The organism is Breoghania corrubedonensis (genome assembly GCF_003053845.1).
Lineage (GTDB): Bacteria > Pseudomonadota > Alphaproteobacteria > Rhizobiales > Stappiaceae > Breoghania > Breoghania corrubedonensis.
Window position 1 is genome coordinate 1 of sequence record NZ_QAYG01000009.1, and the last position, 57,671, is coordinate 57,671.

Annotated in this window: 48 protein-coding genes, 1 tRNA gene and 1 riboswitch (1 of these 50 running past the window's edge); of the genes, 18 read left to right on the top strand and 31 right to left on the bottom strand. The window is 63.6% G+C overall.

Annotated elements, in window-relative coordinates:
- Nucleotides 1-112: 112 nt before the first annotated feature.
- Complete coding sequence (locus C8N35_RS18615) at nt 113-538, bottom strand: universal stress protein (RefSeq protein WP_107991241.1); 426 nt, start codon at nt 536-538, stop codon at nt 113-115.
- Nucleotides 539-798: 260 nt separating this feature from the next.
- Here C8N35_RS18615 and C8N35_RS18620 point away from each other — a divergent pair, with 260 nt between their 5' ends.
- A complete protein-coding gene (locus C8N35_RS18620; RefSeq protein WP_107991242.1) occupies nt 799-2,178 on the top strand; it encodes a glutamine synthetase family protein in 1,380 nt (459 codons plus the stop codon).
- Between the two features lie 83 nt (nt 2,179-2,261).
- Here C8N35_RS18620 and C8N35_RS18625 read toward each other — a convergent pair whose 3' ends face one another.
- The 3 genes from C8N35_RS18625 to C8N35_RS18635 all read right to left on the bottom strand — a co-directional run bounded on the left by C8N35_RS18625 (nt 2,262) and on the right by C8N35_RS18635 (nt 4,754).
- Complete coding sequence (locus tag C8N35_RS18625) at nt 2,262-3,272, bottom strand: glycosyltransferase family 2 protein (RefSeq protein WP_170122164.1); 1,011 nt, start codon at nt 3,270-3,272, stop codon at nt 2,262-2,264.
- A 598-nt stretch (nt 3,273-3,870) separates the two neighbouring features.
- Entirely contained in the window at nt 3,871-4,194 is a 324-nt protein-coding gene (locus tag C8N35_RS18630; RefSeq protein WP_107991244.1) for a 2Fe-2S iron-sulfur cluster-binding protein, read from the bottom strand.
- Nucleotides 4,195-4,385: 191 nt separating this feature from the next.
- Nucleotides 4,386-4,754: an Hpt domain-containing protein gene (locus C8N35_RS18635; protein WP_107991245.1), complete on the bottom strand. Its 369-nt coding sequence runs from the start codon at nt 4,752-4,754 to the stop codon at nt 4,386-4,388.
- Nucleotides 4,755-5,513: 759 nt separating this feature from the next.
- Between C8N35_RS18635 and C8N35_RS23920 the strand changes: the two genes are divergently transcribed.
- Together C8N35_RS23920 and C8N35_RS18640 are read left to right on the top strand one after the other, a co-directional pair.
- Entirely contained in the window at nt 5,514-5,678 is a 165-nt protein-coding gene (locus tag C8N35_RS23920) for a hypothetical protein (protein WP_170122165.1), read from the top strand.
- A gap of 1 nt (nt 5,679) precedes the next feature.
- Nucleotides 5,680-11,160 (top strand): apolipoprotein A-IV repeat region-like domain-containing protein, encoded by a 5,481-nt coding sequence (locus C8N35_RS18640; RefSeq protein ID WP_107991246.1) that lies wholly within the window; start codon nt 5,680-5,682, stop codon nt 11,158-11,160.
- A gap of 258 nt (nt 11,161-11,418) precedes the next feature.
- Here the strand turns inward: C8N35_RS18640 and C8N35_RS18645 are convergent, their stop codons facing one another.
- The 9 genes from C8N35_RS18645 to C8N35_RS18685 form a co-directional block, all read right to left on the bottom strand.
- Nucleotides 11,419-12,519: a thiolase family protein gene (locus C8N35_RS18645; RefSeq protein ID WP_107991247.1), complete on the bottom strand. Its 1,101-nt coding sequence runs from the start codon at nt 12,517-12,519 to the stop codon at nt 11,419-11,421.
- Nucleotides 12,516-13,664, bottom strand: coding sequence for an AMP-binding protein (locus C8N35_RS18650; protein ID WP_107991248.1), 1,149 nt, complete (start codon nt 13,662-13,664; stop codon nt 12,516-12,518). The genes C8N35_RS18645 and C8N35_RS18650 overlap by 4 nt, the downstream gene beginning before the upstream one ends.
- A 2-nt stretch (nt 13,665-13,666) precedes the next feature.
- Nucleotides 13,667-14,362, bottom strand: coding sequence for a nitroreductase (locus tag C8N35_RS18655; protein WP_210203599.1), 696 nt, complete (start codon nt 14,360-14,362; stop codon nt 13,667-13,669).
- A 194-nt stretch (nt 14,363-14,556) separates the two neighbouring features.
- A complete protein-coding gene (locus C8N35_RS18660; RefSeq protein ID WP_107991249.1) occupies nt 14,557-15,414 on the bottom strand; it encodes an NmrA family NAD(P)-binding protein in 858 nt (285 codons plus the stop codon).
- A gap of 75 nt (nt 15,415-15,489) precedes the next feature.
- Complete coding sequence (locus C8N35_RS18665; protein ID WP_107991250.1) at nt 15,490-16,176, bottom strand: helix-turn-helix transcriptional regulator; 687 nt, start codon at nt 16,174-16,176, stop codon at nt 15,490-15,492.
- Nucleotides 16,177-16,240: 64 nt separating this feature from the next.
- A complete protein-coding gene (locus C8N35_RS18670) occupies nt 16,241-16,861 on the bottom strand; it encodes an ABC-type transport auxiliary lipoprotein family protein (RefSeq protein ID WP_107991389.1) in 621 nt (206 codons plus the stop codon).
- Between the two features lie 187 nt (nt 16,862-17,048).
- Entirely contained in the window at nt 17,049-18,716 is a 1,668-nt protein-coding gene (locus C8N35_RS18675) for an MlaD family protein (protein ID WP_170122166.1), read from the bottom strand.
- A 224-nt stretch (nt 18,717-18,940) separates the two neighbouring features.
- Nucleotides 18,941-19,840, bottom strand: a complete 900-nt coding sequence (locus tag C8N35_RS18680; protein ID WP_107991252.1) for an ABC transporter ATP-binding protein — start codon at nt 19,838-19,840, stop codon at nt 18,941-18,943.
- 7 nt (nt 19,841-19,847) lie between these two features.
- Entirely contained in the window at nt 19,848-20,993 is a 1,146-nt protein-coding gene (locus tag C8N35_RS18685) for an ABC transporter permease (RefSeq protein WP_107991253.1), read from the bottom strand.
- 113 nt (nt 20,994-21,106) lie between these two features.
- Here C8N35_RS18685 and dgcA point away from each other — a divergent pair, with 113 nt between their 5' ends.
- Nucleotides 21,107-22,099, top strand: coding sequence for an N-acetyl-D-Glu racemase DgcA (dgcA, locus tag C8N35_RS18690; RefSeq protein WP_107991390.1), 993 nt, complete (start codon nt 21,107-21,109; stop codon nt 22,097-22,099).
- Between the two features lie 3 nt (nt 22,100-22,102).
- Here dgcA and C8N35_RS18695 read toward each other — a convergent pair whose 3' ends face one another.
- Entirely contained in the window at nt 22,103-23,275 is a 1,173-nt protein-coding gene (locus C8N35_RS18695; protein ID WP_107991254.1) for an MFS transporter, read from the bottom strand.
- Nucleotides 23,276-23,394: 119 nt separating this feature from the next.
- On the opposite strand from C8N35_RS18695, the gene C8N35_RS18700 reads away from it, so the two are divergent.
- Nucleotides 23,395-24,897, top strand: coding sequence for a protein phosphatase CheZ (locus C8N35_RS18700; protein ID WP_210203600.1), 1,503 nt, complete (start codon nt 23,395-23,397; stop codon nt 24,895-24,897).
- A 175-nt stretch (nt 24,898-25,072) separates the two neighbouring features.
- Here the strand turns inward: C8N35_RS18700 and C8N35_RS18705 are convergent, their stop codons facing one another.
- From C8N35_RS18705 to C8N35_RS18715, 3 genes are all read right to left on the bottom strand, one after another.
- Nucleotides 25,073-26,053 carry a threonine ammonia-lyase gene (locus C8N35_RS18705; protein ID WP_170122168.1) on the bottom strand — a complete coding sequence of 327 codons (981 nt, stop codon included), beginning with the start codon at nt 26,051-26,053 and terminating at the stop codon, nt 25,073-25,075.
- Nucleotides 26,054-26,163: 110 nt separating this feature from the next.
- Entirely contained in the window at nt 26,164-27,201 is a 1,038-nt protein-coding gene (locus C8N35_RS18710; RefSeq protein ID WP_107991257.1) for a glycosyltransferase family 4 protein, read from the bottom strand.
- Nucleotides 27,198-27,998 (bottom strand): UDP-2,3-diacylglucosamine diphosphatase, encoded by an 801-nt coding sequence (locus C8N35_RS18715; RefSeq protein WP_107991258.1) that lies wholly within the window; start codon nt 27,996-27,998, stop codon nt 27,198-27,200. The genes C8N35_RS18710 and C8N35_RS18715 overlap by 4 nt, the downstream gene beginning before the upstream one ends.
- Nucleotides 27,999-28,219: 221 nt before the next feature.
- Here C8N35_RS18715 and C8N35_RS18720 point away from each other — a divergent pair, with 221 nt between their 5' ends.
- Nucleotides 28,220-28,999 (top strand): SDR family oxidoreductase, encoded by a 780-nt coding sequence (locus tag C8N35_RS18720; protein WP_107991259.1) that lies wholly within the window; start codon nt 28,220-28,222, stop codon nt 28,997-28,999.
- Nucleotides 29,000-29,189: 190 nt separating this feature from the next.
- Here the strand turns inward: C8N35_RS18720 and C8N35_RS18725 are convergent, their stop codons facing one another.
- Nucleotides 29,190-29,426, bottom strand: coding sequence for an Lrp/AsnC ligand binding domain-containing protein (locus C8N35_RS18725; RefSeq protein WP_107991260.1), 237 nt, complete (start codon nt 29,424-29,426; stop codon nt 29,190-29,192).
- A 136-nt stretch (nt 29,427-29,562) separates the two neighbouring features.
- A riboswitch (TPP riboswitch) is annotated at nt 29,563-29,663 on the top strand.
- A 135-nt stretch (nt 29,664-29,798) separates the two neighbouring features.
- Here C8N35_RS18725 and C8N35_RS18730 point away from each other — a divergent pair.
- From C8N35_RS18730 to C8N35_RS18740, 3 genes are read left to right on the top strand one after another with little or no spacing between them, the layout of a single operon-like run.
- The gene (locus tag C8N35_RS18730; RefSeq protein WP_107991261.1) at nt 29,799-30,623 is read left to right on the top strand and encodes a hydroxyethylthiazole kinase; all 825 of its coding nucleotides are present in this window, start codon (nt 29,799-29,801) and stop codon (nt 30,621-30,623) included.
- A 22-nt stretch (nt 30,624-30,645) separates the two neighbouring features.
- Entirely contained in the window at nt 30,646-31,455 is an 810-nt protein-coding gene (gene thiD / locus C8N35_RS18735) for a bifunctional hydroxymethylpyrimidine kinase/phosphomethylpyrimidine kinase (protein ID WP_107991262.1), read from the top strand.
- Nucleotides 31,452-32,540 carry a TRAP transporter substrate-binding protein gene (locus tag C8N35_RS18740; protein ID WP_107991263.1) on the top strand — a complete coding sequence of 363 codons (1,089 nt, stop codon included), beginning with the start codon at nt 31,452-31,454 and terminating at the stop codon, nt 32,538-32,540. Before thiD ends, C8N35_RS18740 begins: the two co-directional genes overlap by 4 nt.
- Nucleotides 32,541-32,763: 223 nt before the next feature.
- On the opposite strand, the gene C8N35_RS18745 is transcribed toward C8N35_RS18740, so the two are convergent.
- Nucleotides 32,764-33,606 (bottom strand): fumarylacetoacetate hydrolase family protein, encoded by an 843-nt coding sequence (locus C8N35_RS18745; RefSeq protein ID WP_107991264.1) that lies wholly within the window; start codon nt 33,604-33,606, stop codon nt 32,764-32,766.
- Between the two features lie 536 nt (nt 33,607-34,142).
- Between C8N35_RS18745 and C8N35_RS18750 the strand changes: the two genes are divergently transcribed.
- On the top strand, nt 34,143-35,399 hold the full coding sequence (locus C8N35_RS18750; protein ID WP_210203601.1) for an OmpP1/FadL family transporter: 1,257 nt from the start codon (nt 34,143-34,145) through the stop codon (nt 35,397-35,399).
- Between the two features lie 147 nt (nt 35,400-35,546).
- Here C8N35_RS18750 and C8N35_RS18755 read toward each other — a convergent pair whose 3' ends face one another.
- Both C8N35_RS18755 and C8N35_RS18760 read right to left on the bottom strand, forming a co-directional pair.
- Nucleotides 35,547-36,527: a DMT family transporter gene (locus C8N35_RS18755; protein ID WP_245926859.1), complete on the bottom strand. Its 981-nt coding sequence runs from the start codon at nt 36,525-36,527 to the stop codon at nt 35,547-35,549.
- A 225-nt stretch (nt 36,528-36,752) separates the two neighbouring features.
- Nucleotides 36,753-39,062 carry a xanthine dehydrogenase family protein molybdopterin-binding subunit gene (locus C8N35_RS18760; RefSeq protein ID WP_107991266.1) on the bottom strand — a complete coding sequence of 770 codons (2,310 nt, stop codon included), beginning with the start codon at nt 39,060-39,062 and terminating at the stop codon, nt 36,753-36,755.
- Between the two features lie 266 nt (nt 39,063-39,328).
- Between C8N35_RS18760 and C8N35_RS18765 the strand changes: the two genes are divergently transcribed.
- Together C8N35_RS18765 and C8N35_RS18770 are read left to right on the top strand one after the other, a co-directional pair.
- Nucleotides 39,329-40,354 (top strand): DMT family transporter, encoded by a 1,026-nt coding sequence (locus C8N35_RS18765; RefSeq protein WP_210203602.1) that lies wholly within the window; start codon nt 39,329-39,331, stop codon nt 40,352-40,354.
- A gap of 124 nt (nt 40,355-40,478) precedes the next feature.
- Nucleotides 40,479-41,780, top strand: a complete 1,302-nt coding sequence (locus C8N35_RS18770; RefSeq protein ID WP_107991268.1) for a TIR domain-containing protein — start codon at nt 40,479-40,481, stop codon at nt 41,778-41,780.
- 7 nt (nt 41,781-41,787) lie between these two features.
- Here C8N35_RS18770 and C8N35_RS18775 read toward each other — a convergent pair whose 3' ends face one another.
- Complete coding sequence (locus C8N35_RS18775; protein ID WP_107991269.1) at nt 41,788-42,696, bottom strand: substrate-binding domain-containing protein; 909 nt, start codon at nt 42,694-42,696, stop codon at nt 41,788-41,790.
- A gap of 171 nt (nt 42,697-42,867) precedes the next feature.
- On the bottom strand, nt 42,868-44,532 hold the full coding sequence (locus C8N35_RS18780; protein ID WP_107991270.1) for a long-chain-fatty-acid--CoA ligase: 1,665 nt from the start codon (nt 44,530-44,532) through the stop codon (nt 42,868-42,870).
- Nucleotides 44,533-44,766: 234 nt separating this feature from the next.
- Here C8N35_RS18780 and pgi point away from each other — a divergent pair, with 234 nt between their 5' ends.
- The gene (gene pgi, locus C8N35_RS18785) at nt 44,767-46,428 is read left to right on the top strand and encodes a glucose-6-phosphate isomerase (RefSeq protein ID WP_107991271.1); all 1,662 of its coding nucleotides are present in this window, start codon (nt 44,767-44,769) and stop codon (nt 46,426-46,428) included.
- Nucleotides 46,429-46,545: 117 nt separating this feature from the next.
- Here the strand turns inward: pgi and C8N35_RS24055 are convergent, their stop codons facing one another.
- Both C8N35_RS24055 and C8N35_RS18795 read right to left on the bottom strand, forming a co-directional pair.
- Entirely contained in the window at nt 46,546-47,031 is a 486-nt protein-coding gene (locus C8N35_RS24055; protein WP_245926861.1) for a BA14K family protein, read from the bottom strand.
- A gap of 325 nt (nt 47,032-47,356) precedes the next feature.
- Nucleotides 47,357-47,432, bottom strand: a tRNA-Lys gene (locus C8N35_RS18795).
- A gap of 234 nt (nt 47,433-47,666) precedes the next feature.
- Between C8N35_RS18795 and C8N35_RS18800 the strand changes: the two genes are divergently transcribed.
- The 5 genes from C8N35_RS18800 to C8N35_RS18820 all read left to right on the top strand — a co-directional run bounded on the left by C8N35_RS18800 (nt 47,667) and on the right by C8N35_RS18820 (nt 52,884).
- Nucleotides 47,667-48,371: an HAD family hydrolase gene (locus tag C8N35_RS18800; RefSeq protein WP_107991393.1), complete on the top strand. Its 705-nt coding sequence runs from the start codon at nt 47,667-47,669 to the stop codon at nt 48,369-48,371.
- Between the two features lie 246 nt (nt 48,372-48,617).
- The gene (locus C8N35_RS18805) at nt 48,618-49,358 is read left to right on the top strand and encodes a YrhK family protein (protein ID WP_107991272.1); all 741 of its coding nucleotides are present in this window, start codon (nt 48,618-48,620) and stop codon (nt 49,356-49,358) included.
- Nucleotides 49,359-49,738: 380 nt separating this feature from the next.
- Nucleotides 49,739-50,758, top strand: coding sequence for a TRAP transporter substrate-binding protein (locus C8N35_RS18810; protein ID WP_107991273.1), 1,020 nt, complete (start codon nt 49,739-49,741; stop codon nt 50,756-50,758).
- A 242-nt stretch (nt 50,759-51,000) separates the two neighbouring features.
- Nucleotides 51,001-51,555, top strand: a complete 555-nt coding sequence (locus C8N35_RS18815; RefSeq protein ID WP_107991274.1) for a TRAP transporter small permease subunit — start codon at nt 51,001-51,003, stop codon at nt 51,553-51,555.
- A gap of 18 nt (nt 51,556-51,573) precedes the next feature.
- Complete coding sequence (locus C8N35_RS18820; protein WP_107991275.1) at nt 51,574-52,884, top strand: TRAP transporter large permease; 1,311 nt, start codon at nt 51,574-51,576, stop codon at nt 52,882-52,884.
- Between the two features lie 95 nt (nt 52,885-52,979).
- Here C8N35_RS18820 and serA read toward each other — a convergent pair whose 3' ends face one another.
- The 6 genes from serA to C8N35_RS18850 all read right to left on the bottom strand — a co-directional run.
- The gene (serA, locus tag C8N35_RS18825) at nt 52,980-54,224 is read right to left on the bottom strand and encodes a phosphoglycerate dehydrogenase (RefSeq protein ID WP_107991276.1); all 1,245 of its coding nucleotides are present in this window, start codon (nt 54,222-54,224) and stop codon (nt 52,980-52,982) included.
- Between the two features lie 378 nt (nt 54,225-54,602).
- Nucleotides 54,603-54,869: a YMGG-like glycine zipper-containing protein gene (locus tag C8N35_RS18830; RefSeq protein WP_107991277.1), complete on the bottom strand. Its 267-nt coding sequence runs from the start codon at nt 54,867-54,869 to the stop codon at nt 54,603-54,605.
- Nucleotides 54,870-55,107: 238 nt separating this feature from the next.
- Nucleotides 55,108-55,554 carry a copper chaperone PCu(A)C domain-containing protein gene (locus tag C8N35_RS18835; protein ID WP_107991278.1) on the bottom strand — a complete coding sequence of 149 codons (447 nt, stop codon included), beginning with the start codon at nt 55,552-55,554 and terminating at the stop codon, nt 55,108-55,110.
- A gap of 41 nt (nt 55,555-55,595) precedes the next feature.
- A complete protein-coding gene (locus tag C8N35_RS18840; RefSeq protein WP_107991279.1) occupies nt 55,596-56,321 on the bottom strand; it encodes a cytochrome c oxidase assembly protein in 726 nt (241 codons plus the stop codon).
- A 242-nt stretch (nt 56,322-56,563) separates the two neighbouring features.
- A complete protein-coding gene (gene ilvN / locus C8N35_RS18845) occupies nt 56,564-57,136 on the bottom strand; it encodes an acetolactate synthase small subunit (RefSeq protein ID WP_107991280.1) in 573 nt (190 codons plus the stop codon).
- Between the two features lie 15 nt (nt 57,137-57,151).
- On the bottom strand, nt 57,152-57,671 hold the end of the coding sequence (locus C8N35_RS18850; RefSeq protein WP_107991281.1) for an acetolactate synthase 3 large subunit. It continues 1,247 nt past the right edge of the window; the window shows 520 of its 1,767 coding nt (coding positions 1,248-1,767); its start codon lies beyond the right edge, outside the window — the gene reads right to left on this strand; its stop codon occupies nt 57,152-57,154.

The window sequence follows — 57,671 nt, forward strand, 5'->3', positions numbered from 1 at the left end:
CCAAACGATCCAAAACACCCATGACTGCCTCCAAAAGACAGTCTTGAATCACGCATCGATCCAAATGTGAATCCCATTAGAGTCCACACAACCTAGGCTATGTCCGCGGCCTTCAGTCCCGGATCACCAACACCGAACACTCCGCATGGCGCACGACCTTGGCCGCGTTTGACCCCAGAAGATAGGTGGCGAAACCGGGGCTGTGCGAGGCGATGACGATGAGGTCGGCGTTGAAGGCCTGCGCCTCCTCCAGAACCTCGTGGTAGACTGCCCCGGAACGCACCGAGACGCTGACGCGCTCTTCCGGCAGATCCAGCTTGGCGGCAATGAGAGCGAGCTGTTCGCGCGCATCCGCCGCGATTCGCGAATCGTAATCCGAATCCAGCGCCTCGGTCACGAATCCCTGAATCGGCGATATGACAGAGACCAGCCGCAACTCGGCATCGTACTGCTTGACGAACTCCACGGCCTTGGCGAGCGCGGCGTCCGCGAAGTCGCTCTCCGCCGGATCGATCGGGACCAAGATTGAATTATACATCGGCTATCGGCACCCCCTTATTTCCCCCACTTGATATATCACGCTCAGACGACCGTGGTGCCATCACATTGACAATCGTCACATTTGGCGAGTGAGTAGGAATACGAACTAATGTGTCGGGCGGTTCTCTCCATCCGGCATCCCTTCCCAATACGATACGGGGCATACGATAGTGAAACCGTTGGCGAGCGCGAGCCCACTTGACGCGAGCGCCGCGGCAGCGCCTCCTCCCCTTTGATCAACCCGATGGAGCATATCCGATGCCTTCCGAAGACCTCGCCACTCACGTTCCCTCGGGTCCCGCCGACGCCGTGCGCTGGCTGCGAGAGGCCCGCATCGACGAGGTGGAGTGCATCGTTCCCGACATGAGCGGAATCATGCGCGGCAAGATCATCCCGCGCGAGGATTTCATCCGTCTTTTCGAGGACGGCGTCCGGCTTCCCGAATTCCTGTTCTTCCAGGCCGTGACCGGTGATACCGCAGATGAAAGCGCCGTGGTCAATCCGCTCGACCGCGACATTCGCGCGGTACCCGATCTCAGTACGATGCGGCTGGTGCCGTGGTACGAGGAACCGACCGCGCAGGTGATCTGTGACTGCGTGTTCATGGACGGCAAGCCGGTGGATTTCGCGCCGCGCCAGGTTTTGCGCCATGTCCTGTCGCTCTACGCCGAAAGAGGGCTGAAGCCGGTCGTCGCGCCCGAGCTTGAATTCTACCTGACGGGCCGCAACGACAATCCGGACCTGCCGCTGACCGTCCCCGAAGGACTTTCCGGCCGCAAGGAGTCCGGCCATCAGGCCTACGGCATCGAGCATGCCAACGACTACGACCACGTCGTCAACCTGATCTACGACTATTGCGAACAGAGCCGCATCGAGATCGCCACCATGGCACACGAGGCGGGCCCGGCGCAGCTTGAGATGAATTTCCGCCACGGCGATCCGATCGAGCTTGCCGACCAGACCTTCCTGTTCAAACGCACCGCCCGGCTCGCCGCGCGCCGGCACAACATGGTCGCGACCTTCATGGCCATGCCGCATCAGGACATGCCGGGTTCGGCCACCCATATCCACCAGTCGATCGTGCGGCAGGAAGACGGCTCCAACATCTTCGTCGACGCGGAAGGAGCCGACTCGCCCGCGCTGCTGCACTATATCGGCGGACTGCAGACCTATGTGCCGGCGGCAATGTCGGTGTTTTGTCCGAACGTGAATTCCTACCGCCGCATCCGCCTTGAATCGGATGCGCCGATCAACGTTCACTGGGGGCGCGACAACCGCACCTGCGGACTGCGCGTGCCCGATTCCTCGCCCGCTTCCCGTCGGGTGGAAAACCGTGTCATCGGCGCCGACAGCAATCCCTATCTCGCCATGGCGGCAACGCTTGCCTGTGGCCTGCTGGGGCTTGAGGAGGAACGCGAACCGGAGCCAATGGTGGATGTCGATGCGCACACGCTTGGCGTCTCGTTGCCATGGCACATCCACCAGGCGCTGTCGGTGCTGCAGGAATCGGAGCCCTTGCGCCGCATCCTGGGCGGCCGCTTCGTCGATGCCTATGTCGACGTCAAGCAGCTCGAATGGCGCCTCTACAACAAGGTCATCTCGTCGTGGGAGCGTGAGTATCTGCTCTTGAACGTGTAACAACACGACGTCGCAACCAGGGATAGGGCTCGCGTTCGGACCACGTGCAAGGTCCCACGGGCTAATCCCGCAAGGCTGAACGATCACGTATTCAGAACGATACAATTGTCATCTGTTATGCGCATGCACCGCCTGATCGTGGTGACATAGCCCCATTTCTTCTTCTTCCGCAAACGGTTGACAAAATCTGCCTCCGCCGGCGTGCCGGGCACAACCTCGCCGCGCGGGCACGCATCCAGTTGTGCTTCCCAAACGTCCATGTTCTGTTTCAGACCTCGAAAAAGCCGGACTTCTTCCATCGAGAAATTCGGGGATCTGACGTCTATAACGTTGCATCCATTGCGATAATTGGCAACGAGCCAGGTGAAGTCCGCCGTGTCAATTTCTTTGTCGAGCCAGTTCTGTCCGTATTTTTCGACCAGAGGCCGCGCCGTCATGTTTATCTTTTGCGCGAAATCCTTTGGCGGACAGATCCGTATTTTGTCCCTGAGATTTCGAAAGCTCAGGAAGGGAACGTGGAAGATCGAATACGATGTATCCTGGGGAAAACGTTTTCTGAGTTTTCCGAGGACACCCCAATTGAGGTTCAAGGGACGGTGATTACCTTCCGTTATCAGGAAATTTCGGAACAGACGCGTGTTATACGCCATCTTGCTCGTTCCCGATGGTTCGCGCTGGAAGGACAGCGCAGCGGCATCGGTCAGATTTGCAACGGTTCCGACAGGAACACCATTGCGCCAATGCAGACTGACGACACTCTTGTCAGCATGCCTCTCCATGAATTCCCTCGTCTCGGACAAGCTCGAGAATGGGAGGAATTCATCGATGTCGAGCACGAAGACCCAATCGAACCCCCGGATCTCGGCGAAATTTGACAAGACGGAGTTGATGTTCACATCCGATGCGAAGATCGCCATGCGGGACCTGAACACCGAAACCCGATCGGTTGCCAAGCCACGATAGTCCTTGTCGGAGTTGTGATCGATCAGGAATATCTTGTCGACGCATCGCAGGTGATAGGCAAGAAACGCCGGGATGTATTGCCTGCTGTTTTTCGTCTGAACGACTATGCACGATTTCTTATTAGAGAACATATTTCTTATTTTTTGTATCACACGTGGCGCGTGACTTCGCGATAGCCCGTCAACGGGGCGTATCATCTGTCGGACACGCCATCAGGCGCATGTGGTTTGCGGGACCGGCTGGCAGGCTGCGGGACCAGCCGGAGGGAGGGCTTGCTTGGAGGGAGGACTTGCTTGGAAGGAGACTGTCTTGAGGGTTCTCTTGGTGGGCGACAGGCCGGTCTGGCGAGGATAGCGGGAGCGTCGACAGGCGCGGAAGATCTCGCCCTCCCGCGTTCAGGGCGCCGGTTCATTTGCGAAAAATGTCCGCAACAGCACGCTGTCCGCCTGTCTACGGAGGAATTCGGGAACGTTCGCGCCAAGCTATCAGAGCGGCATTAGGGGGAATAATCAGTCATCATGCCGCATGTGGGAACGAAGTCTGGAAGGGGGGTGTCCCTGACAAGGCCACGACCATAGCCGTGCCGACTGCCGGGCAGAGCGGCCCGGAACGTTCCCGAACCGGAATCCGGTCGCAGGAAATGCAGGCCAGCAGCCCGTCAGGATTTCGCAGGACGGCTTTCTGGCATGACAGGACGATTGAAAGACACGGGCGGAAAGGCGTGAAGCCTCAGGCCTGGCGTTCGGGGATCTGGACGACGAGGCCGTCGAGCTCTTCTGTCATCTTGATCTGGCAGGACAGCCGTGATGTCGGGCGCACGTCGTAGGCGAAGTCGAGCATGTCCTCTTCCATCGGCTGCGGCGAACCGGTGGCCTCGCTCCACTCCGGATCGACGTAGACATGGCACGTCGCGCAGGCGCAGGCGCCGCCGCATTCGGCCTCGATGCCGGCGACCATGTTCTTGATCGCGTTTTCCATGACGGTGGTGCCGACAGCGGCCTCCACGGTTTTCCGCTCGTTGCCGTCGGCGCTGACATAGGTGATCTTTGGCATGAGGCTTCGCTGACTGGAGTTCTCGGGAGGATGGGAGTTCCTCCCGACATAACCGCTCCGCAGCCACAGTCAAGTCAAGGCAAAGCGCGGGCCGTCAAAAATGCCAATTCGCCGATCGGCAACGGCGTCGTGACCAGCCGGGCCGACGCTCAGGCTCTTTCGTTCAGGCCCGTTCGTTCAGGCCCGTTCGTTCAGGCCCGTTCGTTCAGCAAATGCCGGATGAAGGCGTTCGCCGCGCTGATCGCGTCTTCAAGATCGCCGGAAAGCCCGTCCGTCATGGCCTGCGCATCTGCCTCCAGACGTTCCGCGAGATCGGCCACCTGCCAGGCGCCGATACCGCGCGCCGAGCCCTTGATGGTGTGAACCGCCCTGGCTCGCTGGGCGGCATCGTGCGCCTGCTTCAGTTTTTCCATCCAGATTTCGGACTGACACGAGAAGAGCCGCAACACCTCATGTTCCAGCTCGCGGTTGCCGAAAGTGTGGCGGGCGAGATGCACGAGATCGACGGGTGCCGCCGCCTGACGTGTTTCGCTCGCAAGAGGAAGGCTGGATGACGCCATGTCGGTCTCCACAAGTCGCGCCCGGTCTTCCGCAGTCGGAATGACAGACGGGGTCCGGACACCTCATCAAGATGCCCTCAACCGGCAAAAACGGGGTTAAGGGTGAATAGGGTTTTCCCCGCAGTGATGCCGGCACGCATCAACAAAGTGAATTTTTGGTTAACACCCTGTCTCACGGGGCAATGGGTCCGCCGACGCGGCCGGCACGAGATACCGCGACCACGACGCAACCTGCGCCGCCCTCCGGGAGCGTCCGCCCCGCCCGCGCACAAATGACCACGAGACGCCACAAACGCCGCAGCGAACGATGCGGTTGCTCCGTTTCGTTTAATTTTCTATATATTTAATAGATACTTATACAAATTCCCGAGACATGCCCCCCGCGAAGAGCGATCAAGCGACGAGCCTGGTTCTACGGTATCTCGAAACCACAATCGCTACTGGCGCCTGCGCCTCGCCCCGGTCCCGACGAGCGGGGCACGACACGTTCGCGCATCGACATCCAGGGGAACGGCGAGCCCTGATTCCCGACATGAGGAACCTTGCGCAAGGCCCCTGACAGGGCTTGCGGCCCCCCCCCTGGCCAACTGAGATTTCTTGTCCATTTACCCTGTTTGTGCCAATAACATGGGAGATGTGGCTGAATGCGAAGAACGTGCTGTCGGCACAAGGCGTTATTAAGAGCCGATGTGTTAGCGGCAGGATCGTGTACCGGGACGGGACACGGACGGTCTTCGGCCACAGGGGTCGTGCCTAACATTGACCATGATGACAAGGTTCATGGCGGCCGAGCCAGAAATGGCCGCATTTGCGATGAGTCCAGCGGTGGCGGCCGCCGGGCTCGGTGACGTGTATCTCGAATGCGGCAACGGCGAACGGCAATCTGTCGCCGGCAAGTACAGAGTACCGACAGAGGCGATCTGACATGGCGGGTAAATCGCAAAAGTCCACGGATCCGGCGGAAGCGGCCCTTTCGGCCGTTGAAGAGGCGCTGAAGCTCGAGTTCGAGAGCGACACGCGCAGCGCTTCCGGCACGGGCGTGGACACTGGGGAAAGCGGCACTACGGGGAACGGCGACGCGGTCGATGCGATCGCGGCGGCGGTGAGTGCGCGCGAACAGGAAGAAAAGAGCGCGCCGAGGCGAGGCCGACGCGCCCGCTCGACCAGGCAGAGCGCGGCCAATGACGACCGCCGCTCGATCGGCAACCTGATCTACGCGCTGCAGCGCCAGCCTTCGACGGCGCCGGTGTGGATCGCCTTCCTTCTGTCCATCGCCTGGGTCGGTATCGGCGGCGGGATTATCTGGTCGGCCTTCAATACCGAAATCAATTCCATCACGACGCTGAGCGAGATCGCGCGCTACCCCTCGCTGATCGCCGCCGGTATCGCGCTCGTCCTGCCTGTCGTGTTCTTCCTGGTTCTGGCGATCATGATCCGCCGCGCACAGGAAATGCGGATCGTCGCGCACGGCATGACCGAAGTCGCGTTGCGTCTCGCCGAGCCGGAAGACATCGCAAAGGAATCCGTGCTCAATGTCGGCCAGGCTATCCGCCGCGAAGTCGCCGCCATGGGCGACGGCATCGAACGCGCGATCGCACGGGCCAGCGAACTGGAAGTGCTCGTTCACAACGAGGTCGCCTCGCTTGAACGCTCCTACAACGACAACGAGCTGAAGATCCGCGCGCTGATCGACGATCTGGTCAGCCAGCGCGAAGCCATCACCGCCAACGCCGATCGCGTGCGCACCTCCATTTCCGGCGCACACGAAAGCCTGGCGACGCAACTCTCCACCACCGCCGAGCAGATCGACACCGCTGTCAGCACCGCCAACAGCCGGCTGACCGAAACGTTCGATTCCCGCGCGATGAACTTCACCTCCGCCGTGGACGAGCGACTGGAGAACATGACGGCATCGCTCGACGCGGCCGGCCGCGGACTGGTCGATTCCCTGTCGTCGCGCGGCGAGGACTATGTCGACCGCCTGACCCGCTCCTCTTCCGAGCTTTCGGAAGTGCTGAGCCAGCGCGGCAGCGAGATCAATGTGCGCCTGTCGGAAACCGCCGACAGCCTGGTCACCACGTTGATGGACCGCGGCACGGCCATCAACAAGCTGCTGAGCGAAACCGGCACCAGTGTCACCGAGACGATCGGCCTGCGTTCGGCCGAGGTCAACGACACGCTGACCATGGCGGGAACGACGATCACCGAGGCCTTCGCGCGCCACAGCGAGGACATCACCTCCCGCCTCGACCAGACCGGCCAGAGCCTGATCGGCGAAATCGGCGAAAAGGTTTCCGCGCTCGACGAGCGGATGCGCTCGACCGGCGACGAGGTCATCTCCTCGATGTCCCATCACGGCGGCGAGGTGGCCGACCACATCGCCACCAAGGGTGCGGAGATCATCGACACGATCACCAGCCGCACCAGCGAAGTCGCGGACATCCTGCAGGGCACCGGCGAGTCCATCGTCGTCGACCTGTCGCTGCGCGGCGGCGAGATCGCGGCCAAGCTGGACAGCACGGCCAGCCATCTCACCGAAACCATCACGGTCAAGGGCGGCGACCTGGCCGAACGGCTGGGCAGCATTGGTGAACGCATCCACGAGTCGATCACCGTCGAGGGCGAGCAGTTGGACAAGCGGCTTGCCTCGCGCGGCGAAGCGATGGCCGAACTCATCGCCAGCCACGCGGCCGACTTCGACGCCACCGTCGCCTCCGCCACCACAGAAATCAGTGCGGCTCTGGGCGAACGCTCCTACGAGCTTGGCCAGCGCCTGTCGGAAACCGGCACCGAGCTTGCCCGTCTCATGGGTGCGCGCGGCGATGCGATCGCCAACGAGCTGGGCGCCATCGGCGGCCGCATTTCCGAGACCGTCGACGTACGTGCCCGCGTGCTTCAGGACAGCCTGACAAGCCGGCTCGCCGAACTTGATACGCTCATCAACGAGCGCGGTGGTGAGCTTGTCGGCTCCTTCGGCAATCGCACGACGGAGCTTTCCACGGCTATCGAAGGCCATCTCGGTGCCATGGACAGCACGCTGGAGGAACGCGCCCGCGCCCTCAACGCATCGCTCGAACAGCACCGCGAGCGCATCGACGGAACGCTGGAGGAGCGCACCGGCACGATCAACTCCGCGCTGGAGCGGCGCATCGGCGCCATGGATCGCGCCCTGGAGGAACGCACCGAAGCACTGGACGCCGCGCTGGAAAGCCGGTCCAACACCCTCGACGCCACCTTCGAGAACCGCAGTCTGGCGCTCAACGAGGCGCTGGAAAACCGGACGACCGCACTCGCCTCCTCGCTCGAAACCGGCACCACCCGCATCACGCAAGCCCTGGAAACCAGCGGCGGCCGCATTGGCGAGACGGTGGAGAGCGCTTCCACCCGTATCGCGGAAACGCTGGAGAGCGGCGCGACCCGGATCACCGAGACGCTGGACAGTGGCGGCAGCCGCATCGCGGATACCTTCGATGACAAGACGGCGATCGTCTCCGATGTCCTCAAGGCCCGCGTCGAGGAAGCCGGCGCCGACTTCGACCGTCGCACCGACGAGATCGCCAAGCGGCTTGACGAGCGCTCGCAGGCGATCGGCGAGACGATGGCGGAAAAGCTGGAGTCCTTCGACAAGGCCGTCGGCGACCGCATCGACGGAGCCGCCAGCCATATCAACGAGCGGTCCGACAAGCTCGCGGAGACGATGAGCAGCAACATCACCCGCGTCGACGAGACGCTGGATGCGCGTGCCCGTCAGATCTCCGAGACCCTGATCGCCCGCACCCGCGAGATCGCGGGCGCCTTCGTCGTCGGCCAGAACGAGATGACCGACGCGCTCAACGGCCGCCTGGACGAGGTGAGCAAGGTGCTCTCCCGCCAGACCCAGCAGCTCACCGAGATGCTGTCGGAGCGCATCGCCGAGATCAACGTCTCGCTCGGTTCCAAGGTGTTCGAGGTCGCCGAGACGCTGGACGGACGCGCCGGCGAGATCGAGCGCATCCTGAACGACCGGCTTTCCGCCATCACCGGCTCGCTGGCCGATGAGAGCGAGAAGGCCCGTTCGGTGGTCACCGAGGCCATGAACACGGCTTCGGAAGTCATGAAGGGCGAGAGCGGCAACGTCCGCGACCTGGTTCTCCAGGCCGTGGAACAGGCCGGACGCTCAATGAATGCGGAAAGCGAGAAGGCCCGCACGCTCTACACGGCAACGCTCGCCGAACTGGGCGGAGCGCTTTCGGGCGAGAGCGAGCAGGTCCGCGAGACCATGGCGCGCACCATCGCCGAAGTCTCCGGCAGCCTGAACGCGGAAAGCGAACACGCCCGCATCATCCTGGAGAAGACCTCCGAACAGCTTCATCAGCTTGTTTCCGGCGAGGCCGACGAGCTGCGCGATCGCGTCACGCTGGCCGTGCGCGAAGCCGCCCGGGTGCTTACCGACCGCAGCCGCATCGTCACCGAAGACCTCAAGGAACAGGCGAGCACGTTCAACGAGACGCTGTCCGCCCGCTCGGCCGAACTTTCCACCCTGCTGGGCACGGACGGCAACGAGCTGGTCTCGGCCATCGAGGCACGTTCGCGCGACCTCACCGGCCGCATGGACGAGGTCCACAACGCCATCCTCGAGGCGATCACCGTCAAGGGCCGCGACGTCTCCGAGAACATCGCCCGTCAGGGTCTGGAGACGACACGTTCCATGGCCGCGACCGGCGAGGAGATCGCAGCCGCGATCGATGCCCGCTCGCGCGACGCGGTGGCGCTGCTCGGCTCCACCAACGATCGCCTGCAGTCGGAAATCGCCGGCATTCTCGACCGTCTCAACCAGTCCAACACCGGACTTCGCGAGGTGCTGTCGAGCGCGGGCGAGAACCTCAACGAGATCGAGACCAAACTCACCCAGCGCGCCGGAGAGTTCCGCACCGCGGTGGACCGCGCGGTCACCGATACCAACGAGTCGACCGCGATCATCGGCGATCAGGTGGCGGCACTTCGCACCGTATCCGGTGCCATGCTCACCGACATCACCGATCTCGCCGACCGCTTCGAGCAGCAGAGCCAGCAGATCACCACAGCGGCCCGCCAGCTCGACGACACCCAGCGCACGGTCACGCGCTCGGTGAACGAGCAGGCCTCGACAATCGAGAACGCGGCGGAAAGCCTCGTCACCAAGACCGACGCTGTCGACGAGCTGATGCAGAACTTCGCACAGCTTCTGGCCGGCACGCTGTCGAGTGCCGACGAGAAGGCCCGCGCCGTCGTCAACCTGCTCGGACGCACCGCCGACACCGCGACGCAGACGCTGAACGACCAGCTCACCACGCTGGAAGAGACCGCGTCCGCCCACGGCGACAAGGCCCGCGACGCCGTGCAGGCCGCACAGGCCCAGTTCGTGGAAGAGGTCGGCCGCACCGTCGGCGAGGCTTCCGAGCGCTTCAACGAGGCGACCAAGCGCATGCGCGAAGTCGCCCGTGAAGTGCAGCGTGAACTGGAAGCCACCCGCGCCGAACTGAAGCGCGGCGTGCTCGACCTGCCGGAGGAAACGCAGGAATCCACCGCCGCCATGCGCAAGGTTGTTTCCGAGCAGATCCGGGCCCTGAACGAGCTGTCGGAGATCGTCTCGCGCCAGTCTAACGCGCTCGACGTCGCCCCGCCCCAGGCACAGCAGGCCCATGCCCAGGCTCAGCCGAGCCGCCAGCCGGCCGCGCCTGCGCAGGCACCGGCACAACACACGGTGGCACGCGCCCCGCAGCAGCCCTCCCCGGCTCCGGCCAAGCCGGCGCAAGCCTATCAGCGCCCGGCCGTCGTTCCGGCGGCAGCGCCCGCGGCTGCAAAACCGGCCCCCCAGCAGCCCGCGCCCCGTCGTCCCGTCCAGCCTGCGGCTACCCAGCCGGCGGAACGTGGCGGCCAGCGCGGCACCCCGGCGGGCCAGCCCAAGGGCTGGGTGTCCGACCTGCTGCGCCGTGCCTCCGAGGAAGAGCGGGAGCAGCCCGAAGCCGAGCAGGCTCCGCGCCGCGACCGCCCCGCGCCTGCGGGCAATGGCGGAAACGGAAATGGCGGGCGTTCGCAGCTTCACATGGTCGAGTCGCTGAACTCGCTGTCGATGGACATCGCACGTGCCATCGACCACGAGACATTCATCGACCTGTGGGACCGCTACCGTGCGGGCGAGCGCAACGTCTTCACGCGCCGCCTCTACACGCTGCAGGGTCAGCAGACCTTCGACGAAATCCGCTCCAAGTATCAGCGCGACCCGGAGTTCCGCTCCGCCGTCGATCGCTATATCGAGGATTTCGAGGCACTGCTCACCCAGGTCTCCCAGAACGACCGCGACAACATGCTGAGCGAGACCTACATGTCGTCCGACACGGGCAAGGTCTACACCATGCTCGCCCACGCCAGCGGTCGCCTCGACTGAGGGTTCGGCTTTCGCGAAACAACAAAGGGCGCGTCCTCGGACGCGCCCTTTGTTCGTTTTCACTTCAAAATTCCGGTCGATTTATCCAGCGTCATTCCCCGGCTTCGTCCGGGGGATCCAGCGCTCAGCGCACGCTCCGGCCCCCGCTGGATTGCCCGGACTGCGCCGGGCAGACGGTGACGGGCGTGGTGGTCAAGAGGCAGAAGGGCCGCGAGCCGTCCGGAAGGATCGGCGCCACGCATCGTCCATGCCGCCGCATTATCCCCGCATCAACAGCGCCGAGCCGATGCCGCCGGCGGCGGCGATGGCGCACAGACCTGTCCCGCCCGAGATACCCGGTTCGTGATAGAGCCGGCAGGCGAGGATGGCCCCAGACGCGCCGATCGGGTGACCGCGCGCGAGCGCCCCGCCGCCGAGATTGACACGCTCGTCCGGCAGATCCGCCCCGCGTATGCAGGCCATTGCCTGCGCCGCATAGGCTTCCATCAGTTCCACCACGGCGAGGTCGCCCACACCAAGCCCCTGCCCTTCAAGAACACGGTTCACGGCTCTGACGGGCGCAATGCCAGGCATGGAACTCTCGCCCCCGGCGCTCGCGTATCCGGCGATCTCGACCCCGCGCAGATGAGGCATCGCGCGAAGCACGTCGGCTGAGACCACAAGACAGAAGGCCGCCGCATCCGCCTCCACCGCCGTAGCCGCGACACTGACAGAACCCGACACGGCCGGCGTACGCGCGGCAAGTTTCGGCGAAAGGGCGCGGGTGAACGTGTCCCGTTCCACACCTTCAAGCGGCACGATCTCGCGGACGAGCCGGTCGCGTGCGGCAAGGGCGCGGGCGTGGCTCTCCACCGCATAGGCGTCCTGTTCATCGCGGGTGATGGCGTATTGGCGGGCGAGTTCGTCCGCCGCATCCGCCATATCGGGATCCTGATCGGGAAACGGCGAGAATGGCGGCCGGGTATAGAATTCGGGCTCGCGCCCATCCGCGAATGTGTGCGCGCGCAACGGACGCAGCGAGAAACTCTCCGCTCCTCCCGCAATCACGATCCGCGCCTGCCCGGCGTCGATCATGGCTGAGGCCAGAGCGATCGCATCCAGCCCGCCCGCGCATTGCGCATCGATGCTGAGGCCCGAAACATGGGCAAGCCCCGCCGCAAGGGCGGTGACCCGCGCCGGGTTTCCCCCGCCGCCCAGCGCGTTGGAGAGGATGAGCTGATCGACATCACCGCCCTCGAGCCCCGCTTGCCGCAACAAGGCCGTGACAACGGGGGCGGCAAGCTCGTGCGGACGCAGCGCCTTGAAACCGCCGCCGCGCGGCACAACCGCCGTTCTGAGCGCTGCTGCCAGAAAACTCATGCGACCCTCTTTTCCAGTGCGCCGAGATCGGGCTTGCCGGAGGCGAGAAGCGGGAATGGGTCGAGATAGACAAAGCGGCGCGGCACCATCTCGGGGCCCAGATCATCGCGGATCTGCTGGCGAAGCCGCCGCTCCTCATCATCGTCCTTGTGGCCCTCGACGAAGACGAAGAGAACGTTTCCGCGTAACGGATCCCTGCGGGCGACGACCGCGCACACCCGTTCGCCCAAAGCCTCGGCCAGAACCCGTTCGATCTCTTCGGGGTAAACGTTCTTGTCCGCGATGGTGACCATGCGGCTTGTCCGCCCGGCAAGCCAGAGATATCCCGCGCCGTCCTGCCGGCCGAGCTCTCCCACCGTCAGCAAATCACCGTCGCGCCGCGTCTCCGCGCTCTCGCCTTCCGCGTACCCCTCGAAGAGATAGGGGCTCTTGACCCACACTTCTCCAACACCGTTCGTGGCGTCGCGGATCTCGATCTCGACGCCGGGATAGACACGCCCGACGGACCCTTGAGGCGTGTGTTCGTCACTCAGGGTGATGAAACTCGTTTCCGAAGCGCCGTAGAACTCCCGCAGGGCGGCGTTTGGAAAGACGGCGGAAACCCGGTCCGCCGTTATCCGGTCGAGCGCCCCACCCCCGCACAGGATGAGCCTGACATCGCGAATGATCCGCTCCGCTGGCAGCAGCTTGAGTTGCGTCGGCGTGGCATAGAGGACGCTGACGCCGGCCTGCGCCAACCTGTCGGCCTGATGATCGGGCCGCATGCCGGCCAGGACTTCGACGCAGGCACCCGCGTGAAGAGCTTCCAGAACACCATAAAGCGCCAACGAATGTCCAAGCGTACCGAACACCGCCGCGCGATCCCGCGCAGACAGTGCGAAGAGCTTCCGGTTGACCTCGAAGCTGCCTTCCCACGACGCATAAGTGCGGCGAATGACCTTCGGCCTGCCCCGGCTGCCCGAGGTCATGCATTCGATGTGACCGGTTCCGGGACGCGGCTCGACCCAGGGTGCGCGATGCGAGACCCGCAAGCTCGCCCCTTGCGCCCGCAGCAGGATCAGCAGGGAGAGCGCATCGGCCATGTCGCCTGATGCCTGCGCCAGGGGAAGGCCGCCACAAAAGACGGTTTGCGACACATCCGCCATCTTCAACGCTCCCCGTCGAAACCATGGAAGACGGCATAGTCGGCCAGCGGCGCCCGCTCGGTCCGAAACCCGTTCACCGGAGCCGCACCATCACCGCGCCCAAGCGCGATCCCGCAAACGACGAGTTCCTCATCGACAAGCCCCAGGCGGCGATGGACGAAACGTCCGTAATTCGAGAAGGCGCCGATACCGCAGCTCGCATAGCCGAGAGATTGCGCGGCAAGCATCAAGGCCATGATGGACATGCCGAGATCCATAAAGCATCCCGCCCCCATGTCGCGCCGAATGGAAACGATGATACCGACCGGCGCATCGAAGAACCGGTAGTTCGCGGCGAACTGCGCCTTGCGGGCGGCGATATCGCGCCTCTCGATACCGAGCGCCCGATAAAGGCTGTAACCGGCAGCCCTCTGCCTCTCCTTCAGGTGCGCGGGCATGGGCTCGGGCAAATAGCTGTATTCCAGCGGCTCCGGCGGTTCTGCCTGAACGTGTCCGGCCAGATCCTCGCAAAAGACGCACAGCGGGGCGCCCGTCAGGACATGAAAGCGCCCCGGTTGCAGGTTGGCACTGCTCGGCGCCGCGCGGGCGGTCGTCAGGATGCGTTCCACGACGTCGCCAGGGACAGGCTCTTCCAGAAATGTCCGACACGAATGCCGGCTTTCCATGAGCGAAAACAGCGGATTGTCGGGGCTGGTCATAGGGCGCAATCGCGATCACGGCACAGAGGAAGCGTTGCGCGGCTTATAGCCCCGAAGCCCTCATCCGAACAAGGATGGCAAAGCCACGGATCACAACCGGCAGAGGATCCGTTCACGGGACATCTGTCAGCGACAGCGCCTGAAACACGACGAAGGGCGCGTCCACCGACGTGCCCGTTCTTGCAGGTGAGCCTTCAACTGAAAAGCGATACACGCAGATAGCTTTCAAGATCGGTCTGCCCGCGCACGGGATCGTCCGGCTCTTCGATCCCGCCATCCACGACAACCCCGGTCATGCGGGCGAAGGAGTGCGCCGACGCGGCCGAAAACCCAGCCTGGCGGTAGCGCGCCTCCCAGTCGCGTGGCGGCACCACATCCAGCCGCACCGCGCGCCCCCAGATCGTGGAAAGCGTATGTGCCACGTCGCGCGGCGTATAGCGCCGCGGCCCCTCCACATGCCATGGCGCCACATCACCCGCCGGATCGAGCAGCCGGCGCGCGGCCGCCTGCCCCAGATCGTCGGGCGAAACCATCGCGAGCGGCATGTCGCCGGGAAGGAAGGAAACCAGCCGGCCTCTTTCATGCGCCTGCCGGGCGGGGGCCAGCCAGTTGCTCATGTAGAAGGCGCCGCGATTGATCGCGGCCGGGATCGGCTGAGCGAGCGCGCCCTGTTCCAGCGCGTGCAGCACCGTCAGATCACCGCATTGCGTGCCCGGACGCGCACCATAGGTCGAAATCACGACGACCTTTTCCAAAGGGACGCCTTCGAGTGCCGCAAGGATCGCGGCCACACTGGCGCTTTCATCGGCATCGACATCGCCGGCCGGGTTCGCAGGCGGATTGAGAAGCAGGGCTCGGTTGCCACAGGCCAGGATACGATGCAGAGACCGCGCGTCACCTATATCGGCAACCGCGATTTCGGCTCCGGCCGCCCGCAAACTGTCCCCACGAGACGCATCGCGTGTGACGATGGTCACCGGCTCTCCGCGCGCCAAGAGATACCGCGCCGCCGCCGCGCCCACCTGCCCTGTTCCGCCCAGAATGATATGCACGGTCCAACTCCTTGTTCGTTCGCATGCGAACGCGGAGTAGCACCCGTCCCGGTCAATTCATGTCAGGAACGCGCATCACAGATCGGCCTCCGGCTCCTCCAGCCTGTATTCGGCCAAGAGGATACGCCGGGGTGCGGGCAGGCGATCGACAAGGTTGTGCAAGGACTGGATGCGATCGAGGCGAAAGTGGCGGAACGCCTCGCGGCGCTCGCACCATGCGACCAGGATCCGGGTTTCATCGAAGAAGGCCAGCGCGACGGGCCAGACAATGCGCCGCGTCTCCGTGCCGCCCGCATCGCGATAAAGGATCTCGATCTTGTGCTCGTCGGCAATGGCCCGCCGCACCTGCCCGATCCGTTCGCCGTCTTCCGAGTTCGACGGAGCGACCGCGAGACCGTTCGTGCGCATGGCGCGCGCGCGATCTTCCTCAAGGCCGCCCGCGATCTTGGCAAGGGCACCGGACGCAGCCTCGCACAGATCGCGATCGCCGCGACGTTGCACGAAGCGGAGCCCCAGCAGCACGGCGTCGGCTTCAAGCGGGGTCAGCGCCAATGGCGGAAGAAAGAAGCCGGCCCCCAGCACAAAGCCGAGCCCCGCCACGCCCTCCACGGGTGCGCCAAGCTCGGCCAGAACCTTGAAGTCGCGCAGGATGGTGCGTTCGGACACGTCGAACTTGTCCGCCAATTGCTTCGCTGTGACGGGCCGACGGTGTGCGCGCAGTTCCTCAAGAAGAGCAAGAAGACGTCCGGAACGCCGGGTCATGGCTGGTTCCACATGGCCTGTCGGCAAGACACCGTGTCGCTATGACGGGAAGACCCCGCCCCTTTCAGATCCGCCCGAGCGTCCAGTTCACGAGATCCACGAGACACTTATCGGTGGCGCGGTTGATCGCGGCGACGGCGTCGCCGACCGTGTCGCCCGAGGCGCGTTGGTCTGCCTGAAAGGTGCGACTGGCGAGGACCTTGCCGTTGCGGTCGTTGATGATCTTGGCGGAGAACTCTACCCGTGCCACACGCCCGCCATCGACCGCGAGCTGGAAGGCACGGATATCGGTGGCGATCTGATAGTCGATCAGCAGACCTTCGCCCGGTTGACCGACCGCTCGCACACCGCCTGAATTCTGGAAGGCCTCGATGATCTTGGACTGAAGCAGACGCGGGACACGGTCGCTCCAGGCGGAGCCGCCAAAATAGCTCATCGAGATATCGTCGGAGACAACGGCGATATTGTCTGTATCCAGGGCAGCCAGGGTGCGCGGCGCCGCAATGAGAATCTGAGCGTTGCTGCGATGCGGCTTGGCGCCGAAATCACGCGGGGCGCCGAGCGTGTAGATGTCGCGCGGAGCGGAGCCGCCGCTGATCGCGGCACACCCGCTCACCGCCACCGCGACGAGCGCGACGGCCGCACTCCGGCGGGCCGCACCTGCGATCGTTCTCAGCCAAACCATTCCGCCTGCCGTCCCTTTGCCCACGTATACCTGCCGGGCCAACCGGCATCGCACCACGCCGATCATCTTGTAGACCTTAAGGCGCCCCCGGCGCTTCCAAGGCACGCCCGCACCGTCCGGTCTTTTGCGCTATTCACACAAGCGCGTAAAGCATCATGCGCCACCAGCCCTGGATATCGAACCAACGCTAGCGCCGCTTTCTTTCGCCATCATAGACGGGAACATCGTCGCCGCCATAAAGAACACGGCTCGGATTGCGATCGAAATTGGCGAATACAGTTCGTATTTCTTCCAAGGTCTGCCGCGCCTGTTCGATCAGCGCGTCCACATTACGCAGGCTCCTGTTCGAAAAACGAGCGAACCCGTCGGTGATCGGTCCGATCCGGCTGTTCAGCTTGTCGGCGACTTCGCGGATCGAGCGTGCCGCCGCCGTCGCCTCCACGATCAGCCCCTCGCCATCGCCCGCCACATAGCCATCGACCTTGGTCAGGATGTCGTTGACCTTCGAAGAGGCCACATCGAGCTTTCCGGAAACGTTCCGCGCATCCGAGATCACCCGGTCGATATCGGGCTGGCGATCGCGCACGTCCTTGGTGAAGGCCTGCAGGTCGGCGGAGGCGCCGCGCGCATCCGCGATCGCCCCCTCGATCGCGGTGGTCTGGCCGGCGATGCTCTTGGTGACCTTGTCGACCGAGGCGACGATGTCGGAAACCCGGTTGGGATCGACGGAGCGGATCACCTTGCCCGCATCATCCATGACGCCGTTGACGTTGCCGGCCACCGTCTTCAGCTGATCGGCAACCGATCCGGCATCGTCGATGAACTTGGAGATGCGTTCGGACTTCGCCGCCACCGTATCGCTTGTCTCGCGGATGCTGGCTGCCGCCGCGCGTGCGTCGGTGATGATCTGGTCGATCTCCTCCGCCTTGGCGGAGAGCCGGTTCGTCACCGTCTCCACATTGGCGACGATCATGCGGATCTTGTCGCGGTCCACGGCGCTGACGACGGCATCAACCTTCTCCAGTACCGTATTGAGCCCGACGGAAAACTGCGAAAGCTCATCCGTCACCTTTCTTGCGCCGGCGGCCACCTGATCAACCTGGTCGAGCGCATTGTCGAGCTTGCCGGAGGCATTGGTCATGTTGTCGACGAACTTCGACACCTTGTCCGGATCGACGGCCGTAATAAGCGTGTCCGCCCTGTCGACAAGTCCCTGGAGCTTTCCCGACAGGCTGGTAAACGCCTTCGTCGCATCCGACAGACTTGCCATGAACCCGCCGACACCATCTGAATTGGCGGCCAGCGCGTCGGTGAACTTCGTGATGTTGTCCACCGCCTTGCCGACGGCCGGCCGATTATCCTCGATCAGACCATTGATGGTCGACAGCGATTGATCCGCCTTGGAAAGCACGTCCCGCGCACCCTGCATCAGGTCCTGAAAGCCCGAACGTTCCGCGATCAGTTCCGGGTTCTGTTCCGTTTCCAGAAGCGAGGGCTTGTCTGCGGATCCACCAACGAGTTCCACATAGGCCACGCCCGTCAGACCGGAAAAACCGAGGGATGCCTTCGTATCGGCCCTGAGCGGCGTGTTCGGCCGGATGGCGGTCACCGCGACCACGCGGGTGGGATCGTCCTCGGCGAAGGTGAGATTGGTCACCTCGCCAACACGGATGCCGTTGAAGAACACCTGGCCCCCGACCTCAAGCCCCGTCACCGCGCCGGGAAAGATGACCCGCAGCGTCCTGCGCGAATTGCCTTCGCCCGTTCCCGCCAGCCACCAGACGAAAATGAAGGCGGAGAAGATCGTCAGCATGACGACCGACCCGATCGCGATGTAGTTTGCCCGGGTTTCCATTCCCGTCCGCTCCTTACGATCAGGCCGCCGTGACGACGACCCGGTCCGCATGCTGTTTAACGGCCTTCCATTGCCGTCTCCCGCGCCCCCGCTCCGCTGATGCGGCTCCGAGTCAGGCACGAATTCCACCACCGACCGGCACACGACCGTCTCGGCAGACCATTTCCCGTTCGCGGCCCCGCCCGGCAGGTCCGACGCGTTGCACAGCGCGCCAGCCGCCTCCTTCAGCCCGCAGAGGCCCCTTCCCCGTCACGGCCCCGCAGATCGGCAGCGCGCCCGCCCGGGCTTCCATCGTGGCCCCGCCTGGCACCACGCACGCCGTTGAAATAGGCCTGCACCCAGGGGTGATCGAACGCGAGCATCTCGTCGATCGTGCCCGCCGCCAGAACCCGCTTTTCCGCCAGCACCGCGATCCGGTCGCAGGTGGAATGCAGGCTGTCGAGATCATGGGTCACCATGTAGACCGTAAGACCCAGCGTGTCGCGCAGCTTTGTTGTCAGATCGTCGAAGGCCGCGGCCGCGATCGGATCGAGACCCGAGGTGGGCTCGTCCAGAAAGACGATTTCCGGATCGAGCACCAGTGCCCGCGCGAGGCTTGCGCGCTTGATCATGCCGCCGGAAAGCTCGGCGGGAAATTTCTCCGCGGCGTCGCGCGGCAAACCGACCAGATCGAGCTTGAAAAGCGCCAGTTCGTCCATCAGTCGCTGACTGAGATTGAGATGCTCGCGCATCGGCACCTGGATATTCTGACGCACGTTGAGCGAAGAGAACAGCGCCCCTTGCTGAAACAGCACCCCCCAGTTGCGCTCCACGTGGCTGCGCTCTTCGTCGCTCGCGCTGTCAAGATCGATGCCGAGCACCTCGATCGTTCCCGCGCGCTTGGGCGTGAGGCCCAGGATGGTGCGCATCAACACCGATTTGCCGGTGCCCGACCCGCCGACGAAGCCGAGAATCTCGCCGCGATAGACGTCGAGATCGAGATCCTTGAGGATGATCGCGTCGCCAAAGCCCACCGTCACATTTCGGGCCCGAAGGATGACGTCACGCTCGCCATCCGCGTTTGCCGGCGCGCGGGGCGCCGCGTTCGCATCGACCGGACCTGAAAGTGGGGCGCTTTCGCTCATGACCGCCTCAGATCCCGATGCCGGCGAAGAACATGGCGAAAAGCCCGTCCGTCACGATGACCATGAAGATCGCCTTCACCACCGAAAGCGTGGTGTGAAGACCAAGAGATTCGGACGAACCGCGCACCTTCAACCCTTCCACGCAGGCGACCAGCCCGATGATAAGCGCCATGAACGGCGCCTTGACCAGACCGATCATCAGCGTCTGGAAGTCGATCGCGGCGCGCAGATACTGAAGGAAGTTCTGCGGCTGGATGCCGAGATAGCTCCACGCGACCATGGCGCCGCCGAAAAGCGAGGCTACGTCGGCGAAAAAGGACAGCATCGGCAGCGCGAGCATCAGCGCCAGGATGCGCGGCAGCACCAGAACTTCCCCCACGCGCAGGCCGATGACGTGCAGCGCGTCGATTTCCTCGCGCATCTTCATGGAGCCAAGTTCGGCGGTAAACGCACTGCCGGAACGCCCCGCGACCATGATCGCGGTCAAGAGCACGCCGATCTCGCGCAGCACCAGCACGCCGACCAGATCGACCGAATAGCGGTCGGCCCCGAACTGGCGCAAATAGAAGCCGCCCTGCTGGGTGATGATGGCCCCGATCAGAAAACTCATCAGCATGACGATCGGCACGGCTCCGATACCGACCCGGTCGAACTGATGGGCGATGGAAACGAGCCGGAGCCGGCTGGGGTGGAGGATCGTGTTGGCGATGACCACGCCGAGCGTGCCGAGAATGTGCAGAACGGCGACGGCGTCCTTGCCGACCTCCACCATCTGCCGCCCGGTTGCCTCGACGATCCACAACAGCGAGATACGTCGCCGCCGCGCCGTCCACGGCGGTGGATGGTGGGCCTCGACCTCATCGATCAGCGTGCGGAAGCGCGGCTTCAGGCCGTTGATCTGGACCCGGGCGCCCTTGAACTCGCACCGTCCCCGTAACCGGTGAATGAGCCAGGCCCCGGCCGTATCGAGTTCGCTGACCCCGGTGAGATCGATATCGACAATGGTGGGGCGACCGAGATGCACCGTCTGGACAAGCACTTCCGCCTCGGCGGCGTGAGCCAGCAACCACGGTCCCGACAGCGACAGGAACGCGGTGCTTCCAGCGCGCTCCGATGATATGGCTGGCACCGCGGAGGTCGTCTGACAGGTCATCCGGTTCCGAGAATCCAAAGGGCAAAAGGACCTGCAAAGATTAGCGTGTTTGGCATAACATGTCCGCAGTCAAACATCCGAATCTTCGGTCTTTTCTGAAAGCTATGATCAAAATGACACGCCGCTTGACAGTTTTGCGCGAGGCATGGCCGCTGGCCGAAGCCTTTACGATTTCCCGAGGCACCCGCACCGAGGCGGTTGTCGTCGTCGTCGAGATCGAACAGGACGGCCGCATCGGCCGCGGTGAATGCGTTCCTTATCCGCGCTACGGCGAGACGGTGGAAAATGTCATGGCCGCGATCCGGGGTCTTGAACCCGATCTCGCTCAGGGAATGGATCGCGAGACACTGCGCGCGAAGATGCCGGCGGGCGCGGCCCGAAACGCCATCGACTGCGCGTTGTGGGATCTGGAGGCGAAGCTCTCCGGCATACCGGCCGCCCAGACCGTCGGCCTTGCGCCCCCCACCTCCGTCACAACCGCCTACACGATCAGCCTCGGCACGCCCGAAGCCATGTTCAAGAGCGCGCACAAGGCGCAGTCCCGCCCCCTGCTGAAGGTGAAGCTCGGCGGCGAGGGCGATCTGGAGCGCATTGCGGCCGTGCGCGAGGCCGCTCCGAATTCGGTTCTGATCGTCGATGCCAACGAGGCGTGGAGCGAAGCGGGTCTCGCCGAGTCCGTGACAGCCTGCGCGAAGGCCGGCGTCGCGCTGATCGAGCAGCCCCTGCCCGCCGCAAATGACGAGGCGCTGCGCGGCGGCGATTTTCCCGTACCGATCTGCGCCGACGAAAGCCTGCACGTCGCGGCCGATTTGGAGGGCCTGCGCGGCCGTTACGACGCCGTCAACATCAAGCTCGACAAGACCGGCGGCCTGACGGAAGCGCTGGCGACACTGAAGCTGGCCGAGGATCTCGGCTTCCAGGTGATGATCGGCTGCATGGTCGGCACCTCGCTCGCCATGGCTCCCGCCCTGCTGCTGACCGGCGCCGCCGCCTTTGTCGACCTCGACGCCCCGCTCCTGCTCGCAAAGGACCGCGAACCGGGCCTTGTCTACGAGGGCAGCATCATCCGCGGCTATGATGGCGCGTTGTGGGGCGGCACGGCCTGATCCTCAAGCCACGCGCGATCCACGACCGGCCCCGCGGGCCATTGCCAGCACCAGCAGCAGCACGGAAAACACGCAGGCGATCGCCATCGCCCAGAAGGCATAGGCCGGATCCCTGCCATAAAGCGGCCCGCTGATCAGCGTGCCGACGGCGGTGACAAGCCCGACGAACGTGCCGCCGAGGCCTTGCGCCGTGGCGGCGCGGCTTGCGGGAATGCTGGCGGCGATGAAGGCAACAAGGCCCAGATGGGTCGCGCCGAAGGTGAAGCCGTGCAGCATCTGCATCGTCAGCACCGCCGCCGGCGCCACGAGAAGCGGAAAGAGCGCCCAGCGAACAACTCCCACCACCGCGCCAAGCGCGATCATCGCAAGCGGCGCCATTCGCATGCCAAGCCGGGTGGCGACCAGGAAAAGCGCCACTTCCACCACGACGCCGGTCACCCAGAAAAAGCCGATGGTCGTCCCGCCAATGCCGAGCGCACGCCAGTAGAGCGAGCCGAAGCTGTAATAGGCCGCGTGGCTCCCCTGCACGAGCGCGGCGGCGAAGAGAACCACCAGAAAACGCGGCTCGCGCAGGCCCCGGACCGCAGGAGCGCTCGGCAGGACGGAATCGGGCCGGGTCAGTTCCGGCAACGAGAGCGCCAAAAGACCGCAGCCGATCAATGCGACCGCCATCACCTGCGGAACGAGACCGGACGACATCGCCTCCAACGCCGCGCCGCCCGAAAGCGTCGCGGTCATGAAAGCGACCGATCCCCACAACCTCATCCGTCCGTAATCGCCCTCTCCGGCACGCACCGTATCCATCGCATAGGCGTCACTGAGCGGAATGAGCGCACCGTGAAAGATCGCCATGGCAATCATCACCATGAGGATCTGGGCAAAGCCATCGGCCAGCAGGAAGCCGGCAACCATCACGCCCGAAACAACAGATACTATTGAAATTGCTGACGAACGCCGTCCAAATCTGTCTGCAATCGCGGCGATCACGGGACCGGATACGATGCGGATCGCCAATGGCGTGGCCAGCACAAATCCGATTTCGGCGTCGCTGAGCCCCTTGTCGGACAGAAAGATCGCGAAATAGGGCAAGAAAACCCCCATCGCGAAAAACTGCAAAGCGAAAAGCAAACCGACCCGCCGTTTGAGGGCGAGTGGAACAAGAATTGCGGGGACCATGGCGGCTTTCTAAACTGCCGTTAACGATTAGAATGGATACTGGCGAACACTAGAACCTGAAGCGCGCCACGCATAGAGCGCGCCGTATGCGTCAGGAACTGAAGCCGAGGCGAGAAAGTATGGCCGCAGTCAGCCCCCCTTCCCTCATGCGGGAGGAAGACTACGAAGCAATCGAGAACGCGGTCATGGAGACCTCGCGCGGGCGATGGTTCCTGGCGGAATTCGCCCGCCGCAATCGCACGGCCGACACCGGCGTTCTCCTGGAAGCGATCGGCAAACTCGAAGGCCTGATGCGTCGCGAGCGCAAGATCCCGAAGCTGGATCGCATCCAGCTCGATCTGGCGGACATGCAGGAGGCGATCGCCCGCACCAAGCGTGAGATCAGCCAGATCAAGAGCGAATCCTCCGACGGCGACCGTTTCGCCGAGGCGTCCATCGAACTCGATGCGATCGTCAACCAGACGGAGGGTGCCACCCAGGACATCCTGCACAAGGCCGAACTCATCCAGGAAATGGCCTGGACGCTGCGCGAAAAGGGCGTGGACGAGAAGGTGTGCGACGACATCGACGCCCACACCACGGACATCTTCATGGCCTGCTCGTTCCAGGATCTGACCGGCCAGCGCACGCAGAAGGTCGTGCAGGTTCTGCGTTATCTGGAATCGCGCATCAACGAGATGATGGAGATCTGGGACGTCGAGGCGGGCGAGATGAAGGCCGACCAGGCCCCGCTCAACCCGGACGAAAAGCGCCCCGACGCCCATCTGCTGCACGGCCCGCAGAGCGACGACAAGGCCATCAAGCAGAATACCATCGACGCCCTGATGGGGGGCGAGGCCAATTTCATGGCGGACGACGACATGGGCGACGGCCCTGTCGCACCTGAAGTTGCCGACGACACGAGCGGCATCACCGCGGACAACATGGAGTTTGACGCGATCGACACGTCGTCGGATACGCCCGAGACCGATGCGGACGAAGCGGGAGCCGAAACCGCCGAGGGTGACCACGAGATCGAAGCCGTGGCCGACACCGCAAGCGCCGACGCGGATGACGACGACATGATGTCGGGCGACTTCGACATCAACGACATCTCCTTCGACAAGGTCGAAAGCGACGACGCGGCTCCCGAAGAAGCGGCGGAGCTTGACGCCACAACCGATGACATGGCGGATGATGGGGCCGATGACGAGGCCGATGACGGGGATGCGGCGACGGAGATGGAAGCCGAAGCGGACGCTCAGGAAAGCGAGACCGTGGAGGATCTGATCGGCGCCGAAGACGTGCTTGAAGACATGCTCGATGCCAATACCGACGACGAATTCGCCGCCTTCGGCGCCGGCCTCGAAGACAACTCGGCCGATAGCGAAACGTCCGACGACGAAGGCTCCGCGGACGCGTCTGGCGTGGACGAGACGAAGGACATGGCCGACGCTTCCATGAGCGCCGAGCCCGAGACGGCCGACATCGAAATCGACGGCTTCGAAACCGACGAGGACGAGGAAGACGCCGACCAGGCCTTCATGGATATGGAAGCGACGGCCGACGAGGAAGACGAGGACGAGGAAGCAGATCCTCTTCGTGCCCTGTCGGCGGGCGAACGCCTGGCCTTGTTCAGCTGATCACCCCCGGTTCCGACCGGCGGCGATGCTATCGGCCAGAGGGCCCTTCGCTCAGGCGGATCCGCCTGAGCGAGAATTCCACAACTCCGGCGAGTGAAACCCGGGTCTTTCCGCTCTCCCGCTTGAGCGGGAGCGCATCCGCACGGATCCTGTTGTTCACGGACGTCGAGAAATCCTACCCCAGCGCGCGTGCGAGCATAGCGGTATCGATATTGCCGCCCGACAGAACCACCGCGATCGTGCGTCCCCGCGTCTCCACACGGCCGCAAAGAGCCGCCGCCAGTGCCACCGCGCCCCCCGGCTCCACCACAAGCTTCAGCTCCTGGAATGCGAAGGCGACGGCGTCGAGCGCCTCCTTGTCCGAGACCGTGAGCCCGCGTGCGCCGCGCCTGAGATTGATCGCGAAATTGATCTCGCCGGGCGACGGCGCCATCAACGCATCGCAGACCGAGCCGCCGACGGCCGTGTTGGAGAGCCGTTCTCCCGCCTCCAGAGAGCGCGTGTAGTCGTCGAAGCCTTCCGGCTCGACGGGATGGATCATGGCACGGGGGAGCGTTTCTTCAAGGCCGAGCGCGGTGCCGGCCGTCAGCCCGCCGCCGCTGCAACACACCAGAACGGCCTCTGGCGCGAGCCCCATCGCGGCGGCCTGCTCGGCTATTTCCAGTCCGATCGTCCCCTGCCCCGCGATGACGCCCGGATCGTCATAGGGATGAACGAAGGTCGCCCCCGTGCGCGTCTCGATCTCGCGCGCAATCGCCTCGCGGTCTTCCTTCTCGCGATCATAGCGCACGATGGTCGCCCCGCTGCGCGCGGTGCGCTCCATCTTCAATGCCGGCGCATCGGCCGGCATGACGATGGTTGCCGCCATGCCGAGAAGACGCGCGGCTTCCGCCACGCCCTGCGCATGGTTGCCGGAGGAACAGGCCACCACGCCCCGGCTCCGCTCCCCTTGCGGGATCATGGAAAGCCGGTTGAACGCCCCACGAAACTTGAAGGAGCCGGTCACCTGCAGGCATTCCGGCTTGATCAGGATGCGACCGCCGGTCCTTTCGTTGAGAAAGGGAAATTCGAGCAGCGGCGTGACGATGGCATGACCGCGAATGCGCTCGCGTGCGGCGCGCACGGCAGCAGGATCAGGAGGTGGCAGGGGGCTCATGGGCATGTACTCCGAAAGAGCCGGCACACAACTACCGGCAAAAGCCGGTTAGCAGCCATGAAGCCCCCGGGCAAGCGCCTCGCGAGACCGCAACGTCCGACACGCTCCCGCTATTCGGCCGCCCGGCGCATCGCCACTCCGTTGGCTTCCAGAACATTGTCGAGAAACTGCTGCGCCGCCTTGGCCCAGGTATAGCCGAGCGCCACCTCGCGGCAGCGCGCCCGGTCGACCTCAAGCGCGTCGAGCGCCGCCTTGCGAAGATCGTGATTGAGCGTACCGGCCCCCGTCCCTTCCAGAATGTCCAGCGGCCCGGTGACCGGGAAGGCCGCAACAGGAACCCCGCTGGCCAGCGCCTCAAGCACCACGTTGCCGAACGTGTCGGTAAGGCTTGGAAAGACGAAGACGTCGCCGGCCGCGTAATGGGCGGCAAGATCTTCGCCGAATTTCGGGCCGGTGAAATGTACGTCCGGATAAGCGCGCCTCAGTGCGTCGAGCTGCGGCCCGCCGCCAACCACCACCTTCGATCCCGGCAGGTCGAGCGAGAGGAACGCCTTGATGTTCTTTTCCACCGCTACCCGGCCCACATGCAGGAAGATCGGACGCGGCAAGTCCCGCAGGGCCTCGGGAACGTCCTCGTGCGGACGGAAGAGTTCGTGATCCACCCCGCGCGACCAGCGCGTCAGGTTCTCAAAGCCGCGCGCTCTCAGGTCCTCCTCCAGCGAGCGCGTGGCCACCATGCAGCCCGACCCGGCATTGTGAAAGCCCCTGAGCCAGCGATAGGACCACGACTGCGGCACGGGAAGCCGCGCGGAGAGGTATTCGGGGAAACGGGTGTGATAGCTGGTCGTGTAGTGTCCGCCGTCCTTGAGGATGGCGCGGCGCGCGAGAAGCCCGAGCGGCCCCTCTGTCGCCAGATGAAAGAAATCGGCCCCGCTATCCTTGATACGGCGACGGATGCGCGCGGGCGTGGCCAGCGAGAGCCGGATTTCCGGATAGGTCGGACACGGCAAGGTGGTGAATTCGCCCGGCGTCACGAATTCGACCGCGACCCCGATCCCGGCAAGTTCGCGCTCCGTGATCTCCAGCGTTCTCACCACGCCGTTGACCTGCGGCAGCCACGCATCGGTGACGATCAGGATCTTCGTCATGCAACCGCCTGATGGTGGGCGATCTGCAGCGGCACGCCGGTGCGGCACATGTCCGCCCAGCGGATCAGTTCGAACGTCCCGTCATGGCGCTCGGCGATCGCCGTGCAGCTTTCCACCCAGTCACCGGTATTGATGTAGTGGATGCCGTTGGTTTCCTGGTCCGCCGCGTGGTGGATGTGGCCGCAGATGACCCCCGAGACCCCGCGCCGGCGCGCTTCGTCGGCCAGCGTTTCCTCGAAACGGCCGATGAAGTTGACCGCGTTCTTGACCTTCAGCTTCGCCCAGGCCGACAGCGACCAGTAGGGAAAGCCCAGCTTGCGGCGAATACCGTTGACGACGGTATTGACGTTGAGCGCGGTGACATAGGCCCAGTCGCCGAAATAGGCGAGCCATCTGGCGTGCCGCACCACCACATCGAACTGGTCGCCGTGAATGACGAGGTATTTCTCCCCGCCGGCTGTTTCGTGCAGGCAGCTGTCCATGACCTCGACGCCGCCGAAATGGGTGCCGACATATTCTCGCAGGAATTCGTCGTGATTGCCGGGCACATAGACGACGCGGGCCCCTTTGCGCGCCTTGCGCAACAGTTTCTGGACGACGTCGTTGTGTTCCTGCGGCCAGTGCCAGTTCTTGCGAAGGCGCCAGCCATCGACAATGTCACCGACCAGGTAAACCGTCTCGGCATCATGCAGGCGCAGGAAGTCGAGCAACATTCCTGCCTGACAACCGCGTGTTCCCAGATGGATGTCGGACAGAAACAAGGCCCGGTAATGTCGCGGTTCCGTTGGGGCGTTCATGTTCCGCTCTCCATTGCGAAAGTAACGCCCTTATTCTTGATTCACGTCTCACTATTGTGACAGCCGGCCATTCCCTGACTTTTAGGTCTTGCCGTCCGGCTCATCGCATGCCCTGCTTGCGGGAGAGACAAAGGGGCGCCGCGCGGGTTCGCATTCGACGACGAACACGCCGCTGCGGTCCTTCGCATCTGAATTGACTGGCAATATCGGGAAAACGTGACATGGATCTGGGAATTTCCGGGCGTAAGGCGATCGTCTGCGCATCGAACAGGGGATTGGGGCGAGGCTGTGCCGAGGCGCTGGCCGAGGCCGGCTGCGAAATCGTCATCAACGGCCTCGATCAAGACCGGCTGAGGGAAACGGCGAAGGCCATCTCGGGCGCGACCGGGGCCATGGTCATCCCCGTTACGGGCGATGTCTCCGACGCGGGCGTGCAGCGCGCGCTTCTCGCCGCCTGCCCCGAGCCGGACATCCTCGTCAACAACAACGGCGGCCCGCCGCGCAAGGACTTCCGCGAACTCGACCGCGCAGCCATGGCCGAGGGCGTCGTGCAGAACATGATCACGCCGATCGAACTGATCCAGGCGGTGATCGACGGCATGGCGGCCCGCGGCTTCGGGCGCATCGTCAATATCACGTCGATGTCGGTCCGCATGCCGATCGAGGGACTGGATCTGTCGAGCGGCGCACGCGCGGGGCTGACCGCCTTCCTCGCAGGCGTCTGCCGTCAGGTTGCGGGAAGCGGCGTGACGATCAACAACCTGCTGCCCGGCAAGATGGATACCGACAGGCTGAGGGGCGGGTTCGAACGTGCCGTGAGCCAGAGCGGTCAGTCAATGGACACGGTGCGCGCCGCCCAGGCTGCGGAAGTCCCGGCCGGGCGCTTCGGAACTGCGGAGGAATTCGGCCAGACCTGCGCCTTCCTGTGTTCCGTCCACGCGGGCTACATCACCGGCCAGAACATCCTGCTCGATGGTGGCCTCTATCCGGCGGCCTTCTAGAGGTCATCGAAGCGCGGGGGCTCCTGGCTTGCCACTTCCTCGGTCGTCACCCTCGCGAAGGCGGAGTGGAAAACCGAGGACCTGGCGAGCGCGGAGTGCAAAGGCCCGTACTCCGCGAAGGATAAAACGTCTCCCTCGGTCAGGTCTTGCCGGTCCAGAACGTCTTGCCCGGTCAGAACGCCTTGCCCCGTCAGAACGCCTTGAACGTGAGAATTGTCTTGGTGTCCTGGATATGGGGAATCGAGTGAACCTTCTGGTTCACGAACTGGCCGATATCCGTGCCGTTCTCCACGTAGAACTTGACCAGCAGATCGTAGTCGCCGGCGGTGGAATAGATTTCCGAGGCGATCTCGGCATCGGCGAGTTCGTTCGCGACCTCGTAGGACTTGCCGAGCTCGCACTTGATGAGAACGAAGAAGGGAATCATGGACGTCTCCGAATGAGCGGATAGCGAATTCGCCCCAATCAAACGGATTGCACTGCCTGGGGCAAGCTTGCCGTGCGAGGAGGGCGAACATCTATCGTCGCCCTTGTCATGGCCTGCTGTTCCTACTAGGTGTTAATTCATCCAATGGGGGTGCCCGACAAGGGCTGAGAGGCTTTACGCCAACCCCTCGAACCTGAACCGGATCATGCCGGCGGAGGGAATTGGAATGAAAAGAACGATCAGCACAGCCCGTACAGGGCACCACTTCAAATCATCACACGACCCGAAGTCCTGCCTGGTCCAGGCCATGCCGGCACGCGTGCCGGCCTTGGCAGCAATGGCGACAGGCACGAAGGCGATGGGGACGCGGGCATGAGCTCTTCCGATTGCCTTCCCTCCGATCACCTGCCGCTGTCGGCACGGATTTCCTCCGTGTTGAAGCGCCTGCGGCTTGCCGGGCCGCGCATCCACTGCCTGACCGGCGCGCTCGCTCAGGAGCGCACGGCCGACCTTCTGATGGCGATCGGGGCCGTGCCCACCATGGGCGGCGCGCCGGAGGAAGTCCGTGATTTCGCGGCCAGCGCGGACGCGCTTCTCATCGATCTCGGCGCCATGGAAGCGATGACGGCGAAGACCGTCGGCCGGGCCATCGACGGCGCGGACGTCGCCGATATCCCGTGGGTCCTTGCCCCCGTCGCGATCGATCGCGCCTCGGCGCGCCGCGAACTGGCGGCCCGGCTCCTGAAGCGGCGCCCACGCATCCTGCGCACCAACGTCCCCGAACTTCTGACACTCGTGCCGCCGAGCGACTCGATTGCGGGATTCGCGAAGGCGCGGCACACGACGGTCATCCTGAGCGGGGTCATCGATACGGTCAGCGACGGCGCCCGGCAGTATGCCCTTTCAAACGGTCACGAGATGATGGGCCGCACCCCGGCCATGGGGCGCGCCGTGACGGCGATCGTCACCGCCGCCCTGGCGGTGGAGCCAAATGCGCTCGTTGCGGCCGCCGCCGGTGTTTCCATCGTCAATGTCGCCGGCGAAATCGCCGCGGAACGCGCCTCCGGGCTGGGCAGCTTCGTGAGCACGCTCATCGACGTGCTGCACGACCTCGATGTTGACGATCTCCGCCAGCGGCTCGACATCACGCGGGAAGATATCGATGCGGCGGAACTCATCGCCGAGGACGTGAAATGACAACAGGGAGCGAACGCAAGACATGACGGCAATCGCGGTAACGATAGCCGGATCGGATTCCGGCGGAGGGGCGGGAACGCAGGCCGACCTCAAGACCTTTTCGGCCCTGGGCGTCTATGGCGCGAGTGTCATCGCGGCATTGACCGCTCAGAACACGCGCGGTGTTTCCGGCATCCACGACGTGCCACCCGACTTCGTCACCGCGCAGATCGACGCCGTCTATTCCGATCTCGACGTGAATGCCACCAAGATCGGCATGCTGTCGCGCATCGACACCATGGAGGCGGTGGCCGCGGGACTTGAGCGCTGGGCTGTGAAGAAGGTCGTGCTCGATCCCGTCATGGTGGCGGCGTCCGGCGATCCGCTGATCATCGACGATGCTGTCGATTTCCTGGTGAAGCGGCTGTTTCCGATCGTCGACATGATCACCCCGAACCTGCACGAGGCCGCCCGTGTGCTCGACAGCCAGGTCGCGCAGAGCCGCGCGGACATGCGCGATCAGGCAAAGCGGCTGAAGGCGCTGGGGCCGGCGGCGGTGCTCCTGAAGGGCGGCCACGGCACCACCGGCGAGAGCGCCGACCTGCTGCTTGATGAGACCGGCGAACACTGGTTCGACGCGGTACGGATCGCAACCGACAACACCCACGGCACCGGTTGCACGCTCTCTTCGGCGATCGCCGCGGGCCTCGCGCGCGGGCTGTCGCTCACTGAGTCAGTCCGCCTCGGCAAGGATTATGTCACGGCCGCGATCGCGGCGGCCGACACCCTGCGCATCGGCCACGGACACGGGCCGGTGCATCATTTCCACGCATTCTGGAAGGAAACGACATGAGCGCGAAAGCGATCAGCCGCCGGCGGGCCCTGACACTCGGCGGGGCGGGAAGCGTTGCCGCGGCTGCGGGGCTTGCGACACCGGCCCTGGCGCAATCAGCGATCATCTGGAAGATGGTCACATCCTGGCCCAAAGACCTGCCCGGCCCGGGGGCATCCGCGCGTCGTATCGCGGAAGCGATCTCGAAACTGAGCGACGGCCGGCTCAAGGTGGAACTGTTTGCCGCCGGCGAACTGGTGCCTGCGCTGGAGGTTTTCGACGCGGTTGCCGGCGGCACTGCCCAGATCGGCCATTCTGCCTCGTTCTTCTGGCAGGGCAAGATGGCGGCAGCCCCCTTCTTCACCGCCGTCCCCTTCGGCTTCACCCCGCTTGAACACATGTGCTGGATCGAGCGCGGCGGCGGACAGCAGGTCTGGGACGCGCTTTATGAGCCCTTCGGCGTGTTGCCCCTCATGGGCGGCAACACAGGCTTCCAGATGGGGGGCTGGTACAAGCGCGAAATCAACGGTCTTGAGGATATCAAGGGCCTGAAGATCCGCATGCCGGGGCTCGGCGGCGAGGTGATGCGCCGGCTGGGCGCGACGCCGGTTTCCCTGCCGCCTTCGGAAATCCTCACCGGGCTCCAGTCCGGCGTCATCGACGCGGCGGAATTTCTCGGCCCCTCCTCCGATCTCGCCATGGGCTTTCATCAGGCGACGAAGCTCTATTACGGCCCCGGCTGGCACGAACCGAACGGCACCGGCGAGGCGCTGCTGAACGCCTCAGCCTTCAATGCGCTGCCGGAAGATCTCAAGGGCATCGTCATCCACGCCATCCGCGCGGAGAATGCGCTCGGTCTTGCGGAGGGTGAATGGATGAACGCCGTTCAGCTCGGCACGCTCACCGACAAGTTAGGCGTCAAGCTGATGCAGTTCCCCGACGACGTGCTGGAAGCCGCCCGCCGGACATCCGACGAGGTGCTGGCCGGTTTCGCCGACAAGGGGGGCGCGGATGCGGAGGTCTACCGCAGCTTCGCGAAGGCGCGCGAAACGATGACACCGTGGAGCCGCGCCAACGAGGTGACGTTCCTCAACGCGCGGGTGTAGACCTCAACGCCCGGGTGGAGCGGACAGCAGGAGCCCCGCCGATCTTGAAGCTCGCCCCCGGAGACTGACGCGCGAGCTCCATTCATCGGGACGCGGAGTTGCGGGCGCCCCTCGCGGTGACGTTATACGTATTGCGAGACTTGCTTTTATTTCAATACGATAACGTCCTCCCGAGGAGGCCCGACCAGCTATCTCGACGAATGTGACGCCCGTTCGATGGCGGCTATTCCGCCACCACTTTCTGGCGCTGCTCGCCGAGGCCTTCGATGCCGAGGCGCATCTCGTCGCCCGCTTTCAGGAAGACCTGCGGCTTCTTTCCCATGCCGACGCCCGGGGGCGTGCCGGTGACGACGACATCCCCCGGCTCCAGCACCATCATGGTCGAAAGAAACGACAGACACTGCGCGACCGAAAAGATCATGGTCGCCGTATTGCCTGTCTGCATGCGGGTTCCGTTGAGATCCAGGAACATGTCGAGCGCCTGCGGATCGGCGATCTCGTCTGCCGTCACCAGCCACGGACCAAGCGGGCCGAAAGTCGGGGCGCTCTTGCCCTTGATCCACTGGCCCGTTCCCTCGATCTGCCATTTGCGCTCGGAGACATCGTTGGCGACGGCATAGCCGGAGACATGCGCGAGCGCATCGGCTTGCGATACCTGCCACATGCGCTTGCCGATGACGACGGCAAGCTCCACCTCCCAGTCCGCCTTCTGCGATCCTTTCGGCAGCACGACGTCGTCATCGGGGCCCGACAGACAGCTCGGCGCCTTGGAGAAGATGATCGGCTCGGCCGGAATGGGCATGCCCGCCTCCGCAGCGTGATCGGCATAGTTGAGGCCGATCGCCAGGAAGTGTCCGACGCGCGCCAGCGGTGCGCCCAGCCGCGTGCCGGCGGCGACGGCGGGCAAGCTCTCGGGGTCGATGTCACGAAGCCGAGAGATCGCCTCCAGGCTCACGGTCTCGGCGGCGAAATCGGCCGCGTGTGCGGAAAGATCACGAACGGTGCCGTTGGGCTCGATGAGCCCCGGCTTCTCGGCGCCCGCGGGCCCGAAACGGACAAGCTTCATGAACGATCTCCCATTTTTGGTGTCGCAGAGGAAGGACCGCACGATCTCGGTCACCCGGGCGCACCGGATTCAAGCGCCGAGCCGTCGGCCAGGATCGCACTTCTGGCACGATTCGCCGCATTGTCGCCCATGACGCCCATTCTGACGCAACCGGCCCCCCTCCTCCCAGGGCAGCGAAACCGCCACAAATGTGTCGCATTTGAGCAACATTGGACAAAAATGAGCAATCAAGTGATGTCCGTCATTGTGCCATATTTAACTGCACAAAAAATATGCATACGCAATGAGCGACGCCCCGGGCACCCACTTTTGATAGTGTCTGGCCCTATTTGACGCACCGTTTCCTGACGTGAACGGAAGCGCTTTGCAAAAAAGCCGGTTCATTGTTCTTTTCCCCGGCCCCCGCATTGCCCGGTTTGATGCCCCGCACCCGGTTGTCAGTACTTGTGCGGTGTCGCTACCATCCTCTCAAACAACGGTATTCGGATAGCGAATATCGGGCTGCCGAAGCAGTAGTCGGGGAACGGATGACGCTCATGTTAAAGAAAAAGCACTTATTTCTCACGGTTTCGATGGTGGCGCTCGCCGGTGGTGCGAGCCAGGCGATTGCCGGCGGCTTCGCGCTGCGCGAGCAGAGCGCCTACTACCAGGGCACATCGTTCGCGGGCAACGCGGTTGGCGGAGACTCGATCTCCTCGATGTTCTGGAACCCGGCGACCCTGACCAACACCATCGGCATGATCTCGGAATCGCATCACACGCTGATCGTGCCGAATTCGGAAATCACTCCGGACTCAAGCGTTGCGACGGCAGCTTTCGGGCCCAGCGGCGATCTTGCCAACGATGCGTGGATCCCGTCCTCCTACACCGGCTACCAGATCGACGAGAACTGGTATCTCGGCCTGTCCATCAACACGCCCTTCGGACTTTCGACGAAATCCGGACCGAACTGGTCCGGCCAGGTCTATGCCCGGACCTCGGAAGTGTTTTCCGTCAACGTCACACCGACCATCGCCTACAAGTTCAATGACATGATCTCGGTCGGCCTGGGCATGCAGTTCCAGTATTTCGACGTGCGACTGACGAGCGCCACCAATGCGCTCCCCGGAGCACCGACCGCGGGGCTGACGGGCGACGACATCGGCTACGGCTTCACCGCCGGCATCACACTGACGCCGATGAAGGGGACCGAGATCGGTCTCGGCTATCGTTCGGCCGTCTTCCATGATCTGGACGGCAACTTCAGCACACCGGTCGCCATCGGGGCGCTGCCCGCCGGCACCTACGACATCTCCGCGAAGATGGCGACGCCGGACATGGTCACCCTCTCCGCCAAGCAGCGCATCACCGACAGTTTCCGCGTCATGGGCACGATCGAGTGGACCAACTGGAGCCGCCTGAAGGAGCCGGCAGTCCTTCTCGACAGCGGCACGCAGTTGCGCACGCTTCCGTTCAACTATGACGACAGCTGGTTCTTCTCTGTTGGAGGCGAGTATGACTGGAACGATAAACTGACGCTTCGCGCCGGTGTCGCCTACGAACTGTCGCCGATCGACGAGAACATCCGCTCGCTACGCCTGCCCGACAGCGACCGCGTCTGGCTCTCCACCGGCCTCAGCTACAAGCCGATGGAAAACCTGTCGCTCGATCTCGGCTACACCTACATCTTTTCCGCCGAAGACGCCCGCGTGAACATCGGCCCCTCGCATCAGGACTATGCCGGCCTGACCTATACGGGCGATGTCGATGCCTCGGTGAACATCGTCTCGGCGGCCGTGCGCTACACCTGGTAGGCACACCGGCGGAACCGGCCTTTCGGCTTGCATTGCGCCCGGGACATCGTGTCCCGGGCGTTTTCGTGTCACCCGGTAATACCGGGACAACCGAGCCGCCTCGCCATTTTCCGGACCGGGCCGCGCCCGACAACCGGGCTCAGGTCCTTACACCTTGCCCGGTGTCGATGCCCGACGTGCCCGGGTGCGGTCGATGCCAAGACGATGCTCACGGTAAAGCACGAACAGCCCCGCCGCGATGACCACGACAGCACCGATGACGACCATCGGCCCGGGCACCTCGTCGAACATCACCCAGCCGAGTGCGGTCGCCCAGATGATCGTGGTGTAGTCGAAGGGCGCGATGGTCGAGGCATCGGCGAAACGGTAGCTCGTCGTCATCAGGATCTGCCCGAGCCCGCCGAGGATCCCGATAACGGCCAGCAGCATCAGCTGCCACGCATCGGGCATCACCCAGAATTGGCTCGGCCACAACAGACCGAGCGGGATCGTCGCCAGCGCCAGGATCGAGGATGAGCCGGAAAACCAGACGACAATCGTCGCCGACCGCTCGGAGGTGATCAGCTTGCGCACGATGATCGCCGCCCCCGCCATGAAAAGGGTCGCGGTGAGTGCAAGGCTCGCACCGACGGCGGTGCCATGATCGATATGGCTGTTGCCGAGGTTCGGCGACAGGATGATGATCACGCCGACAAAGCCCACGCCGACCGCACTCCAGCGATAGACGCCAACGACTTCGCTCAGCACGAAGACCGCCAGAACGACGGTCAGGAGCGGCGCCGCATAGCCGATGGCAGTGGCGTCGGGCAGTGGAATGAAAGCAAGCGCGGCGAAATTGAGCCCCATAGCCGACACGCCGACGATGGCCCGCAGAAAGTGCCCGAGCGGCCGCTGCGTCTTGAGCGCCACCGGCAGATGCCCTTGATAGGCCATCATCACGATCACCGGGACCATTCCGACAAAATTGCGCGCAAAGACGATTTCGCCGGTGGGGATCACATCGATGACCAGCTTGATCAGCGCCGACATAATGGTGAAGACGATGGTGGAGAGAATTTTGAGAACGATGCCGACCATCGGCCGACGTTGTGTTTCGTAGACTGGCGTCGGAGACGCTCCGGAAGACATGAAGGACTGCTGCTTTCAGGCCACGGGGCCGTGGCGGTCGGAGAAGCGGCGCCGATAAGGCGTCAGGTAGGAGAACCGCCCTTCCCGCAGGGGGCGGCGGCCCCGGTTATGGAGCCTCCTGCCCCAGGCTCTTGTACCTGATGGCAGGAAGCCGGCATCCGCACAAGTCGCGCGCGGCATTCGCGCGGCGACCTGACGACGCAAGAACAGCGCGCAGGCGCCGCCTCAGGATCGTGCGGCCCGGATCGCATCCCAGACCCGCAGCGGCGTCGCCGGCATGTCGATATGCCCGACGCCCGCCCCGCGCCGCAACGCGTCGGCGACGGCATTCATGACCGCGCCGCACCCGCCGATGGTTCCCGCCTCGCCCGCGCCCTTGATCCCCAGCGCGTTCGTCGTGGACGGTACGTTCCGCGTCTGGAAATCGAAGGCCGGCACATCACCGGCACGCGGCAGCGCGTAGTCGAGCAGCGACGCGCTCACCAACTGCCCCTCGCCGTCATAAACGGTGTCTTCCATCAGCGCCTGACCGATCGCCTGAGCAACTCCGCCATGAATCTGGCCGGCGAGCAACAGCGGGTTCACGGTGACACCGAAATCATCAACAATCGTGTAACGTACGATCTCGGTCGTCCCCGTTTCCGGATCGATTTCCACCTCGCAGATGTGAGTGCCGTTTGGGTAGGTCGCCTCCGACTGCTTGATGCGCGCCTGCGACATCAATCCTTCCGGATCCGACGTGCTCGCCGCGATCTGGGCAAGGCTAACCGCCTTGTCTGTCCCCACGACCCGGACCATGCCGTCGGCAAGTTCCAGATCGCCGGCGCCCGCCTCCAGTTGGTCGGCGGCGATCGCCTTGATCTTTTCGACGAGCGTGCGCGAGGCGGTGTCGACGGAGGGAAGCCCGATGGGAATGGAACGCGACCCGCCGGTTCCGCCCCCTGTGGCGATGCGGTCGCTGTCGCCCTGCACCACGTCAATCCCGTCCAGATCGAGCCCGAGAATCTCGGCCGCAACCTGGCTGTAGGCGGTGGCATGACCCTGACCGTTGGTCTGCGTGCCGATGAGAAGGGTCACCCGGCCGCTCGTCTCCAGCTTCATGTTGACCTCTTCGGAGCCGGCGAAGGCGCAGGCCTCGATATAGGTCGACATGCCGATGCCACGATATTTGCCGCGCCCGCGTGCCTCTTCCGCGCGCGCGTCGAAGTCCGCCCAGCCGGCCTCCTCCATCGCCTTGTCCATGTGGGCGGAGAATTCGCCCGTGTCGTACATGCGGCCGGTGGCGGTGGTGTAGGGGAGCTTTTCGGATGCGATGAAGTTGAGGCGGCGGATCTCCGGCGTGGCGAGCCCCATCTCGATCGCGGCCTTGTCGACCAGCCGGTCGATCAGATAGGCCGCCTCCGGTCGCCCGGCACCGCGATAGGCATCGACCGGCACCGTGTGGGTGAAGACGCCGCGCACCCGCACATGCAGCGCGTCGATATCATAGAGCCCCGTCGACATGGTCGTCCCGACATAGGGAATGTAGGGGCCGAACTGATGCAGGTAGGCCCCCATGTTCGCAACGACGTCGATCTTCAGGCCAAGGAACCGGCCATCGGCGTCCATCGCCAGTTCCGCATGGGTGACGTTGTCACGTCCCTGCGCGCAGGCAACGAAGTGCTCCATGCGCTCGCTGATCCACTTGACCGGCCGGCCGAGCCTCTCCGCAGCCACCAGGCAGAGCGGATATTCGCGATAGACGAACATCTTGGTGCCGAACCCGCCGCCCACATCCGGCGTCATGACATGCAGCCGGGCCGGATCGATCTTCAGGATGTCGCCGGCGACGATATCGCGTACGCCGTGAACGCCCTGGGTGCCGACGGTCAGCGTGTAACGATCGGTCTCGCTGTCGTATTCGCCGATGCAGCCGCGGGTCTCCATGTAGTTGGAGACCAGACGGTTGTTGACGATGTCGATGGACGTGACATGCGCGGCCCGGGCGAAGGCTTCCTCCGTCTTCGCCTTGTCGCCGTGGCCGAGTTCGAAGGCCTGGTTGGTGCCGGTGTCGGGCCACACCAGCGGCGCACCGGGATCCAGCGCCTTGCCCGTTTCCACCACCACTTCGAGCGGATCGTAATCGACCTCGATCAGCTCGGCCGCCGACTTCGCCGCATCGACGCTGTCGGCGACAACGAAGGCGATCGCGTCGCCGACGAAGCGCACCGTGTCGGAGCACAGCACCTCGCGCGGCGGCACGGCATGCTGCGAGCCATCGACCTGCGGCATGACCGCCTTGGTCGGCATCAACCCGAGATCGGCCACATCGGCCGCGGTCAGAACCAGTGATACACCGGGCGCGCTGCGCGCGTCATCGAGCCCCGACAAGGTGAAGCGGGCATGAGGCATGGCCGAGCGCAGCATGTAGCCGTGAAGGGAGCCCTCGGGCGTGCTGTCATCGACATAGTGGCCGTGACCGGTGATGAGGCTGGGATCTTCCTTCCGGCGCACCGCGGCGCCGATGCCGAATTTCACGTTGACCGGCTGGTTCATGCAAAAAGTGCCTTTCGGTTCGCTGTCGCCGTGGAAAAGGGTGGCCTGGCGAGAACAGGATAGTGAGAAGACAGGACAAGGATAGGGCGCCCCCTGAGCTTCGCCAGACCCCGCAAACATCCCCTCCCACCAGAATCATATGGTCACCTCCGCAACGTTATTTGAAAACCGGAGAGCCAGAGAGCGGGACGGAATTGCGGCAAGAACAGATAACCCTTGCGGGGGATTCCATTATGGGGGAGGTTTTGAATGGAGTATACAATCGCATGCAAGAATCTCCCCCAAAGCCCATCCCCGATCCGGTAAACGCGCATACCGAGGCGCTCGGGACCATTGAAAATCCTCCGGGTATGGCGCGGCGCGGACGCCTTCGCTGGCTCGCTTGGTGGGAGACGCTGCCGGGCAATGCCCGCGGCGCCCTGTGGATCCTCGCCGCGGCCTTCTTCTTCACGATCATGACGACGCTGATCAAGCTCGCCGGGGAGCGCATCAACGTCACGGAAATCCTGCTGGTGCGCCAGATCGTGATGACCATCATCGTCGCGCCGACGATCATCAGCTCCTTCCCCTCCTCGCTGCGTACCGCGCGCCCGGAACTCCACCTGATGCGCATCGTGCTCGCCTCCGGCGCGATGCTTTTCGGGTTTACCGCCGTCATCAACCTGCCGCTGGCTGACGCCACCGCGATTTCCTTCGCCAAGAGCTTCTTCGTGACGATCTTCGCGATCGTGATCTTGAAGGAGACGGTCGGCCTGCACCGCTGGGGCGCGGTCATCGTCGGCTTCCTGGGGGTCGTCGTGATGCTGAACCCGACCGGCGAAGGCTCGATGAATGTTTACGGATTGATGGCAGTGGCGGGGGCCGCCTGCGCCGGGATGGTGATGATCCTGATCCGTCAGATGTCGCGTACCGACAGACCCGTGACGATCCTCACCTACCAGGCCTTCGGCGTCGGCCTGATCATGATTGTGCCGACCTGGATCTACTGGGTGACGCCAACATGGAAGGAAGCCGCGATCCTCGTCGCCATCGGCGTCGTCGCGTGGTTTGCCCAGATGTGCAACATCCAGGCCTTCCGCGCCGGCGAGGCCACGGCAATCGCCTCGCTTGATTACACCAGGCTGCTTTATGCGACGATCTTCGGGGTGATGATCTTCGGGCAATGGCCGGGGGCCAGCACGTTCGTCGGCGCTGCCATCATCATCACCGCCTCGCTCTACACCGTCCACCGCGAGGCCCGGCGCAACAAGCGGCTCGTACGCGACGCGGACGGACGCGGATACAACAACTAAAACGCTTACCTTCTCGAACACAGCCCGCGACGACGGGAAACTCCAGCCCCCACTCTTCTAACTTTCTCCGGTTTATTTTTCGAATATAATGGTTTCTCCTTAATGAACCTAACGTTGGTTTTAAATGTATAGCTTCAAAAATCGTGTTTTTGTCGTGTGGGGCGGGAACAAAGACCTCGCCGAGAAAGTATCAAAGAGACTAATGGATAAAGTTACGGAAGCCACGGTAGGCGGCGACCTCACGGATTTGGATTCTAATTACTACATCGGGCCTCGAATTGTCGCGCAGATGAGCGAAGCAAGCGAGTGCATAATATTAGTGAAGGCTGATTTCGATGAGAAAATAGAAAGGTATCGTTTTCGTGAAAATCTGATGTTCGAGTGGGGATTTCTGCTTAGCAGACTAAAAAAAGGTAAATTGTTCGTATTCCTAACTAACTGCGAGAGAACCGCCCTACCCTCTGACTTGCAAGGGGCTTTTACTTTTGTCGTACCACGGGATGCAGAAACATTGGCATCGCAAGCCTCATGGATAGTCAAAAAATACAAAGAGTCAAAAGTAAAAGAGAATTTTCTCGCTTTCGATTTATTTGCAAATTGGCCGCGATGGAGAGTATTTTTTGAGCGACAAGTGAACGGGTCGGACGCCCCTCAGCCGGACCTATTTGGCCCAGCTTTGGTCAGCGCTTTCCCGCCCGCGCTTTACGCTGAAGACTTGGAATTCTACGGCGACCTCCTGAATAAAATTGACCGACTGGAAAACGGGCAAAATCAATACGTGACGATGGCAATTTCGATGTATGAGTACACGAAATTCGCACGATCAAAGAAAGACAGTGATTTTAATTCCGGAGACTTCACAAATATAAAGAGAAAATTTTCATTTATATCCGGAGATAACGATAGCTTTCTAGCATCTGTCGCTCAACAGTTCATGGGCCTTTGCCTACGACATGAGGCCATTCTTGCAAATAGAGAATTAGATTATCAAAACAGTTGTAGATTACTAGATTATTCGATGCAACATTTTTTGAAAGCTAATAATTACTTTGAGACATCAAACATTGATGAGAGAACAAAATTCGTATGGCTATCTTATATTAGTGCGAACATATCGAACTGCTTCGAGCTTATGGGGCAAATTGATCAATCTATGATATATATGGAGAAGTCCCTTCAATTTCGACAGAACGTATTATCAAATTTGCGAGAAGAACAATCCCCTTTCATATATCAATCAATTTTGGCGGAGTATTATATAAACTGTCTGAGATACAGTTTAATTTCCAATAAAAAACATGAAGAATACAATGACATTGTATCTCATATTAAGAGGAAAGAGAAAATACCAGGAGGCTATGTCTGGACGATGTTGTTAATAACATTCCAGAGAACGGAAGAATTCTTTAAAGACAATCTAGCGTGACTATATCTCACGCGCCGTTGAAACGCACCTTGCCCAGGCCAGATACGTCGTAGCCGCCGAACTCCTGCGTCATCTCGGCGAACGCCGTCGTGCGGCAGAACTCGACAAGGGTCTGCAACGGGGGCTCGAACCAGGCACGGCGCCAGACGAGGAGATCATAGCGCTCGCGGCACAGCGGCACGAAATCGAGCTTGAACTGGTGGGCGAGCGCCGACAGCCCGAAGGCGGCATCCGCCTTGCCCTCCAGAACCGCCAGCGCCGCGTCGCGCTCGTCGCGTGCCGGGCTTCCCGGAGAACGCAGATCGGATACCTTGAGGCCCGCACCAAGCAGCATGGTCTCCATCAACCGCTGACTGCCCGCCTTGGCCTGTCGCTGGACCACCCGTACGCCTGCAAGGTCGGTTATCGCGGAAAGTCCCAGGGGATTGCCCTTGGCGACGATCAGCCCGCGCTCCCGCCAGGCCCATTCGATCAACACCACGGGACGATAGCTGAACTGCTCGACGACCGTCGCCTGGTTCCAGTGCAGCCCCTCCCCGCCTTCCGGGTCGGGTTCGGAAACATGAAGCCCGGCCGCGATCCCTCCGCGCTCCGCGAAGCGTTCCAGGCCGTCGAACGAGCCGTCGAAAAACGAAGCGAGGCCGGACCCGGATTCACGCAAGGCCCATTCCAGCAGCGGGTCGTGTGATCCGAGCACGACATTCGGCCGCTCTTCCGATTGCGCCGCCTGCCCTTCGCCGCCGCCCGCGCTCTCGATCCAGGCCAGCACCGCCTCGCGCGGAAACAGCAACTTGCCGGTCGCGCGCGAATGCGGAACAGCCCCCGTGGCGACCAGATCGTAGACCTTGCGTTCCTTGACCCGCAGCAACTCGGCCATTTCCCGGGTGGTCAGGTAACTCGGCAACGGCGACGTCATGGGCAGCCTCGTGAGCGCAGCGTGTCCGCGTCCACACGAACGCGGGATACACCAAGAACCTCCGCCGCCGGCAACCGGGCGATTCCCGCTGATGCCTTTGGTCGGACCTCCTCATCGGTTTTTTCCGAGTATTTCCGATACAGGCCGCGGGCGAACGAAGCAAGCAGGCCGTTACTCTGCGGCGGCCTCGCCCGCCTTGGCCTTTTCCTCTTCCACAAGCTCCTTCTTGGAGAGCTTGCCGACGAGCGTCTTTGGCAGTTCCTCCCGAAACTCTATCTCGCGCGGCATCTCGATGGCCGACAGATGCCCCTTCAGGAAGGCCTTCAGGTCGTCGGCGGTCAACTCGACTCCTTCCTTCAGCTTGACGAAGGCCTTCGGCGCCTGGCCGCGATAACTGTCGGCGATGGCGATGACGATCGCCTCCTCCACCGCCTCGTTCTGGTAGAGCGCCTCCTCGATCACCCGGGGATAGACGTTGTAGCCGGAGCAGATGATCAGGTCCTTGATCCGGTCGACCAGATGGATGTAGCCGTCCTCATCGCGATAGCCGACATCGCCGGTGTGCAGGAAGCCGTTCTCGATTGTGCGGTTGGTGTCGTCCGGCCGCTCCCAGTAGCCGAGCATGACTTGCGGCCCGCGCACGCACAGTTCCCCCTTCTCGCCCTCCGGCATGACCACGTAGGGATCTTCCAGCGAGCGGAATTCGCATTCCGTCCAGGCGACCGGCTTGCCGATGGATCCCGCGCGCGGCTTGCCCTCCAGCGGGTTGCAACTGACGACCGGCGAGGCTTCCGTCAGGCCGTAGCCCTCCACCAGCGTGCAGCCGGTCAATGCCTCGAAGTTCTGCTTCACCTCCACGGGAAGCGGCGCGCCGCCGGAAATGCACATGCGGATGGAGGTGAGATCATAATTCTTCGTCTGCGGCGCATGGTTGATGGCGGTGTAGATCGTCGGCACGCCGGGAAACAGCGTCACCGACTTGCGCTTGATGGTATCGAGCAGGAGCTTCAGCTCGAACCTCGGCATCAGTGCCATTTCCGCGCCGATCAGCACCGACAGGTTCTGCGCCGCCGTCATCGCGAAAACGTGAAAGAACGGCAGCACGCAGAGCATCGTCTCCTCGCCCGGGCGGGCTTCGGAAAAGAACAGCCGCATCTGCTCCATGTTGGCTGAAAGGTTCGCGTGGCTGAGCATCGCACCCTTCGGGACACCGGTCGTGCCGCCGGTATATTGCAGGATGGCCACGTCGGTCAGCGGATCGACCTTCGGCGCGTCCTTGATGGCGGGGCCGTCGACCAGCCTGGAGAAGGGCATGTGCACATCGTCGCGGGGAACCCTGGCCCGATCCTTGGCCTTGAAGAGCGTGAAGAGCAGCTTCTTCGGCTGGGGCAGGATATCGGCCATCGGGCAAACGATCAGCGTGTCGAGCCCGCCGGAAACCCGCACCGCCTCCACCTTGTCGTAGATCACCTTGAGATCGAGGGTCACCATGATTCGAGTGCGGGAATCGCGCGTCTGAAAGGCGATCTCGCGTTCCACGTAGAGCGGATTGTAGTTCACCACCGTGCCGCCGGCCTTCAGCACCGCGAAATAGCAGATGGTGAAATACGGCGTATTGGGCAGGCACAGACCGACCTGAACCCCACGCGTGACACCAAGCTTGCGAAACCCCTCGGCAGCACGATCGACGAGGTCGCCCAGTTGCGCGTAGCTCCATGCCTTGCCAAGGAAATCAAGTGCGGGGCGGTCTGCGAAAACCCGGACCGTCTCATCCAGATAGTCAGCCATGGGGCGCGGCGTGAAGACCGGCTCGGGCGATGTCGTTTCGCCGTTCATTGCGTTTCTCCCTCATCTGCTTCTTCGCGCAACCGAACAGACCATTGCCGCGTTGGAAGCTGTGCGCGCCCTTTTGTTTGCGGCGCGTCTCTGCCGTGACTTTGGGGACGGTTTACGCGCGCGTCAACTCCATGACGTTGCGGAACATGGTATTTTCCGCGCGCGATCGTTCCTGACACGGCGCGCGAAAACGAATAGCCTGCCCCTGCAAGAGAAAGACGGAGCGAACGACGCATGACCGCGATCAATCTCTCGACGCCGGAAGCTTCGACCGACGAAGCCTGGCAGAAACTCCAGGAACACCACCGTTCGCTGACGGTCCACCCCCTGGCCCGCCTGTTCGACGAGGATGCGGACCGCTTCGAGCGTTTCTCGCGCGAAGGCGCCGGCCTTCTGTTCGACTTCTCCAAAGTGCTGATGACCGGCGAAACCATGGAGCGACTTTCACAGCTGGCCCGCGCCGCCGGGGTGGAAGAGCGCCGTGACGCGATGTTCGCCGGCACAGCCATCAACACCACCGAACACCGCGCCGTGCTGCATACCGCACTGCGCAATTGCGGCGGATCGGCGGTGGAGGCGGATGGCGTCGACGTGATGCCCCAGATCGCGGCCGTACTGAAACGCATGAAGGCATTTGCGGAGGCCGTGCGCGGAGCGCAGGTGCGCTCCCACACCGATGCCCGTTTTACCGACGTGGTCAATATCGGCATCGGAGGGTCGGATCTCGGCCCCGCCATGGCGACGACGGCACTCGCCCCCTACCATGACGGCCCCCGCCTGCATTTCGTCTCCAACATCGACGGGGCGCATCTCGCCGACACGTTGAAAGATCTCGACCCGCGCTCGACGCTGTTCCTGATCGCCTCCAAGACGTTCACCACCGCCGAAACCATGACCAACGCGGCATCCGCGCGACGATGGATCGTTGCGAACCTTGGCGAGAAGGCGGTGAAGGCGCAGTTCGCAGCGATCTCGACCGCGCTCGACAAGGTCGATGAATTCGGCATCGCCAGCGACCGCGTCTTCGGCTTCTGGGACTGGGTCGGCGGCCGCTATTCGCTGTGGTCGGCCATCGGACTGCCGCTGATGATCGCCATCGGCCCGGAGGCCTTCGCCGAATTCCTGGCCGGCGGGCACGCCATGGACACCCATTTCCGCGAAGCCCCGATCCCCGACAACCTGCCCATGCTCATGGGCCTCATCGGCGTCCTGCACAGGAACGTCTGCGGCTACCCGACCCGGGCGGTCCTGCCCTACGACCAGCGCATGCGGCTGTTTCCAAACTATATCCAGCAGCTCGACATGGAGAGCAACGGCAAGCGCGTGACGCTGTCGGGAGAACCGGCAGCCGGCGCAACGGGGCCGGTCGTGTGGGGCGGACAGGGCACCAACGGTCAGCACGCCTTTTTCCAGTTGCTCCATCAGGGTACGGACGTCATCCCGGCGGAATTCATGATCGCTGCCAACGGCCACGAGCCGACGCTTCGCGACCATCACGCCATGCTGGTCGCCAATTGCCTCGCGCAGAGCGCGGCGTTGATGCGCGGCCGGACGCTAGAGGAGGCGAAAAAGCAACTGAAAGCCGCCGGCAAGGACGAGGCAACGATCGCCGAACTTGCCCCGCACAAGGTCTTTCCCGGCAACCGACCGTCCACGACGCTGCTCTACGACCGGCTGGACCCGCGCACCCTCGGCGCGATCATCGCGCTCTACGAGCACCGGGTTTTCGTTGAAGGCACGATCTGGGGGATCAACTCCTTCGACCAGTGGGGCGTGGAGCTCGGCAAGGAACTCGCCACGGCGCTGCTGCCGGCGGTCAAGGGCGGCGAGGTGCCGGACGGTTCCGACGGTTCGACGCGCGGATTGCTTGCGGCCCTCGCGCGCCGAGCCGGATAGAGACGCCGGATTTGCGGAGCCCGGGTTGGCGTGCCCCTCCACCCCGGCCAAACGAGAAGCGGCGCTTCTTTCGAAGCGCCGCGAGGTCAGGTCGTTCCAGTTGCAAAGCCGTTCGGCCTATCGGCAGAAGCGCTGCTCGCCGCCATAGGTCGTGTAATAGCCCGTGCGCGGATTGAACGAGCGGTACTTGCGCGAGCAGTAGTCATGCCAGGCCGGTGACCAGGGCTCGAAGCGGCCACCACCTTGGCGCGCCGGCGGCGGTCCGCGGCGGGCACCGCGCATGCAGTCGTCGTAGGCGTAGCGATAGTTGCGATTCCAGTCCGACGAGGATTTGCCGGCACCGGCGATAGCGCCGACACCACTGCCGATCGCAGCACCCTTGCCCCAACTGCCTGTCACCGAGCCGATGACGCCGCCGACAACCGCGCCGCCGACGGCACCACCCACAACGTTGTTGCCGGTACGCGTCGCGCGGTTGGCGTAGTCGCGCGCATAAGCATCGCAGCGGCGATGCGACTGCGCCGACGCATCGGCCGTCATCACCGCAAGCCCTCCAAAACCGATTGCGATCGCGAAAATCGTATTGCGAACCCTGTACGCCATCGCGCACCTCCCTTGCATCATTCCAAGCCAGATCGGAAACCGGCCAAGCCAGATCGGAAACCGGTGGGACGACATCCGCGCCCCTGTCCAAATCGCGGTTTTCTGCGTTGAAGCGAGCCTTCGCGCAAAGACGACTTCCTCAACGTTGCGATGGGAAATACAGTACGCCGCTTTCCGCCTGACGCACAGTGATTCAGATCACCGTCGGGACGGGGCAGACATTATTAGTGCAGGAATTCTCGTTTCAGCATGCGCGGAAAAATCCGCTTGCAGCAATACGCTCACGCAGTTTCAGAGAGCGTCTTATGGAAAATTCAGGAAGAAATGGTGGGTGAGCAGGGACTCGAACCCTGGACCCGCTGATTAAGAGTCAGCTGCTCTACCATCTGAGCTACACACCCGAAGGCCACCCTGGTCCGCCCCGTGTCGGGCGGCGGCGACGAGGGGGTATATATCGGGGCGGCGCCGGGAGTGCAAGCGGGCTGTCAATGATTTTGCATGCTGGGGAAAACCTTTCCTGAGCAAAGGCGCGTGCGATGGGCCGTTCGGCCATTGCATTGCCCCTGCAAAGCCCGGAAAATGGCGGCATCCTCTCTCGTTTTCCCGATCATCCAGAAACACACGGCAGGTCTGACATGTCCCGGGGTCGTCCTCTCGACACCATCGGTTTCGATGCCGACGATACGCTCTGGCACAACGAACAGTATTTTCGCCTGACTGAAAAGCGATTCACCGAGCTGCTGGCCGAGTATGCCGAGGCCGGCCATCTGAGCGAACGGCTGCTGGCGGCCGAAAGGCGCAACATTTCGCGCTACGGATTCGGCGTGAAGGGCTTCACCCTCTCGATGATCGAGACCGCGCTGGAGGTAACGGACAGGTGCGTTCCGGCGAGCGTGATCGGCGAGATCCTGGAGGCGGGCCGCGCGATGCTGAGCCAGCCGGCGGAGCCCCTGCCCCATGCGCGCGAGACCCTCGAGCGGCTTTGCGGCCGCTACCGGCTGATCCTCGTCACCAAGGGCGATCTGTTCGATCAGGAACGCAAGGTCGCGCAATCGGGGCTGGCCGAAATGTTCGATGCGGTGGAAATCGTCTCCGACAAGACCCCCGACACCTACCGGGCCGTGTTCGCGCACCATGGCAGCGGCGCGGAACGGGCCATGATGGTCGGCAACTCCCTGAAATCGGATGTCGTTCCAGCCCTTGAGGCCGGCTCCTGGGGCGTCCACGTCCCGCACGACCTCACCTGGGCACTGGAGCATCACGATACACCCGACGACGCCCGCTTCCGCGAGATCGCGAACCTCGGCGAGCTGGAAACGATCGTCGACGAGATCGGCTAGGGCGGCGCGCCCCGGAGTTGCCCCCAGAATGCGTCTCGCGCCAATGGCTCCCGCCGTCGTTGTCCGAAACACCCACCGGATGGCTCCCGCTACGGAACCGACGCCCGCCGACGTCGTTGGAGTAGCGAACGGCCCGCCGGGACACGCCCCGGGCGGGACCTGCGCCCCAGACAGCGCCGCCCGCAACCGTCCGATAACGGAGCCCGCGAAGGGACGGGCCTGCGCCATTCAAGCGGACCGCCGACAATGGCTCATCTCTACACTGCCCGCCGCCGGGCATTGAACATTTTTGCCGGCAAGACCGATCGGAATGCACAGCACCGGTGGGAACGGATCAATGCCGTCCTCTACAATTTCGGCGGCCTGACCTTCATCGCCGGCAGCGTCTTCTTTGTGCCGGATCTGCACCTCGAAACGACCGTGGGCGCATGGCTCTTCGTGGTCGGCTCGCTGATCTACCTGCTCGTCACCACCCAGGACTTCTTCGAGATCCAGCAGCGGCTGGCGGAAAGGGGCGCGAGCCCCGCGCGCGAACGCCTGGAGGCGGCGGCCGCATGGCTCTATCTCGTCGCCACGGTGTTCGTGCTAATGGGAAGTTTCTGCTTCACCGCGCTCATCGACCGGAAAGCGGCCGGCGGCCTCATCTTTCTCGTCGGCAGCATGGCGTTTTTCATCGGCGGCGCGCTCAACATTTCCCAGATCACGCCCGACGTGCCGATGCGCGCGCGCCAGATGATGAACCTGACCGCCTTCAGCTTCTCGTCAGGCGCCCTGCTCTTCGCCGTCGCCTCGGTGCCCTATCTCTGGATCCGGCCGGGCGGCGTGAACACGGAGGCGATCAAGACCTACCTCGCCTGGCAGTACGTGATAGGCAGCGCCCTGTTCCTGATGGGCGGCGTGACCAACCAGATCCGCCTTCACCTGCGGCATGCGGCGAGCAATGGGCAGTCAGCCTCCCCGCAGGAGGCGAAAGCACCGGCGGAGTGATGGCGGCCCGGCAAAAGGCGCGGCAAGGCCAGAACCACGGCAATTCGCTGAATTGGACGTCGTGCCCGCACTCCAGGCCGGCGCCTGGGCCCTCCACGTCCTGCATGGCCTCACAGGATCCGGGCAGGCTTGAGGCCGTCGTTGCCGGCATCGGCTGGAGGGCATCGTCACTTCGACGGCCATTTCCCCCGGCATCCTCCCCGGTCCTTTTCGTTCGGCTCTCCCGGCAGTCCCTGACGAATTCGGAGTTGTCCGAATGGGGAGTTGATTCTCCCGCCTCTCCATGTGCAGGGTTAATATGACGCAGCGTAAGCGTGCGAAGACGCGCCGCCGCATCGAGGGATTTGACCTGCGAACAGTCATCAGGGAGGACACAACTGATGTTCAGGCAACTCATCGGGGCCGCCATCTTCGGCGCGGCCGCACTCGCCATTCCGCACGCGGCCGGCGCCGCCGACTACAACTGGACCTTCCAGACCTCCGAGACGGCCGGCGAGCCGGGCTTCGTCAACAAGCAGGAATGGGCGGAAAGCGTGAAGGCGCTCTCCGGCGGCCGCATCGAGATCGGGGTCCTGCCGATCGGCGCGGTCGTACCGCACACCGACACGCTGGAGGCGGTCGGCTCGGGCATCCTGCAGGGCCACCTGACCGATCCGAGCTACTTCGCCGGCAAGGACCCGGCTTTCGCCATGATGGGCAATCTCGTCGGCGCGTGGTCGGATCCGTTCGAACTGCTCGGCTTCATGAAGTCCGGTGGCGGCAACGAGCTCTATTCGGAACTGGTCGAGCCCTACGGCGTCCATTTCATCGGCGCGGCGGCGACCGAGCCGGAGGCCTTCGTTTCCGCCAAGCCGATCCGCACCGTCGAAGACCTGAAGGGCATCAAGCTGCGCGCGCCGGAAGGCATGGTCTACGAGATCTTCGCCAAGGCGGGCGCGGCGCCGGTGGCACTCCCGGGATCGGAGGTTTTCACCGCCCTCGACAAGGGCGTGGTCGATGCGGCCGACTACACGGTCTTTGCCACCAACCAGGCCCAGGGCATGAACGACATCGCCCACTACCCGCTCTATCCCGGCTTCCACTCCTTGCCGCTGATCGACATCTCGATGAACAAGGAGATCTGGGACGGGTTGCCGGACGACCTGAAGGCGATCCTCAACGCCTCCGTCGACCAGTTCACCTTCAACCACATCTATTCGGTGAGAAAGCTCGATGCCGAGGCCGTGAAGCAGGCCAAGCAGAACGAGGACATCGAGATCATCAACTGGTCGGGCGAGGAACGCGCCAAGTTCCGCCGCATCGCCCAGCAGGAGTGGCAGGTCTGGGCGAAGAAGAACGACATGACCCAGCGCTACTACGATGCCGTCATCAAGTACCTGGAAGGCCGCAACCTGCTGTGAGCGACCGCGCTCTTAGCCCGGTTGGGTGTCATCCCGAGCGCGCTGCAGCGTGCAACGCTGCGGCGCAGACCCGGGACCTGCCCGCCGAGGGGTCGTCATGAGGGCCCCGGATATGCGAGGCGGCACTTCGCGCCGCGTCGCGTCCGGGGTGACGCCGACGACGGTGTGGCCGTACCCCGCAAGCCCAACCTCATCCACCGCACTTCATCCACCCCACTTCATCCACCAAGGAAGGAACAGGCATGGTCGATGATCCCGACGGTGCGCCGCGCGAGGAAACCGGCGACGCCGCGATCCACACCGCTCTCGACCGGCTTGTCGCCGGCTCGGCCAAGGTCTTTGCCTGGGCGATCTTTCTCGCCTTCGCGATCAGCGTCTACGAGGTCGTCGCCCGCTACGTCTTCAAGGCCCCCACCTTCTGGGCGCACGAGACGACGACCTTCCTGATCGCCGCAATCTTCCTGATCGGCGGACCGATCGCGCTCGCCCGCGACAAGCACATCCGGGTGCGGATGATCTACGACGCCGTCCCGCCCGGCGGCCGACGCCTCCTCGACATCTTCAACGCCATCGTCGCGCTGATTTTCTTCACCGGCCTCGGCTATGCCGGCGCGATCATGACCTGGAAGGCGACGCACACGCCCACGGGCGACATCCACCTGGAAGGCACCGGCACTGCCTGGAACCCGCCGACGCCGGCGCTCTTGAAGATCATCATCCTTGCCTGCGTGGTGCTGATGTTCGTCCAGACGGTCCTGCATCTGGTCAGGGCCATCCGCCGCAATGGATCAAGCTAAGTCCGGAGGGCATCGCACATGGGCCTGAACGCCCTCGGCATCGAGGCCGGCACCTACCTGCTCGTCGGCGCCATCTTCGTCCTGCTGCTGACCGGCCAGCCTCTCGCCTGGGTCACCGGGCTCGTGGCGCTCGTCTTCACCTTCGGCTGGTTCGGCGGCAATGCTCTGCCGCTTGTCACCGCCCGCATCTTCGGCTTCATCACCGAATATTCGCTGGTCGCCATTCCGATGTTCATCCTGATGGCGGCGCTGCTCGACCGCTCCGGCACGGCGAAGGATCTCTTCAACGGCATGCGGGTGCTGGCCGGACGCCTTCCCGGCGGCGTCGCCGTGCAGACGCTGATCGTCGCCATCCTGATGGCCGCGATGTCCGGCGTCATCGGCGGCGAGATCGTGCTCCTCGGCATCCTCGCCCTACCGCAGATGCTCAGGCTCGGCTACGACCGCAACCTTTCCATCGGTGTCGTCTGCGCCGGCGGCTCGCTCGGCACGATGATGCCGCCCTCCATCGTGCTGATCATCTACGGCCTGGTGGCGAGCGTCTCCATCGCCGACCTCTTCGTCGTCGCCGTCACGCCGGCGCTGCTGCTGCTCGCAGCCTACATCGCCTACGTACTGGCGCGATGCCTGAAGAACCCGGATCTCGGCCCGCCGATGTCGGCCAAGGAGCACGCCGAGGAATCGGTTACCAGCGCGCTCGTCTCGCTCATCGCCCCCGCCTTCATCGTCGTGGTGGTGCTGGGCTCGATCTACGGCGGCATCGCCTCGATCACCGAGGCCGCGGCCCTCGGCGTCTCCTCGGTGCTGGTTGTCGCGGCGCTGCGCGGCGAGCTGTCCTTCCGCATGCTGCAGGAAAGCCTCGTCCACACGCTGGAGACCTGCGGCATGATCATATGGATCGGCATCGCGGCGGCCGTGCTCGTCGGCGTCTACAACCTGATGGGCGGCAACAGGTTCGTTTCCGCAGCGATCCTCGGGCTCGATGCCGCGCCGGTCGTCATCGTCCTGGTCATGATGGCGATCCTGCTCGTGCTCGGCATGTTCCTCGACTGGATCGGCATCGCCCTCCTGACCCTGCCGATCTTCGTGCCCATCGTGAAGCAGCTCGGCTACGATCCCGTCTGGTTCGGAGTGCTCTTCGCCGTCAACATGCAGGTGAGCTACCTCACCCCGCCGTTCGGCCCTGCGGCTTTCTATCTGAAGAGCGTCGCGCCGCCCTCGATCACGCTGCAGCACATCTACACCGCGTTGCTGCCCTTCATCGCGCTGCAGCTCGCGGTGCTGGCCCTGCTGCTGTTCTATCCCGCCACCGCGCTATGGGTCCTGTGAGGGCGCGGGAAACATCGCGCGCAACGAAAAAGCCCCACGCATCCGGTCGGATGCGGGGGCCTTCCGGTTTCGTCAGAGATGGCAACTGATCGCAGTCACACCCGGTTCAGGAGCCGGGCGCGGATCGTGCCGGGAATGGCGCGGATCTTTTCCAGGATCTCGACCGAATTCGCCACCTGGCCTTCGATGTCCGCCACCACGTAGCCGATCTCGCCATCGGTCTGCAGGTGCTGGGTGACGATGTTGAGGTCGTTGGAGGCGAAGAGATCGTTGAGCTTCTTCAAGGAGCCCGGCGTGTTGTCGTGCACCTGGATGAAGCGAGTAGCATCCGTGCCCTTGGGCAGCAGCACCTGCGGGAAGTTGACCGCGCCCATGGTGGACCCGACATCGGAATATTCAACGAGCCGGCGCGCCACTTCCTCGCCGATACGCTCCTGCGCCTCTTCCGTCGAACCGCCGATATGCGGCGTCAGGATGACATTGTCGAACTCCCGCAAGGGGCTCAGGAACTCGTCGTTGTTGGACTTCGGCTCGGTGGGGAAGACGTCGATCGCCGCACCGGCCAGATGCTCGCTCCTCAGCGCCGCCACCAGCGCATCGATGTCCACCAGCTTGCCGCGGGCATTGTTGAGGAGGAAGGCGCCCTTCTTCATCCTGGCGATCTCGGCCGCGCCGATCATGCCGCGCGTTTCCGGGGTATCGGGCGTATGCAGCGACACGAAGTCGGAGACCGACAGAAGCTGATCCAGGCTCTCCGCCGGCTTGACGTTGCCGTGCGAGAGCTTGTCCACCTGGTCGTAATAGATCACGTGCAGGCCCATCGCCTCCGCCAGCGTCGCCAGCTGGGTGCCGATATTGCCGTAACCGATGATGCCGAGCGTCTTGCCGCGCACCTCGCGCGAGCCCGTCGCGGACTTCAACCAGCGCCCCTCATGGGCGGCGACCGACTTCGGGAAGATGCCGCGCATCAGCATGACGATCTCCGCGATCGTCAGTTCCGCTACCGAACGGGTGTTGGAAAACGGCGCGTTGAAGACCGGGATGCCCCGCCTCTTGGCGGCGGTGAGGTCCACCTGGTTGGTGCCGACCGAGAAGCAGCCGATGGCAACCAGCGAATTGGTGGAGGCGATCACGTCGTCGGTCAGCTGCGAGCGCGAGCGGATGCCGACGATCTGCGTGCCCTTCAGCGCTTCCTTGAGCGCATCCTTGTCGTAGGCGGTCTGGACCCGCTCGATATTGTGGTAGCCGTTTTCGTTCAGGACAGAGACGGCCGACGGGGAAATACCCTCAAGCAGCAGCCAGCGAATCTGGTTCTTCGGGCGGGAAAGGCCATTGCTCATGACGGCACGTGCTTTCGTTTGGAATGGGCGTTCTGAATGGACTTGGTCACGACGCGGGATGCGACAAGCGGTCCCGGTGCGCGTGCCCAGACTTATACGCCAAGGCCGTGCGAGATCAACGCCCCCCGCGGCGGATCGCCACCTGCCATAGCAACCGACCGGCCGCCTCCCGCCCCGCGGTATCGGCCTATGTGGCTAAAGCCTATATGCCTAAAGGCACTGACGAAAAATACCCAGGGTCGTCGCTCATTCTTCCCGGGTTCTCGACACGTCGCCAAATGCACGCCGCCGGGGGCACTGCCCGAGGACTATCGGGAACCAGCCTCGGGAAGCGCCGTCGTTTCGAACGAACCGGATCAGATGAATGGAAGACCTGCGTCAGCGGCACCGCACCGAGTGACGCCGGCCGTACCGGTCGCGATAGTAGCACCAGCCCGGACGTGTCGCGTCGGCAATGATGGCACCGGCCGCGGCTCCGATCACCCCACCGGCGACAGCGGCTCCGGCCGACTTGCCGGCGACCCCACCGATGACCGCTCCCGTCGCGCCACCCAGGACCGCGCCCGTCGCGACCCGGTCCTGACGCGCTGTCTGGCATCCCGCCATGGCGCAACACAACGCAACAACCACCACGATTTTTTGCATTTCGTCCTCCCGACGTCGAAGCAGATCCAAACCTGCCGACAGCCCTGGCAGTGTCCCCGGCCGCACCGACGAATGACTTCGATGCCAAGGCATGGGGCTCGCCATCGTCAAGAATAACACAAAGCAACCCAGACGGCCCTCCCGCATTCTGACGCGGTGGCACTCCATACATGGAACTCCCGCCCTGCGTCCGGCCGCCACGCGCCGGAAACGCCGCATTGGCATGCCGCCCGATTGCTCAGTCGCTCGGCGCAGCTTCCACCAAAACGTCGACCTCGATCTCGCCCAACGCGGCGAAGTCGAGGGTCATGGTGAAGTGGTCGCCTGCGTTGAGTGGGCGGAAATTGCCCTCCACGAAAAGATGCTCGCGCCATTTCGCAAAGGCCATCGGCCTGGCCGGGGGAAAGGTGAAACTGTCGGTGAAGGTCGCGTTGCCGTCCTTCACGCGGCGGATGCGCACGTCTTTGCCGATCTCCGTGCGCGCGCCATCAAGGACAACGGGGTCCGCGCCCATGTCGAGAATCGCGCCGTAAACGGCGACGCCCTCGCCTGCCGCTGCCGGCGGCGCCCACAGATGCCCTATCCTGAGCGGTCCCAGCTTGTAGCTGTGCGCCCACGCGATCCCGGCCGACATCACGACGGCGGCAACCACTACCGCCGCAACCCGCGATAATCTCCTGAACATGCAGATTTCCCCCTTTTTTGGATTTTCCCGGCCTTGCCCGCTCACCGCACGACAGGATTTCCCGAGCCGACGCGCTTGGCATCGACGCTGAACTGCGCCTTGCCGGAGGAGGAAAGCTCCTCGTCGAGCTCGTCCGACCCCGTTCTCAGCGCCCGTGCGGCCGCCAGGCTGCCCTCCGACTGGTCGGCGCTCTTGAAGAAGGTGTAGGACAACGTGACTTCGCTGGTCTTCGCCGCGTCCTCGTCCTTCTCCAGTTGCTCGTCGATGTAGAAGACGAGCGGCATACGCGCGGTCTCGCCGGGTTCGAGCTTTTCCTGCGTGAAACAGAAGCACTCGATCTTGAAGAAATAGGGCGCGGCGTAATAGGGCGTGACGTTGTAGGTGGCGCGCGCCACGATCGGGTGATCGGAGCGGTTGTGCGCCGTGTAGTAGACCTTTGTCGCCTCACCGATGCGGGTTTCCACCGTGCGCTGTTCGGGCGCGAAGTCCCAGTCGAGATCCGGCGCGACATTGGCATCGAACCGCACCTTGATCGCGCGGCCTTCCGCCTTGCCGGCGATCTCCTTGGTGGTCGTGCGATTGACGGCGCCGCCATATCCGGTCGCAGCGCAGAACATGCGGTAGAGCGTCGGCGAATAGACGACGAGGCCGACCATGACGCTGAGCATGGTGATGGCCACCGTCACCACGCCGCGATGGCTCTTTCGCGGACGCTCGTGCGCCGGGCGATCAGCGTCGGGTGGCTGGTGCGGAGATGTCTCGTTCATGGGCAGCCCTCGACTGTCAGGACAGGCTCAGGCGGGCGGAGCGAAGGGCCCTGCGCCGTCGACTGCCTACGGGCCTAGCATTCCGCTAGGTGAGGAACAAGGTGACGCACGAGGCAGATTGTCGCAGGCCGGATTATAGCTGCGCGTGCGCAGCAAGAGGCCCATGCCCGGAAACGCAAAGCCCCCCGCCCGATTGGGAGCGAGGGGTTGCAAGCATTCGATGTCCGTCGGCGCTCGCGCGCTCAGATCCCCTCCGGCCCACGCTGTACCGCCGCAATTCCCGAACGCGAGACCTCCACCAGGCCCAGCGGCTGCATGATCTGGATGAACTGCTCGATCTTGGAGGTCCGGCCCGTGATCTCGAAGGTGAAATGCTCGGTCGTGGCATCGATCACGTTGGCGCGGAAGGCATCGCCAAGGCGCAGCGCTTCCAGCCGCTTTTCGCCCGCGCCCATCACCTTGACCAGCGCAAGCTCGCGTTCCAGCGGCTTTTCCTGCCCCTTCTCGTGCGCCTGTACGGTCAGATCCACCACGCGGTGAACCGGCACCAGCCGCTCCAGCTGATGACGGATCTGGGTGATGATCATCGGCGTGCCGGTGGTCACGATGGTGATGCGCGACAGATGCTGCTCGTGCTCGATCTCGCACACGGTCAGGCTGTCGATGTTGTATCCGCGCCCGGAGAACAGGCCAATGACCCGGGCAAGAACGCCCGGTTCGTTGTCCACGATCACCGATAGCGTGTGCGTTTCCACGTCGTCGCTGACCTTGGTAAGAAAGTAGGCCGAAGGCGCGTTTAGGTTCTGTGCGTTCATTTCCCTGTCCCCTGATCAGACCAGCATCTTGCCTTCGGCGGAAATGGCGTTGGCCACCGCCTCGTCATTGGCCTCGTCCGGCAGCAGCATCTCATTGTGGGCCTTGCCCGACGGGATCATCGGGAAACAGTTGGTGAGGTTCGCTACCCGGCAGTCGAACACGACCGGTCGCTTGATGGAGATCATCTCCGCGATCGCATCGTCCAGATCCCCCGGTTTGGAGCATTGCATGCCGACCCCGCCATAGGCGTCCGCCAGCTTGACGAAATCGGGCAGGGATTCCGTATAGGAATGCGACAGCCGGTTGCCGTGCAGCAGCTGTTGCCATTGGCGCACCATGCCCATGTACTGGTTGTTCAGGATGAAGATCTTGACCGGCAGCTCGTGCTGCACGGCCGTGGACATCTCCTGGATGTTCATCAGTATGGAGGCATCGCCGGCGATATCGATGACGAGGCTGTCGCGATGCGCCACCTGCACGCCGATGGCCGCCGGCAGGCCGTAGCCCATCGTGCCGAGCCCGCCCGACGTCATG

Bases quoted from the DNA above. Each gene is read 5' to 3' on its own strand.
- C8N35_RS18710 (WP_107991257.1), bottom strand. From the start codon at position 27,201: ATGACGAAGATCCTGATCGTCACCGATGCGTGGCTGCCGCAGGTCAAC.
- C8N35_RS18770 (WP_107991268.1), top strand. From the start codon at position 40,479: ATGTATAGCTTCAAAAATCGTGTTTTTGTCGTGTGGGGCGGGAACAAA.
- C8N35_RS18695 (WP_107991254.1), bottom strand. From the start codon at position 23,275: ATGGTCCCCGCAATTCTTGTTCCACTCGCCCTCAAACGGCGGGTCGGT.
- C8N35_RS18680 (WP_107991252.1), bottom strand. From the start codon at position 19,840: ATGAGCGAAAGCGCCCCACTTTCAGGTCCGGTCGATGCGAACGCGGCG.
- C8N35_RS18665 (WP_107991250.1), bottom strand. From the start codon at position 16,176: ATGACCCGGCGTTCCGGACGTCTTCTTGCTCTTCTTGAGGAACTGCGC.
- C8N35_RS18755 (WP_245926859.1), bottom strand. From the start codon at position 36,527: ATGTCTTCCGGAGCGTCTCCGACGCCAGTCTACGAAACACAACGTCGG.
- C8N35_RS18775 (WP_107991269.1), bottom strand. From the start codon at position 42,696: ATGACGTCGCCGTTGCCGAGTTACCTGACCACCCGGGAAATGGCCGAG.
- C8N35_RS18720 (WP_107991259.1), top strand. From the start codon at position 28,220: ATGGATCTGGGAATTTCCGGGCGTAAGGCGATCGTCTGCGCATCGAAC.
- C8N35_RS18630 (WP_107991244.1), bottom strand. From the start codon at position 4,194: ATGCCAAAGATCACCTATGTCAGCGCCGACGGCAACGAGCGGAAAACC.
- C8N35_RS18820 (WP_107991275.1), top strand. From the start codon at position 51,574: ATGGGCCTGAACGCCCTCGGCATCGAGGCCGGCACCTACCTGCTCGTC.
- C8N35_RS18730 (WP_107991261.1), top strand. From the start codon at position 29,799: ATGAGCTCTTCCGATTGCCTTCCCTCCGATCACCTGCCGCTGTCGGCA.
- C8N35_RS18745 (WP_107991264.1), bottom strand. From the start codon at position 33,606: ATGAAGCTTGTCCGTTTCGGGCCCGCGGGCGCCGAGAAGCCGGGGCTC.
- ilvN (WP_107991280.1), bottom strand. From the start codon at position 57,136: ATGAACGCACAGAACCTAAACGCGCCTTCGGCCTACTTTCTTACCAAG.
- C8N35_RS24055 (WP_245926861.1), bottom strand. From the start codon at position 47,031: ATGGCGTACAGGGTTCGCAATACGATTTTCGCGATCGCAATCGGTTTT.
- dgcA (WP_107991390.1), top strand. From the start codon at position 21,107: ATGACACGCCGCTTGACAGTTTTGCGCGAGGCATGGCCGCTGGCCGAA.
- C8N35_RS18750 (WP_210203601.1), top strand. From the start codon at position 34,143: ATGTTAAAGAAAAAGCACTTATTTCTCACGGTTTCGATGGTGGCGCTC.
- C8N35_RS18620 (WP_107991242.1), top strand. From the start codon at position 799: ATGCCTTCCGAAGACCTCGCCACTCACGTTCCCTCGGGTCCCGCCGAC.
- C8N35_RS18650 (WP_107991248.1), bottom strand. From the start codon at position 13,664: ATGGCGGATGTGTCGCAAACCGTCTTTTGTGGCGGCCTTCCCCTGGCG.
- C8N35_RS18700 (WP_210203600.1), top strand. From the start codon at position 23,395: ATGGCCGCAGTCAGCCCCCCTTCCCTCATGCGGGAGGAAGACTACGAA.
- thiD (WP_107991262.1), top strand. From the start codon at position 30,646: ATGACGGCAATCGCGGTAACGATAGCCGGATCGGATTCCGGCGGAGGG.
- C8N35_RS18780 (WP_107991270.1), bottom strand. From the start codon at position 44,532: ATGAACGGCGAAACGACATCGCCCGAGCCGGTCTTCACGCCGCGCCCC.
- C8N35_RS18685 (WP_107991253.1), bottom strand. From the start codon at position 20,993: ATGACCTGTCAGACGACCTCCGCGGTGCCAGCCATATCATCGGAGCGC.
- C8N35_RS18645 (WP_107991247.1), bottom strand. From the start codon at position 12,519: ATGAGTTTTCTGGCAGCAGCGCTCAGAACGGCGGTTGTGCCGCGCGGC.
- C8N35_RS18835 (WP_107991278.1), bottom strand. From the start codon at position 55,554: ATGTTCAGGAGATTATCGCGGGTTGCGGCGGTAGTGGTTGCCGCCGTC.
- serA (WP_107991276.1), bottom strand. From the start codon at position 54,224: ATGAGCAATGGCCTTTCCCGCCCGAAGAACCAGATTCGCTGGCTGCTG.
- C8N35_RS18740 (WP_107991263.1), top strand. From the start codon at position 31,452: ATGAGCGCGAAAGCGATCAGCCGCCGGCGGGCCCTGACACTCGGCGGG.
- C8N35_RS18635 (WP_107991245.1), bottom strand. From the start codon at position 4,754: ATGGCGTCATCCAGCCTTCCTCTTGCGAGCGAAACACGTCAGGCGGCG.
- C8N35_RS18765 (WP_210203602.1), top strand. From the start codon at position 39,329: ATGCAAGAATCTCCCCCAAAGCCCATCCCCGATCCGGTAAACGCGCAT.
- C8N35_RS18715 (WP_107991258.1), bottom strand. From the start codon at position 27,998: ATGAACGCCCCAACGGAACCGCGACATTACCGGGCCTTGTTTCTGTCC.
- C8N35_RS18805 (WP_107991272.1), top strand. From the start codon at position 48,618: ATGGCTCATCTCTACACTGCCCGCCGCCGGGCATTGAACATTTTTGCC.
- C8N35_RS18725 (WP_107991260.1), bottom strand. From the start codon at position 29,426: ATGATTCCCTTCTTCGTTCTCATCAAGTGCGAGCTCGGCAAGTCCTAC.
- C8N35_RS18815 (WP_107991274.1), top strand. From the start codon at position 51,001: ATGGTCGATGATCCCGACGGTGCGCCGCGCGAGGAAACCGGCGACGCC.
- C8N35_RS18840 (WP_107991279.1), bottom strand. From the start codon at position 56,321: ATGAACGAGACATCTCCGCACCAGCCACCCGACGCTGATCGCCCGGCG.
- C8N35_RS18615 (WP_107991241.1), bottom strand. From the start codon at position 538: ATGTATAATTCAATCTTGGTCCCGATCGATCCGGCGGAGAGCGACTTC.
- C8N35_RS18670 (WP_107991389.1), bottom strand. From the start codon at position 16,861: ATGGTTTGGCTGAGAACGATCGCAGGTGCGGCCCGCCGGAGTGCGGCC.
- pgi (WP_107991271.1), top strand. From the start codon at position 44,767: ATGACCGCGATCAATCTCTCGACGCCGGAAGCTTCGACCGACGAAGCC.
- C8N35_RS18640 (WP_107991246.1), top strand. From the start codon at position 5,680: ATGGCGGGTAAATCGCAAAAGTCCACGGATCCGGCGGAAGCGGCCCTT.
- C8N35_RS18625 (WP_170122164.1), bottom strand. From the start codon at position 3,272: ATGTTCTCTAATAAGAAATCGTGCATAGTCGTTCAGACGAAAAACAGC.
- C8N35_RS18810 (WP_107991273.1), top strand. From the start codon at position 49,739: ATGTTCAGGCAACTCATCGGGGCCGCCATCTTCGGCGCGGCCGCACTC.
- C8N35_RS18800 (WP_107991393.1), top strand. From the start codon at position 47,667: ATGTCCCGGGGTCGTCCTCTCGACACCATCGGTTTCGATGCCGACGAT.
- C8N35_RS18655 (WP_210203599.1), bottom strand. From the start codon at position 14,362: ATGACCAGCCCCGACAATCCGCTGTTTTCGCTCATGGAAAGCCGGCAT.
- C8N35_RS18830 (WP_107991277.1), bottom strand. From the start codon at position 54,869: ATGCAAAAAATCGTGGTGGTTGTTGCGTTGTGTTGCGCCATGGCGGGA.
- C8N35_RS18705 (WP_170122168.1), bottom strand. From the start codon at position 26,053: ATGAGCCCCCTGCCACCTCCTGATCCTGCTGCCGTGCGCGCCGCACGC.
- C8N35_RS18675 (WP_170122166.1), bottom strand. From the start codon at position 18,716: ATGGAAACCCGGGCAAACTACATCGCGATCGGGTCGGTCGTCATGCTG.
- C8N35_RS18760 (WP_107991266.1), bottom strand. From the start codon at position 39,062: ATGAACCAGCCGGTCAACGTGAAATTCGGCATCGGCGCCGCGGTGCGC.